The 57671-nt window shown below is 50.4% G+C and carries 55 protein-coding genes (2 of these 55 cut by a window edge); 31 read left to right on the top strand and 24 right to left on the bottom strand.

The window, feature by feature from the left end:
* The 3 genes in view from ACMHXI_RS02400 to ACMHXI_RS02390 are tightly spaced (at most 3 nt apart) and all read right to left on the bottom strand, a layout consistent with a single transcriptional unit that may run on beyond the window.
* On the bottom strand, positions 1-1045 hold the 5' portion of the coding sequence (locus tag ACMHXI_RS02400) for a DUF3570 domain-containing protein (RefSeq protein ID WP_101058739.1). It extends 305 nt beyond the left edge of the window; only the first 1045 of its 1350 coding nucleotides appear in the window; its start codon is at positions 1043-1045; its stop codon lies beyond the left edge, outside the window.
* Positions 1036-1260 carry a DUF4266 domain-containing protein gene (locus ACMHXI_RS02395; RefSeq protein ID WP_037436894.1) on the bottom strand — a complete coding sequence of 75 codons (225 nt, stop codon included), beginning with the start codon at positions 1258-1260 and terminating at the stop codon, positions 1036-1038. The genes ACMHXI_RS02400 and ACMHXI_RS02395 overlap by 10 nt, the downstream gene beginning before the upstream one ends.
* Before the next feature lie 3 nt (positions 1261-1263).
* A complete protein-coding gene (locus ACMHXI_RS02390; protein WP_232785994.1) occupies positions 1264-1761 on the bottom strand; it encodes a TlpA disulfide reductase family protein in 498 nt (165 codons plus the stop codon).
* Between the two features lie 319 nt (positions 1762-2080).
* Here ACMHXI_RS02390 and hyaA point away from each other — a divergent pair, with 319 nt between their 5' ends.
* From hyaA to ACMHXI_RS02310, 16 genes are all read left to right on the top strand, one after another.
* Positions 2081-3217 (top strand): nickel-dependent hydrogenase small subunit, encoded by a 1137-nt coding sequence (gene hyaA, locus ACMHXI_RS02385; protein ID WP_062793451.1) that lies wholly within the window; start codon positions 2081-2083, stop codon positions 3215-3217.
* 3 nt (positions 3218-3220) lie between these two features.
* Positions 3221-4924, top strand: a complete 1704-nt coding sequence (gene hyaB / locus ACMHXI_RS02380) for a nickel-dependent hydrogenase large subunit (protein WP_044734538.1) — start codon at positions 3221-3223, stop codon at positions 4922-4924.
* A gap of 12 nt (positions 4925-4936) precedes the next feature.
* Positions 4937-5608: a Ni/Fe-hydrogenase, b-type cytochrome subunit gene (cybH, locus tag ACMHXI_RS02375; RefSeq protein ID WP_044734539.1), complete on the top strand. Its 672-nt coding sequence runs from the start codon at positions 4937-4939 to the stop codon at positions 5606-5608.
* Positions 5609-5615: 7 nt separating this feature from the next.
* On the top strand, positions 5616-6215 hold the full coding sequence (locus ACMHXI_RS02370; RefSeq protein WP_413733903.1) for a HyaD/HybD family hydrogenase maturation endopeptidase: 600 nt from the start codon (positions 5616-5618) through the stop codon (positions 6213-6215).
* Complete coding sequence (locus ACMHXI_RS02365; RefSeq protein ID WP_413733901.1) at positions 6202-8085, top strand: NiFe hydrogenase; 1884 nt, start codon at positions 6202-6204, stop codon at positions 8083-8085. Before ACMHXI_RS02370 ends, ACMHXI_RS02365 begins: the two co-directional genes overlap by 14 nt.
* Positions 8085-10553, top strand: coding sequence for a carbamoyltransferase HypF (gene hypF / locus ACMHXI_RS02360; protein ID WP_101058737.1), 2469 nt, complete (start codon positions 8085-8087; stop codon positions 10551-10553). Before ACMHXI_RS02365 ends, hypF begins: the two co-directional genes overlap by 1 nt.
* A 75-nt stretch (positions 10554-10628) precedes the next feature.
* Positions 10629-11486, top strand: a complete 858-nt coding sequence (gene hypB, locus ACMHXI_RS02355) for a hydrogenase nickel incorporation protein HypB (RefSeq protein ID WP_101058736.1) — start codon at positions 10629-10631, stop codon at positions 11484-11486.
* The gene (locus ACMHXI_RS02350) at positions 11486-11734 is read left to right on the top strand and encodes a HypC/HybG/HupF family hydrogenase formation chaperone (protein ID WP_025010286.1); all 249 of its coding nucleotides are present in this window, start codon (positions 11486-11488) and stop codon (positions 11732-11734) included. The genes hypB and ACMHXI_RS02350 overlap by 1 nt, the downstream gene beginning before the upstream one ends.
* The gene (gene hypD / locus ACMHXI_RS02345; protein WP_107111528.1) at positions 11721-12845 is read left to right on the top strand and encodes a hydrogenase formation protein HypD; all 1125 of its coding nucleotides are present in this window, start codon (positions 11721-11723) and stop codon (positions 12843-12845) included. The genes ACMHXI_RS02350 and hypD overlap by 14 nt, the downstream gene beginning before the upstream one ends.
* Entirely contained in the window at positions 12845-13849 is a 1005-nt protein-coding gene (hypE, locus tag ACMHXI_RS02340; RefSeq protein WP_096141919.1) for a hydrogenase expression/formation protein HypE, read from the top strand. Before hypD ends, hypE begins: the two co-directional genes overlap by 1 nt.
* Complete coding sequence (gene hypA / locus ACMHXI_RS02335; protein WP_039035916.1) at positions 13849-14196, top strand: hydrogenase maturation nickel metallochaperone HypA; 348 nt, start codon at positions 13849-13851, stop codon at positions 14194-14196. The genes hypE and hypA overlap by 1 nt, the downstream gene beginning before the upstream one ends.
* A 1451-nt stretch (positions 14197-15647) precedes the next feature.
* A complete protein-coding gene (locus ACMHXI_RS02330; protein ID WP_025010283.1) occupies positions 15648-16163 on the top strand; it encodes a hypothetical protein in 516 nt (171 codons plus the stop codon).
* 36 nt (positions 16164-16199) lie between these two features.
* Positions 16200-16643, top strand: coding sequence for a DUF2000 domain-containing protein (locus tag ACMHXI_RS02325; protein ID WP_044734545.1), 444 nt, complete (start codon positions 16200-16202; stop codon positions 16641-16643).
* Between the two features lie 384 nt (positions 16644-17027).
* Positions 17028-18041, top strand: a complete 1014-nt coding sequence (locus ACMHXI_RS02320) for a suppressor of fused domain protein (protein WP_062793447.1) — start codon at positions 17028-17030, stop codon at positions 18039-18041.
* Between the two features lie 372 nt (positions 18042-18413).
* The gene (locus tag ACMHXI_RS02315; protein WP_101096802.1) at positions 18414-18929 is read left to right on the top strand and encodes a hypothetical protein; all 516 of its coding nucleotides are present in this window, start codon (positions 18414-18416) and stop codon (positions 18927-18929) included.
* 482 nt (positions 18930-19411) lie between these two features.
* Complete coding sequence (locus tag ACMHXI_RS02310; RefSeq protein ID WP_208184784.1) at positions 19412-19744, top strand: hypothetical protein; 333 nt, start codon at positions 19412-19414, stop codon at positions 19742-19744.
* A gap of 120 nt (positions 19745-19864) precedes the next feature.
* Here ACMHXI_RS02310 and ACMHXI_RS02305 read toward each other — a convergent pair whose 3' ends face one another.
* The 7 genes from ACMHXI_RS02305 to ACMHXI_RS02275 all read right to left on the bottom strand — a co-directional run bounded on the left by ACMHXI_RS02305 (position 19865) and on the right by ACMHXI_RS02275 (position 27152).
* Positions 19865-20176 (bottom strand): hypothetical protein, encoded by a 312-nt coding sequence (locus ACMHXI_RS02305; protein WP_025887295.1) that lies wholly within the window; start codon positions 20174-20176, stop codon positions 19865-19867.
* 190 nt (positions 20177-20366) lie between these two features.
* Positions 20367-21440, bottom strand: a complete 1074-nt coding sequence (locus tag ACMHXI_RS02300; RefSeq protein WP_107111534.1) for a hypothetical protein — start codon at positions 21438-21440, stop codon at positions 20367-20369.
* A 192-nt stretch (positions 21441-21632) separates the two neighbouring features.
* Positions 21633-22457: a DUF4198 domain-containing protein gene (locus ACMHXI_RS02295; protein WP_243882086.1), complete on the bottom strand. Its 825-nt coding sequence runs from the start codon at positions 22455-22457 to the stop codon at positions 21633-21635.
* 3 nt (positions 22458-22460) lie between these two features.
* Positions 22461-22994, bottom strand: coding sequence for a DUF2271 domain-containing protein (locus ACMHXI_RS02290; protein WP_025010275.1), 534 nt, complete (start codon positions 22992-22994; stop codon positions 22461-22463).
* 70 nt (positions 22995-23064) lie between these two features.
* The gene (locus tag ACMHXI_RS02285) at positions 23065-23598 is read right to left on the bottom strand and encodes a PepSY-associated TM helix domain-containing protein (protein WP_371872579.1); all 534 of its coding nucleotides are present in this window, start codon (positions 23596-23598) and stop codon (positions 23065-23067) included.
* A 165-nt stretch (positions 23599-23763) separates the two neighbouring features.
* Positions 23764-25644 (bottom strand): VRR-NUC domain-containing protein, encoded by a 1881-nt coding sequence (locus tag ACMHXI_RS02280; protein ID WP_144437656.1) that lies wholly within the window; start codon positions 25642-25644, stop codon positions 23764-23766.
* Complete coding sequence (locus ACMHXI_RS02275; protein ID WP_186298646.1) at positions 25644-27152, bottom strand: EAL domain-containing protein; 1509 nt, start codon at positions 27150-27152, stop codon at positions 25644-25646. Before ACMHXI_RS02275 ends, ACMHXI_RS02280 begins: the two co-directional genes overlap by 1 nt.
* A 275-nt stretch (positions 27153-27427) precedes the next feature.
* Between ACMHXI_RS02275 and ACMHXI_RS02270 the strand changes: the two genes are divergently transcribed.
* Together ACMHXI_RS02270 and ACMHXI_RS02265 are read left to right on the top strand one after the other, a co-directional pair.
* Positions 27428-27901 (top strand): mechanosensitive ion channel family protein, encoded by a 474-nt coding sequence (locus ACMHXI_RS02270; RefSeq protein WP_025887287.1) that lies wholly within the window; start codon positions 27428-27430, stop codon positions 27899-27901.
* Between the two features lie 56 nt (positions 27902-27957).
* A complete protein-coding gene (locus ACMHXI_RS02265; RefSeq protein WP_186298647.1) occupies positions 27958-28500 on the top strand; it encodes a class I SAM-dependent methyltransferase in 543 nt (180 codons plus the stop codon).
* Here the strand turns inward: ACMHXI_RS02265 and ACMHXI_RS02260 are convergent.
* Positions 28488-28766: a peptidylprolyl isomerase gene (locus tag ACMHXI_RS02260; protein ID WP_025010268.1), complete on the bottom strand. Its 279-nt coding sequence runs from the start codon at positions 28764-28766 to the stop codon at positions 28488-28490. The genes ACMHXI_RS02265 and ACMHXI_RS02260 overlap by 13 nt on opposite strands.
* Before the next feature lie 363 nt (positions 28767-29129).
* Here ACMHXI_RS02260 and ACMHXI_RS02255 point away from each other — a divergent pair, with 363 nt between their 5' ends.
* The gene (locus ACMHXI_RS02255; RefSeq protein ID WP_115390321.1) at positions 29130-29402 is read left to right on the top strand and encodes a YjbQ family protein; all 273 of its coding nucleotides are present in this window, start codon (positions 29130-29132) and stop codon (positions 29400-29402) included.
* 43 nt (positions 29403-29445) lie between these two features.
* Here the strand turns inward: ACMHXI_RS02255 and ACMHXI_RS02250 are convergent, their stop codons facing one another.
* A complete protein-coding gene (locus ACMHXI_RS02250) occupies positions 29446-30570 on the bottom strand; it encodes a hypothetical protein (protein WP_413733893.1) in 1125 nt (374 codons plus the stop codon).
* An 85-nt stretch (positions 30571-30655) separates the two neighbouring features.
* On the opposite strand from ACMHXI_RS02250, the gene ACMHXI_RS02245 reads away from it, so the two are divergent.
* A complete protein-coding gene (locus ACMHXI_RS02245; RefSeq protein ID WP_115390320.1) occupies positions 30656-30892 on the top strand; it encodes a helix-turn-helix domain-containing protein in 237 nt (78 codons plus the stop codon).
* 212 nt (positions 30893-31104) lie between these two features.
* Here the strand turns inward: ACMHXI_RS02245 and ACMHXI_RS02240 are convergent, their stop codons facing one another.
* The 7 genes from ACMHXI_RS02240 to ACMHXI_RS02210 all read right to left on the bottom strand — a co-directional run bounded on the left by ACMHXI_RS02240 (position 31105) and on the right by ACMHXI_RS02210 (position 42588).
* Positions 31105-31854: a M48 family metallopeptidase gene (locus ACMHXI_RS02240; RefSeq protein WP_413733891.1), complete on the bottom strand. Its 750-nt coding sequence runs from the start codon at positions 31852-31854 to the stop codon at positions 31105-31107.
* Between the two features lie 14 nt (positions 31855-31868).
* Entirely contained in the window at positions 31869-35198 is a 3330-nt protein-coding gene (locus ACMHXI_RS02235; RefSeq protein ID WP_144437660.1) for a type I restriction endonuclease subunit R, read from the bottom strand.
* Positions 35198-36517, bottom strand: coding sequence for an McrC family protein (locus ACMHXI_RS02230; protein WP_144437661.1), 1320 nt, complete (start codon positions 36515-36517; stop codon positions 35198-35200). The genes ACMHXI_RS02235 and ACMHXI_RS02230 overlap by 1 nt, the downstream gene beginning before the upstream one ends.
* Positions 36517-39150, bottom strand: a complete 2634-nt coding sequence (locus tag ACMHXI_RS02225; RefSeq protein ID WP_144437662.1) for an AAA family ATPase — start codon at positions 39148-39150, stop codon at positions 36517-36519. The genes ACMHXI_RS02230 and ACMHXI_RS02225 overlap by 1 nt, the downstream gene beginning before the upstream one ends.
* On the bottom strand, positions 39143-40387 hold the full coding sequence (locus tag ACMHXI_RS02220) for a restriction endonuclease subunit S (RefSeq protein WP_144437663.1): 1245 nt from the start codon (positions 40385-40387) through the stop codon (positions 39143-39145). Before ACMHXI_RS02220 ends, ACMHXI_RS02225 begins: the two co-directional genes overlap by 8 nt.
* A complete protein-coding gene (locus tag ACMHXI_RS02215) occupies positions 40377-41915 on the bottom strand; it encodes a type I restriction-modification system subunit M (RefSeq protein WP_144437664.1) in 1539 nt (512 codons plus the stop codon). The genes ACMHXI_RS02220 and ACMHXI_RS02215 overlap by 11 nt, the downstream gene beginning before the upstream one ends.
* A gap of 73 nt (positions 41916-41988) precedes the next feature.
* Positions 41989-42588, bottom strand: a complete 600-nt coding sequence (locus ACMHXI_RS02210) for a restriction endonuclease subunit S (protein WP_071237510.1) — start codon at positions 42586-42588, stop codon at positions 41989-41991.
* Between the two features lie 112 nt (positions 42589-42700).
* Between ACMHXI_RS02210 and ACMHXI_RS02205 the strand changes: the two genes are divergently transcribed.
* Positions 42701-42937, top strand: coding sequence for a hypothetical protein (locus ACMHXI_RS02205; RefSeq protein ID WP_144437665.1), 237 nt, complete (start codon positions 42701-42703; stop codon positions 42935-42937).
* Between the two features lie 65 nt (positions 42938-43002).
* Here the strand turns inward: ACMHXI_RS02205 and ACMHXI_RS02200 are convergent, their stop codons facing one another.
* The 4 genes from ACMHXI_RS02200 to ACMHXI_RS02185 all read right to left on the bottom strand — a co-directional run bounded on the left by ACMHXI_RS02200 (position 43003) and on the right by ACMHXI_RS02185 (position 47783).
* Positions 43003-44217 carry an RsmB/NOP family class I SAM-dependent RNA methyltransferase gene (locus tag ACMHXI_RS02200; protein WP_144437666.1) on the bottom strand — a complete coding sequence of 405 codons (1215 nt, stop codon included), beginning with the start codon at positions 44215-44217 and terminating at the stop codon, positions 43003-43005.
* A 216-nt stretch (positions 44218-44433) separates the two neighbouring features.
* Positions 44434-45351, bottom strand: coding sequence for a pseudouridine-5'-phosphate glycosidase (locus tag ACMHXI_RS02195; protein WP_025010261.1), 918 nt, complete (start codon positions 45349-45351; stop codon positions 44434-44436).
* Entirely contained in the window at positions 45345-46436 is a 1092-nt protein-coding gene (locus ACMHXI_RS02190) for a PfkB family carbohydrate kinase (RefSeq protein ID WP_071237420.1), read from the bottom strand. The genes ACMHXI_RS02195 and ACMHXI_RS02190 overlap by 7 nt, the downstream gene beginning before the upstream one ends.
* A 648-nt stretch (positions 46437-47084) precedes the next feature.
* Positions 47085-47783, bottom strand: a complete 699-nt coding sequence (locus tag ACMHXI_RS02185) for a DUF3334 family protein (RefSeq protein ID WP_025010259.1) — start codon at positions 47781-47783, stop codon at positions 47085-47087.
* A gap of 316 nt (positions 47784-48099) precedes the next feature.
* Between ACMHXI_RS02185 and ACMHXI_RS02180 the strand changes: the two genes are divergently transcribed.
* The 7 genes from ACMHXI_RS02180 to ACMHXI_RS02150 all read left to right on the top strand — a co-directional run bounded on the left by ACMHXI_RS02180 (position 48100) and on the right by ACMHXI_RS02150 (position 55139).
* On the top strand, positions 48100-49734 hold the full coding sequence (locus ACMHXI_RS02180; protein ID WP_208147039.1) for a methyl-accepting chemotaxis protein: 1635 nt from the start codon (positions 48100-48102) through the stop codon (positions 49732-49734).
* Between the two features lie 406 nt (positions 49735-50140).
* Positions 50141-50530, top strand: coding sequence for an ACT domain-containing protein (locus tag ACMHXI_RS02175; protein WP_025010258.1), 390 nt, complete (start codon positions 50141-50143; stop codon positions 50528-50530).
* Positions 50531-50609: 79 nt separating this feature from the next.
* On the top strand, positions 50610-50867 hold the full coding sequence (locus ACMHXI_RS02170) for an HPr family phosphocarrier protein (protein WP_028779985.1): 258 nt from the start codon (positions 50610-50612) through the stop codon (positions 50865-50867).
* 11 nt (positions 50868-50878) lie between these two features.
* Positions 50879-52582 carry a phosphoenolpyruvate--protein phosphotransferase gene (gene ptsP, locus ACMHXI_RS02165; protein WP_345870647.1) on the top strand — a complete coding sequence of 568 codons (1704 nt, stop codon included), beginning with the start codon at positions 50879-50881 and terminating at the stop codon, positions 52580-52582.
* A 121-nt stretch (positions 52583-52703) separates the two neighbouring features.
* Positions 52704-53213 carry a PTS glucose transporter subunit IIA gene (gene crr / locus ACMHXI_RS02160; RefSeq protein WP_025010257.1) on the top strand — a complete coding sequence of 170 codons (510 nt, stop codon included), beginning with the start codon at positions 52704-52706 and terminating at the stop codon, positions 53211-53213.
* Positions 53214-53680: 467 nt separating this feature from the next.
* Positions 53681-54475, top strand: coding sequence for a DNA polymerase beta superfamily protein (locus ACMHXI_RS02155; protein ID WP_234504393.1), 795 nt, complete (start codon positions 53681-53683; stop codon positions 54473-54475).
* 133 nt (positions 54476-54608) lie between these two features.
* On the top strand, positions 54609-55139 hold the full coding sequence (locus tag ACMHXI_RS02150) for a hypothetical protein (RefSeq protein ID WP_413733884.1): 531 nt from the start codon (positions 54609-54611) through the stop codon (positions 55137-55139).
* 192 nt (positions 55140-55331) lie between these two features.
* On the opposite strand, the gene ACMHXI_RS02145 is transcribed toward ACMHXI_RS02150, so the two are convergent.
* Positions 55332-55457: a hypothetical protein gene (locus tag ACMHXI_RS02145; protein WP_263858522.1), complete on the bottom strand. Its 126-nt coding sequence runs from the start codon at positions 55455-55457 to the stop codon at positions 55332-55334.
* A gap of 67 nt (positions 55458-55524) precedes the next feature.
* Here ACMHXI_RS02145 and ACMHXI_RS02140 point away from each other — a divergent pair, with 67 nt between their 5' ends.
* The 3 genes in view from ACMHXI_RS02140 to ACMHXI_RS02130 are tightly spaced (at most 3 nt apart) and all read left to right on the top strand, a layout consistent with a single transcriptional unit that may run on beyond the window.
* A complete protein-coding gene (locus ACMHXI_RS02140; protein WP_025010255.1) occupies positions 55525-55875 on the top strand; it encodes an ArsC family reductase in 351 nt (116 codons plus the stop codon).
* The gene (gene dapE, locus ACMHXI_RS02135) at positions 55872-57005 is read left to right on the top strand and encodes a succinyl-diaminopimelate desuccinylase (RefSeq protein WP_144131105.1); all 1134 of its coding nucleotides are present in this window, start codon (positions 55872-55874) and stop codon (positions 57003-57005) included. Before ACMHXI_RS02140 ends, dapE begins: the two co-directional genes overlap by 4 nt.
* A gap of 3 nt (positions 57006-57008) precedes the next feature.
* Positions 57009-57671 carry the 5' portion of a M15 family metallopeptidase gene (locus ACMHXI_RS02130; protein ID WP_342188694.1) on the top strand. The gene runs 63 nt beyond the window's last position, so only the first 663 of its 726 coding nucleotides appear in the window; its start codon is at positions 57009-57011; its stop codon lies off the right edge, out of view.

Here is a 57671-nt window from a genome sequence, read left to right as displayed (position 1 = left end):
GATGCAATTGGCCATAGAAGCCATCAGAGAAATAGTGCCTGAAGTGACTTTCCAGCGTATGGGAATCCAGTTGCCAATCATCAAAAGTATAGCGCCAGGAAAGGTCCAGCACGCCCCCATTGAGCGCTCCCTTGAGCAGCAAAAACAGGCTCTGCTTTTGCCGTGAGTCCGGCCTGGATTCATAAAGGTAACTCTGGGTGACACCCAGATTGTCCACCAGGCTCAGCACCTTGTAGGGGTCAGTCTGGTACCCCTTCACCAGGGAAAAACCATAGTTGCCCTGCAGTAGCCAGCGACGGTTGAGCACCTGGGTAAAACCCAGCAGCAGATCCAGGGTTTGCTTATGATCCGAGCCGCCTTCTCTACTGGCCTCAAAGGCTTGCCTGAAGGCCGTTTCCGAGTCGTAGTCCACTCTTCTTGCCATGGTTGCAAGCGGCAAAGGTCGGCCGCCGACCGCATCTATGGTATCCAGGCCATAAGCCAACGCCAGGGATGCGGTACTGTTGTTCTTGTTGAAGCTATGCTCCAGCGCGCCATTGACGCCGAGCGAAGTGTAATCATATTCTCGCGAGCCATAAACGCCGCCGGCCAGCTGCCAGCTATTTTCGAAGAGCTTGTACCAATCGGCACTCAGTTGCAGTCGCTTATCATCAAAGCTGTCATCCAACACCTGCTCACCGGCGGCTATCTGATATTCGCCGTTGCCGGAAGGCCGGGTCAGAGTTTGGCTCTGTTGCTGCATTACGGCGCCCGTGGCTGATGCGCCGCTCAGGCTGTCGAACACCAATTTGATATCCAGGCCGCTGCTATCATCAAATTCGCCTTTGGCCAGCAGTACCCCTTCAAGAGTCGTCACCCTGTCCTGCTCGCCGTAAAACATCAACGCGGCTTCCAACTGCCAATCGGTAGCCTTGTCGGCACTGTTCTCCGGGAAGCTGAGGTTATTGCCTGCGGCATACGTCGCACCACTGGCTAGCAGTGAGCTGCTGGCCAGTGTCAGCGCTGCGGCAATATTGGTTTCGCCCTTTTGCCGCTTCAATTGCATCCACAGCCTCCTCCGGCGAATGCGCGGCCGCCACTGGCTCCCTCTTTACTGAAGTAGATATGATCGTCCAGCGCCAAGTCCAGCCTTTCGTGTGCCAGCGACATATCTTCCCTCGCCAACTGATCCCGCTCCCAAGGTTCAACCCCGAGTTGAGCACAAGCTGTCAACCCAAGAGTGGCAATAAGCGATAAGCCCAATAAACGCATCCTACGCATCTGCTACTCCTTTAACGCACGCTTGAGTTCAGCCTCATACTGGCTTTGTCGCTCGGTGAAAAAACCAACATGGCTACCGAGCAGTTTTCCATCCCGGTCAAATAGAAAACTTGAGGGCATCCCCTGTAAATCCAATCTGCGCGCCAGTCGCCCTTCAGGGTCATAAAGCACATCAAAGTCGGCATCCAGTTGCTGGAGAAACTCTCTACCTAATTGGGAGTCAGTGTCCAGGTTCACCGCGATTATGGCGAGGTCCGTCTCTCGGTATTTGTGATGCATCTGCTGCATCCATGGGAACGATTTGCGACATGGCGCACACCACGAGGCCCAGAAGTCCAAATAAATCACCTTACCCTTGTAGTCATTGAGGCTGACTTGAGTACCATCATCACGGCTTAACGCCAGCACCAATGGGGACTGCAGCGTTTCTGCCTGTCCCAAACCACAAATAAGCAACATGAGCATCACAAATGACAGTTGCAACAGTTTTTTGGCCTTCATCAGTTGGTTCCTCGACGTAAACTTGCAGTCTGTGGCTGTTACTTTAAAAAAACAGCCATAAAACGGATAGATAAGGATTTTAAGTTTGCTAATCAGTAAATCTTAAATGCTCAAAAAGAGATAGTTGGACAATTTGTCCACTATTAACAAAGCCATTTTGATCCCGATCATGTAATGAAAAAGTAAACATATCAAAAATCACACCCAGACAGAAATCTTGATGCATATCAACTTTAATGAGTCAGTTGCGACCTACACTCATAGGCGTGATTTGTGTGAGTTAAAAGCTATTACATTCTTATAAATAAAAGGTTCAACCATGGACACACATGCAGCCCTTTACGAGCAAGGACGGCAACGGCTGGAGAAATTGCGTCAGCTGCCCGCCCGCCAGGACAAATCTTTACAGGAACGTATGCTGGATCACGGCCTGACCCGCCGTGACTTTATGAAGTGGAGTGCATCGGTTACCGCTATGCTGGCGTTACCCTTGCCCTTCTCAAACCTGGTGGCCGAGGCTGCCGAACTGGCCGATCGGGTACCTCTGATTTGGTTGCATCTGGCCGAGTGCACAGGTTGCTCCGAATCTCTGGTACGTGCCGACACGCCGAATCTGGATTCGTTGATCTTCGATCATATCTCGCTGGAATACCACGAGACCCTGATGGCTGCTGCCGGCTGGCAAGCAGAAGAGAATCTGGAGCACGCCCTCGAAGCCTACAAAGGCAACTACCTGCTGGCGGTTGAAGGGGCTGTGCCAACGGCCAACAACGGCGCCTTCTTAACGGTCGGCTGTAAGGGCCACACCGGGCTTGAAATCATCAAGCACGCCGCCGAAGGTGCTGCCGCGATAATTTCTGTGGGTACCTGTGCCTCCTTCGGCGGGGTTCAGGCGGCAGCGCCCAACCCAACCGGTGCCAAGGGCGTCCATGAAGTGGTCAACAAGACGGTCATCAACCTGGGTGGCTGCCCACCGAGTGAAAAGAATATTGTCGGCACCCTGATGTACTTCATCATGTTTGGCAAGCTCCCTGCCCTGGACATGTTCAATCGGCCCAAGTGGGCCTATGGTGCCAGGGTGCACGACAATTGCGAGCGCCGTGGCCGTTTCGACGCCGGTGAATTTGTCGAGGAATTCGGCGATACCGGTGCCAAAGAGGGCTATTGCCTCTACAAGGTAGGCTGTAAGGGCCCTTACACCTACAACAACTGCCCGACCGAGCGCTTCAATCACCATACCAGTTGGCCTGTGCTGGCCGGTCATGGCTGCATGGGCTGCTCCGAGCCCAACTTCTGGGATGACATGGCTGACTTTGAAAAACCTCTTGGCAGACAACTGCTGCATGGCCTGGATGCCACCGCCGATACCATAGGCGCTGTCATTCTCGGTGCCACTGTGGTGGGTATCGGCGCCCATGCGGTTGCCAGTCTGTTTGCCGGTTCGAAGGAGGATTAATCAATGAACCAACGTGTAGTCATAGATCCCATTACCCGTATCGAAGGCCACCTGCGTGTTGAGGTGGAAGTCGATGAAAACAATGTGGTGCAAAAAGCCTGGTCCTCCTCCACCCTGTGGCGCGGTATTGAGGTGATCCTCAAGGGCCGTACGCCTATGGATGTGGGCCTTATCGTGCAGCGGATCTGCGGTGTGTGTACCTATTCCCACTATCGCTGCGGCACAGAAGCGGTGGAAAATGCCCTCGGGATGAAAATTCCGCTCAACGCCCGCTATCTGCGCTCCTTGATGCACACTTCACTGTTTATGCACGACCATATAGTGCATTTCTATCATCTGCATGGTCTGGACTGGGTGGATGTGGTTTCCGCTCTCAGTGCCGATCCCGCCAAGGCGGCTCAAGTAGCACTCAAGTACACAGACAAGCCGATTGCCGCCGGTGAAGGTGAACTCAGGGCCGTTCAGGAGAGAGTCAAAGGCTTTGTCGAAACCGGCAAGCTTGGGCCTTTCGCCAACGCCTATTGGGGTAACGGTACTTATAAATTCACCCCAGAGCAGAACCTGATTGCCCTGTCGCACTATCTCAAGGCACTGGAAGTACAGCGGGTTGCGGCAGAGATGATGGCGATTTTCGGCGGCAAGCAGCCTCACCCTCAGTCTCTGGTGGTCGGCGGTGTTACCTCGGTGCGTGACATGCTGAGCCCGGCAAGATTACAGGAGTGGAAACAAAAACATGCCATTGTGGCTGACTTTATCGAGCGTGGTTACAAGGCCGATATCGTGATGGCGGCCGAAGCCTTCGGCGGTGAAGCCTCGGTACTGGGCGGCGTTAACATCAAGAGCTTTATGGCCACCAATGACTTTGTCACAGCCGATGGTGAATATCTGTTTGAACAAGGGGTTATCCTCAAGGGCGATCTGGCCGGTGTCAGCGATATCAACCCGGATCTGATTGCCGAAGATGTCACCCACGCCTGGTACAAGGCCGACAAGCCGCAACACCCTTACGATGGCACCACAATTCCTGATTACACCGGCTTTGTAGAGCGCGACACGGTTTACGGCAAACTGCCGACCCTGGATGGTGACAACAAATACAGCTGGGTGAAATCCCCCCGTTACCAAGGTGAACCTGTGGAAGTGGGCCCACTCGCCTGCCTGCTGGTGAACTATGCCAGAGGCAATCAAGTGGTAGTCGATGCCGTCAATGGTTTGCTGCAACGTACAGGCTTGCCGATTGAAGCCCTGTTCACCACCCTTGGCCGCACCGCGGCGCGTATGTTGCAAACCTCGATTGTGGCCAAAGAGGGATTGCGCACCTTCGACGCCCTGCTGACCAATATCCAGAGTGACGACAGCACTTATATCAAGCCTGAGCTCGACAGCAACAAAGAGTATGTCGGCCACGCCATGATTGAAGCTCCCCGCGGTATGCTGAGTCACTGGATCCGCATCAAGGGGGGACTGGTGGAAAACTATCAGGCCGTGGTGCCCACCACCTGGAACGCAGGGCCAGTGGATGCCAAGGGACAGATGGGACCTTATGAGGCATCACTGATAGGCTTGAAACTTGAAGATCCCGCCAAGCCGCTGGAAGTGATCCGCATTATTCACTCTTTCGATCCCTGTATGGCCTGCGCCGTACACGTGATGGATTACAAGGGGCAATCCTTGGGCGAATTCCGTATCGATCCCAATGCCCGCTAAGGAGGAAGCGTCATGGCTACATCGAGTGTTTCCTATAAACAGGAGATAGTATTCAGCGCCGCGATCCGGATATTTCACTGGCTCAGAGCGTTGGCGATTTTGGTACTTGTGATGACAGGCTTTTATATCGCCTGGCCATTTCTGGTGGCGCCCGAGTCCAGTGATGTGTTGGTGCAAGGCTGGATCCGCTTTGCCCACCTGATCTTCGGCTTTATCCTCTGTGCCATTACTCTGGCCCGAGCTTATCTGTTCTTCTTCAGCAAGAGCGATATTGAGCGGCGCTCGTTTCGGGATGTGATGAGCTTGAAGAGTTGGATAGTTCAGCTCAAGTCCTATCTGTGGATGGGTAAGCTGAACAAGGCCGGTGTCTATGGCCCACTGCAGTTTATGACGTATCTGGCAGTGTCTGTAATGGCTGCGGTGATCTGTATTACCGGGCTGGTACTCTATGCCAACGTCTACCATCAAGGTATGGGCGGCTGGCTGTGGGATATCTCCGGCTGGATCACGGCGCAGATGGGTGGCCTGGCCATGGTCAGGATCTGGCACCATTATCTGACCTGGGCCTTTGTCATCTTCGTGGTTATCCACGTTTATATGGCAGTCTGGACAGGTATCCGCTTCAAACATAACTCAGTGGACTCTATTGTCTCAGGTTATGACTATCACCCGGACAAGCACTAGAGGTCAGATGAAGATATTGCTGCTGGGTATTGGCAATGTCCTGTACGCCGATGAAGGTATCGGCGTACATTTTGTCAATTACCTCAATGAAAACTATCAATTTACTCACCCAAGCTACCAGCTCGATCTCCTCGACGGCGGCACCTTGGCACAGGGGCTTACCCCCATCATTGCCAAGTACGACGCTTTGCTCTTGGTCGATACAGTCAATGCCGCAGGCGCCAAACCCGGCGAAGTCTATTTCTTCGACTTCGATAAGGCTCCGCCTGAAATCGATTGGCAAGGCAGCGCCCATGAAGTGGAAATGCTGCAAACCCTGATCATGATGGAGATGCTTGGCGACAGGCCCCACACCATGGTGCTTGGCATCACCCCAACCGTGATTGAACCCATGACGCTTGGGCTCACACCGCAAATTGCCGCCGCCGTGCCCTTGATGGAAACCACGCTTATCAACTATCTGCAGCACCTTGGCTGGCAATGCCAAAAAACCGGTAACACTGACATAGAAGCCCTTATTCCCCACTCCTATCGCCCAAAGCTATCTGTAGCAGCAAAGGTCGATGAAGAAGACAAACTGCCGGAAACATCCCATGAAACTCGTTAGATTCGAATTTGACTGCGCCTCGCAGCAGCCTTGGTATGGGCATTTATGTAACCAATATCTTAATTACGATAAGCTGAATATCACTGTCGCCCTGTTGCCGTTGAAATCCGCGGCCAAGCAAAGCACTGCTGCCGCCCTAGAGCACAATCATCAGGCGCCAAAGATCATCTGGCGATATATTCTCGAAGCCGAGGGGAGCCAGAGTGAGCTTGAGCAGCTCGCCGATGAGATTGCGGGTGATTTTCTCTTGAGCACCAGCTTGCTGGACTCACGTATTTTACTGGCAGAGGAAAGACTCGGCGCCGCCACGCCACTGGCTTTAGCCGACGTACTTCCCAATTCAACCACTCGGCCGAGCCTGGCGTTTTGTCAGTACTGCCAGCCTCGTTTGGGCGATAACCAACACCCTGATTTTGCCAATATCCGTTTGCCCTGCCCCCACTGCCTTGGCGAAGAGGCGGTATTGGCTGAGCCGGAACTCTGCGCCCTGCAACCAAGCGATATCCGCGCCATGGCCGAGCAACTGCTTGAGGGCAAATCGCTCACGCTCACCGACAGCGGCAATCGGCGCCTAAAACTGAGTCGCAAACAAGATGATATGCCTCAGGGCATACCCAGCGGCCAAACACTTATCTGCTGCAATCCCAATAGCCTCAACGCCCACTTCCTGCTGACCGATGCCGAAGTGCTGGCGCTTTCTTCGATGGAAAAACCTGCGCTGCAATTAAGACCCTGCTCGCAGCACCCCAGGCTCACACAACCCTTGTACTCAGTGGCGTTTGCCGATAGCAGACTGCTGCTGATCATCTGCGAGTATTTGCGTATCAAGGGCTGCGATTATCTGTTTGCGGTCGAGTTATCCCAGCCATCCCGTGTGGAGCTATGCTGGATAGCCGGTCACTATCTGCCGCTCTATACTCACCAGGCGCGGCTGAGTAAGGCAAGCTCAGGCCATGCCTTGCCGGAAACCCTGCACGATGAGGCAAGGTTCGGCAAATCAGTGGCGACCGTTCAAAGCCTAGGCACCCCAAAAGAGCCGCAAATTGTATTGAGAGCCGCCACGGAAAATGACGCGAATATCTGGCAAGTGACCACCGTTCACGGCGCCGAATGCGCCTTCAACGCGCTGCTGGCCGAATTCTCAGGTATAAAAAAAGCCGCACTGCTCTATTTCAGTGGCTCGAATCCATCTCAGATACGCTATCTGGATAAGGACGGCAAACAAGAGTGCTTCTTTGAGCTGACTCAACTGCCCGCCAGTGGCTATGAGATAGTGCATGCACTGGAGCAAAGCCCGCAGCGCACTGTGGTGCAAAAATTCAAAAGCCAATTCCCCGAGTGTTATAACCGCCTGCTGGATTTTGGCAGTCAGCAGCCATCCGCCTTCCCCGGGTTGGATGCGCTATGGGCCGTTATCGCCATCATCAGTGGGCTTGGTCAGCAGGGTCAGTCGGCCACTGAGCTTAAAGATGCCTTTATCGCCGCCGCCATGAGTTACAAGGGCGCCAACGCACCGCGAATCGATTACCCCTTGGCCAAGGGCGAAGCGGTGCGCGGCCTTAACTGGTGCAAAACGCTGGGCACTGTCATGAGTTTCCGCCTCGCCGGTGACACAGATGCCGCCAAGCTCTGCTTCGCCGCCCAGGACTCTCTGGCTGACTATCTGGCCAACTGGGTCGAGCATCTGGATCTCAGCGTTGGTATAGATTGTGTGTTTCTGGCCGGCAGCGCCATGGCCAACCCGGTTCTGAGCAAGAGAATCGCCATCCGCATCGGCAAAAACTTCCCGCTGGCGGCCAGTCAACTGCTCGATCTCGATGGCGCCCTGCTCGCCGCCGGCGCACTTTGGCTCAGGCAAAGGAGGCGCTGATGACAGCGCTTGTTGCCCAAAGCTTCAATATCAAAGGCATAGTCCAGGGGGTGGGTTTTCGCCCCTGGATTTTCCAGTTGGCAAAACGCTTTCAGCTCACGGGCCATGTGCTCAACGATGGCCAGGGCGTCAGCATATTGGTGCAAGGCCCGGAGATGGCGCTGGCAGGCTTTCGAGCCGCGCTCGATACCGAGCGCCCGCCGCTGTGCCGCATTGATGAGCTCACCGTCAGCCATGCCCAAGTGCAGGACTTACAAGATTTCACCATAGCGCACAGCAGTGCGGGGCAAACGGCGGCCATAGTCACTGTGGGCAGCGACAAGAGCAGCTGCGATGCCTGTCTGGCAGAGATCCGCGATCCCAACAATCGCCACTTCGGTTACCCCTTCACCAACTGCACCCACTGCGGCCCCAGATACACCATTATCCGCAACCTGCCCTACGACAGACACAATACCGCCATGGCGGGCTTTGCCCTTTGTGATGCCTGTCGCCAGGCCTATGAAGACCCTATGGACAGGCGCTATCACGCCCAGCCGGTCAGTTGCCCAAAATGCGGGCCCGAGCTGACACTGCGTGGCGCAGGCGGCGAAATCCTCGCCAAGAGAGAGCAAGCGCTGGCGCAAACCATTGCCCTTATCAAACAGGGCAAAATCCTCGCCATCAAGGGTCTAGGCGGCTTTCATCTGATCTGCGATGCCGGTAATCATGACGCAGTCACTGAACTTAGGCGCCGCAAGTGCCGCCCGGCCAAGCCGCTGGCACTGATGATGCCCTCAGTCGAGTTCGCCAAACAATATGCCGAAGGCTCGAGCGCCGAGTGGCAACTGCTCAGTAGTCAGGAGCGGCCGATTGTGCTTATGGCCAAGAAGCAACGCCAGGCTGACGCTCCGGCACTCAGCAGCGCCATAGCGCCGGATATCGATCGGCTGGGTTTGTTCCTGCCTTATACGCCGCTGCATACTCTGCTGCTCGATGGCCTGCAGCGGCCGCTGGTGGCCACCAGTGCCAACCGCTCCGGCGAGCCAATTATCACAGACGGCGACGAGGTGCTACGGCAACTCGGCAAACCACCTCTGGCTGTGGTCGATGCAATACTGGATCATAACCGCCCCATCATCAACGGCTGTGACGACTCTGTGGTGCAGATGCTGGATGATGAACTGCAAGTACTGCGTCTCGCCCGCGGTTATGCACCGCTGAGCCTTCCAAGCAAAAGCTTGGCTAGCATGAACACAGCAAGCAAGAGCTTGGCGAGTAAGGACTCTGGAGACAACAGCTCCAACAAGCTGCCGTCACTGCTGGCCGTGGGCCCACAACAGAAAAACACCCTGGCGCTCAATATCGGTAATCAGCTCTATCTCAGCCCCCATATAGGCGATCTTTTCAGTGTTGAGGCAGAAGGCTATTTCGAGCGCACTTTGCAGAATTTCCATCGCCTGTACCGCTTTGAGCCCGAGGCCATCATCCGCGATAAACACCCCGACTACGCGTCCAGCCGCTGGGCCGAGCGTCAAAGTACTCGGCAGCTTGAGGTGCAGCATCACTTCGCCCATCTGCTGGCGGTGATGGCAGCCAATGATTACAGCGGCAAGGTGCTGGGCTTCAGCTTTGATGGCACAGGGCTTGGAGATGACAACCAGCTCTGGGGCGGCGAACTGCTGCTGGCCGACTGTCAGGGATTTCAGCGTCTGGCAACCCTGAGCCCGATGACACTGCTCGGAGGCGAGCAGGCCATTCGCGAGCCTTGGCGCCTGCTCTATAGCCTGCTGTTGCAAAACCATGACATTGAAGAGTTGCAGCAATTGGCGGTCTTTGCTGCCGAGCCTGCTGCCAAGCTGGCCAACCTTGGCAAGCTCGCCAGCCGTGGCATAGGTCCCAAGAGCCACTCCATCGGCCGTTTATTCGATGCCGCCGCCGCGCTGCTGGCGAACTTGAGACTCAGCCAATATGAAGGCCAGGCCGGGATTATCCTGGAAACCCTTGCCCGCAGAGCCATTGCCGCCGGGAAACAGCAAAGCGCCGAGAAGCTTGGCTTAGAGCTGAAGCTTGAACATGAGCTCGAACATGAGCTCGAACCAACAAACTCTCGCACCGAGCTGGTGTTTGGGCAGTGGCAAAGCGCGCCGTTATTTTCGGCGCTGCTGCAAGCCTGGCGCACCGAGCCGGACAGTGAACTGCTGGCGCTGGCCTTTATTCAGGCCATAGGCAAAGGGATTTTCGCCGCGGCGCTCAAGGCCCGTAACTGGCTCAAGGCCGAAGGAATAGACGAGCTGCCGCTGGTACTGAGCGGCGGCGTGTTTCAAAGTAGGCTTCTCAGTGAATACTGCCACCGGGAACTCGCCCGGCTTGAATTTCACCGCTTGAAACCCGGCCTGGTGCCGGTCAATGATGGCGGTATCGCCCTCGGGCAGCTCTGGTATGGATTGCATCAACCCGGGCTCACACAGAGCCTGACCGAACGTTGAAATTACTGATTGATATCAAGGCATCTGCCGCCAAAGCGGCGCATGCTCAGATTAAGGAACCAAAGGGAGTTCATTATGTGTAAAGATTGCGGATGTTCACTGCCCAGGGGCAACGGCGGGCATCATTCTCACGAGCATGGTCATTCTCACAGTCACGATCACAAGCACGGTCACAGTCACTCTCATGGCCATTCCCATGAGCACTCTCACAGCCATTCTCACAGCCAAGGCACAGCACACACCAACCCACAGCTGAACGACAGCAAGACACTGTCGGTGATCCACAAGATCCTCGACAAAAACGACATCGAAGCTCAGCACAACCGTGAACACTTCGAATCCCACGGGGTGATGGCCTTCAATATCATGAGTAGCCCCGGCAGTGGCAAAACCAGCCTGCTGGAGCATCTTGGTGCCTATACAGACAAAAAATACTGCGTCATTGAGGGCGATCTGGAAACCTCGCGGGATGCCGACCGCCTCAAGGCCAAGGGCATAGAAGCGATTCAGATCCAAACCGGCAGCGCCTGCCACCTGGATGCCTTTATGGTGCACGGTGCCCTGCACCAGCAAGCGCTCGACAACATGGATATCTGCTTTGTCGAGAACGTCGGCAACCTGGTGTGCCCGGCCAGTTATGATGTCGGCACCCACAAAAATATTGTGCTGGTTTCCATCCCCGAGGGCGACGACAAGATTGAAAAATATCCTGTGATGTTCCACCGCGCCGATCTGGTGCTGCTGACCAAGTGCGATCTGCTGCCCTACTTTGACTTTGATGTCGCCGAGGCCCGCGCCCAGGTGAGTAAACTCAACCCCAAGGCCGAGGTATTGGAAGTCTCTACCAAAGATCCCGCCAGTTTGACCCGGGTCGCCCTGTGGCTGGATAAGCAGCTCGCCGCCTTTGCCGAGCGCACTTCGGAGGCTTGCTGATGTGTTTGTCTATCCCATCCCAGGTAGTGGAGCTGCACCCCGAAAGCCAGAGCGTTACCGTGGAAACCCTGGGGGTTAAACGCACTGTGAGCTGTCATCTGTTGGATGAACCGCTTGCCATTGGTGACTATGTGCTTATCCATATCGGCTTTGTGATGAACAAGATAGATGCCGAATCTGCCGCCGAGAGCCTGGCGCTGTACCGTGAGATAGCGGCCAAACTGGAGGCGGAAGATGGCAGAGCTTGAACTCAGGCAACTGTACGACGGCTTTCGCTGCCCGGCCACGATCCGTAATCTGGCCGAGGAAATCGCCGCGCTGGCTCCCAAGCTGGCTGAGCCGCTTAATATCATGGAGGTCTGCGGCGGCCACACCCACACCATAATGAAATATGGCCTGCTGCAGCTGCTGCCGGAAAATATCCATTTCATTCATGGCCCGGGTTGCCCGGTATGTGTCATGCCCAAGGAGAGGATAGATCAGGCCGCCGCCCTCGCCCGCCTCGATGATGTGATCCTGGTGACCCTGGGCGATATGATCCGGGTTCCCGGCTCCAAGGGTTCACTCGCCTCGGTGCGCGCCGAAGGCCATGATATCCGCGCCGTCTACGCTCCGCTCGATGCGCTGAAAATCGCCGCAGAAAACCCGGACAAGACCATAGTCTATTTTGCCATCGGCTTTGAAACCTCCACGCCGATGACGGCGGTACTACTGGAGCAAGCCGAAGCCAAGGGTCTTAGTAACCTCTTGTTTCATATCAACCATGTGCTGGTACCACCGGCAATAGATGCGGTAATGAGCCACCCCGAGGCCAAGGTCAACGCCTTTATCGGCCCGGCCCACGTCAGCGTTATCAGCGGCGCCCGCATCTATCGTCCGGCGGTGGAGCGTTATCACACCCCTGTGGTGGTCTCGGGCTTCGAGCCTGTGGATGTCATGCAATCCATTCTCGCGCTGGTCAAACAGAAAGTCAGCGGCCGCTGTGAACTGGAAAACCAGTATCAACGCGCCGTCAGCGAACAGGGCAATCTATTGGCGCAGCAAAAGGTAGCGCAATTTTTTAAGGTTCGCCCCAGTTTTCGTTGGCGCGGCCTTGGGCCCATTGCCGACTCGGCACTGATGCTGAAACCCGAATACAGTCACAGGGATGCCGAACAACGCTTTGCCGAGCGCTTGCCGGTGAAACAGATAGACGATCACAAGGCCTGCCAATGCGGCGATATTCTGCGCGGCATGGCCAATCCCAAGGATTGCAAAGTATTTGGCCGCGGCTGCACCCCACAAACACCGCTCGGCAGTTGCATGGTCAGCTCTGAAGGCGCCTGCAATGCCTATTACAGATATGCCGGAGTAAACTGATGTCCGATAAACGAGTACAACTGAGCCATGGCGGCGGTGGCCGGGAAATGGCCGAGCTTATCAACAAGCTGTTTTTCGATGCCTTCGACAACCCCATTCTCAGACGCGAAGAAGACGCCGCCTGTCTACCTCTTGGCGGCGATTGCGCCTTTACCACAGACTCATTTACCGTAGCGCCGCTGTTCTTCAAAGGCGGCGACATCGGCAAGCTGGCCATTGCCGGCACAGTCAACGACTTAGCTATGATGGGCGCCGAGCCGCAATATTTAAGCTGCGGTTTTATCATAGAAGAAGGCTTTGAAATCAGCCGTCTGAAACAGATAGTCGCCAGCATGGCCGATGCCCTGTCTCAATGCGGAGCCCGCATCGTCTGCGGCGATACCAAGGTAGTGCCCAAAGGCTGCGCCGACGGCATTTTCATCAATACCTCAGGGGTAGGCCGCATTCTCAAGCCGGGCATTTCGGCTCATGCGCTAAGAAACGGCGATGCCATCTTGCTTTCGCGGGACATAGGGCGTCACGGCGCCGCCATCCTGAGTGCCCGTGAAGGGCTGGAGCTGGAGTCTGAACTCAGCTCCGACTGCGCCGTGCTCTGGAATGTGGTGGAGCAACTGATCGCCGCCAATCTGGAGATCCACGCCATGCGTGACGCCACCCGCGGCGGCTTGTCGGCCGTGCTCAACGAGTGGGCCAAGGCCTCTAACAAGGGCATTACCCTCAGAGAAACCGCCATTCCCGTCTGTGATGAGGTACGCGGCGTCTGTGAACTCTACGGTTTTGAGCCCTGGGATCTCGCCAACGAAGGCAGCTTTGTCGTCGCCCTGCCCCGCGAACTCGCCGAAGGCGCGGTCGAAATCATGCGCCGCTTCGGTCATTGCGACCAGGCCTGCATCATAGGCGAAGTAGGCGAACAACATCCGGGTAAAGTGGTACTGGAATCGGCCTGGGGCAGTCGCCGCTATTTGGATCTGCCACAGGGCGAGCTGTTGCCGAGGATCTGTTGATGCACGAGTATTCTATCGTCAGCGCCCTGATGGAGCAGTGCCAGCAACTCGCCGCCGAGCACGGCGCCAAGGGCATTGCCCGGGTCGCCATCAAGATAGGCGCCATGAGCGGCGTCGAGCCTGAGTTGGTTCGCACCGCCTTCAACACCTTTCGTGAGCACAGCGTCTGCCACGATGCCGTGCTCGATATCGACATAGCGCCGCTGACGCTCTCCTGCAATCAGTGCCGGCAGCAAAGTACCCCTGAGGAACGCACCGTCATCTGCCCCCACTGCCACAGCCAGGATACCCGGGTCATAGACGGTGAAGATATGCTATTGATGCAACTCGAGTTAATCACAGATTAATCCAGCCCAGGCAAAGCGGCGCCGCTATCTGTGTTGAGCTACACGCTGTAAAACTTAGGGCCAAAGGCTATCGCGTTCGGTAATGCCTTTGGCCATATATCTTTGGCCTTTTCATCACTCCTTCCCCATTACTGTCTTACCGTCAGTAAAAGCCTTTAGAGTCTCATTTCTAAACCATGGCTGCACTTGCGGCTTGTTTCGCCAAGCCAACTTGGTTATTCTAATGATAATTCAATTAGTTATAAAAACAGCCAATACAGGGATGGCTGGCATCATTTCGCCTTCAGGCAAATTCAGGGACGAAGTCAGTTTCGTGCCCGTGCGGTAGCTATGGCGGAAACTTTATAGCAGATAGTTATTTAAGCGCAGACGCGACGCCCTTAATCTACGCGATTAAACTCATTCCTCGCCTGTGATTCTAGCGTGTGAACGGCTTCATGGCCGAGTACTACTTGTTTAAATATGGAGGAGACATGAAAATAAAAAAACTAGTTAATCTTAATCAGGTAAATTGTCCTGATTGTAGCACTCAGATGCCTTCGATAAGAATTCCTGATAACTTCCAACAACTTATATGGGGCGGTTGGGTATGCCCTAAATGTAAATGCGAAATGGATAAGCACGGAAATAAGTTACAAGATTCGAATAAATAGATTTTGCGCGTCATTTCTGTAGTATCAAATTAAAAGCTATAAAGGTAGATGTGTTAAATAATTAGTATATTTTAGGCCTAAAATCGTACATGTACGTTTAGTGTCAGGATTCTGGCCAAACTGTAACAATGCAAACTTACACTCCTCCGAGAATCGAATACGTATGTGTACAATATTATGAAGCTATTGGGATTAACGGTTGGTGAGATAATCGGCGCAATAATTGGGTGGGCGTTTCCTATCGGACTAGATAAGTTGTTCGGTATATCATAGTGCTACATAGTGGGTGAAATCGTATAGCAAAGCTCAAGCTGGATTCGCCAAGCATGCCATTTCTACTATGCGTTGATTTTAGTGATTAGGATGGAATGCGGCGGTATCGGTATTACGTTGCTTACTCCTTAACAGGGCGTTGATATGATTTAATTTACCGAAAGCTCGAGTGTTAGTGAGCAAAGTACCGTAGTAGTTGCACAACTTCGGTAGACTAGTCAAAACCCTAGTCACGTCATTGATTTACTTATGCACGTCCAACCCAATAATAAGCGTGTTAGCTTTAGACATGTCGGCCTCCTATAATTGTTCGCCTATTGGGTCAACAAATAGTATGGCTCTGACTCAATTCATCCGTAAGAAACACGGCAACTGACACTTGCTTGCATAGGGAATCATTATATTTATTGCTATTAAGGAATAGTTTTGAGTATATAGTCAACACCTTAAAACCGTTATTTACTGAATTAGCAAACAATATATTTAAAGCGCGTATACACCTTTCAACTGCCAAAAGTAGAAATTATGCAATGGTCAAAACTTAAAAAGCGAGTTGAAGAAAATTTTGCTGAATCCATCAAAGGCAGAATTGAAATATTTACAACTTCTTATCGACGACAAGGTGAAGTTGCTCGAAGTTGGGTTGTCATTGATGGCAAGCAAGGCATAAGTCTTACTGATTATGAGTCTTGGTCGGAACAAGGGGCATATTTTCATGAGTTAACCCCAACAGATTGCCTGAAACATAAATCAGTAGATGGCTTAGAAAGAACTGTGGGGAGTTTATATGAAGCAGGTGAATTCAGCAGTTATGACTTCAAAATTATATGTTTCGAGTCATTGAGCCTATCCGCTCATGATTGTATTAAATCTGAACATCCGCTATTGCGTGTCATAGGTGTTCTTCATCGTAAACTAGGTAAGGCTAAGGTCAATGAAATGCTAAAGGACCCTCATCCAATGGTTATTTACTTTGCAGATTTTCGTATAAAGGCAGAGGCAGCTGACCTTTCCCAAAAATTTAAAGCTATTTCCGGATAACAAGCTAGATACCTCCCTTAAAAACCAGGAAACTTCATGATTGATTTCACCTCTCTACCAGATGAAAACACAAAACGATTTGTCGCCGTACTAAATAAAAAAGTTGATATGGGGCGCCTGTACAATGCGCTGGGTCATATGACAGCCGGACTGGTCGCTGAAGTAAATGACTTAGACAGACTCTGTTTTCTGCAATATCGGGATAAGGAAGAAGGTATTCATCCATCAATATCCCATTATCCATTTATCGTTCTTAAGGCTGACAATTCGAACAAGATCAGAAAAGTCCGTGAAGAACTCCTGCAACGAAATATCCCATTCACTGACTTTACAAACACCATGATAGTAGGAACATCCGCCGAGCAGGTAAAAGCAACGGCTGAAACATCCGAGCAAGATCTGGAATACTTTGGTATTTGTATGTTCGGTGATACGACTGTGCTTAAAGAGTTTACCGGTAAGTTCAGTTTATTCAAATAGTAGGACCGCAGATATGGAGCGCTATACTACAATCTTCAGATTCCGAGGCAGATAAAATCAATGAATTAGCCGACAATGAGGGCAACTTTTATCGGGAATACTGTGTTTTGATTGCCCTATATGAGGCCGCAAGCGAGAGCATAGAAAACAATACAGCAATATATTTTTTCTAAGTTTAGTATTGCATCTAAGAGATAATCCCCCACAACCCTATTGAGCTATTTTTGATAGTGATCGATTGCAAATAGATGTTCAAATTAAGACGGCAGGTTAAATATAAACATCTATTTGAACATATAAAAGTAAAAGATAATAAGATACATTTTTTGGACTGATATTTTCGATAACAAATGAAGTCAAAATTTATTAAAAGGAGGTAATATAGTGACAGAAGTAAACCAAGAGATATTATGGGATAACGTATATGACGCTAGAACGGCTGTATTCGAAAAGAAATTCGGTCTGTTCCCAGATGAGATCCTTAAACTGGGTCATATGACAGGTGTATGGCCAGGTGGTGGCTTGTTTAAGTCTAAAGCCAGCGAATTGGGTGACGACCTATGGCTTTACACCACTTTTGGTTTAACCAACCCGGATATGCCAACCCAGTACTTGCCCCAAAACATTAATCAAACAGATGGTAACATTGAGCTGACTCTGACAAAAAAAGAAACAGTTCCTGTCTATCCTGAGCGGCCGGGTTATGGATACGAAATTATAGTAATTACCCAAGGCGAGGCAGATTGGCCACTAGGTTTGTTGCAATGGGCCGTCAATGCGGAAATGCTTAACGATGCAGACCTTTTGGGAAGAGTCAAAAAGTACAACGGCCTAACTATTGAAGATGTCATGGTGGGAGACGGCGATTACGTCAATGTACTTATTACCCAGGCACACAGTCCGCTGCCAGGTAGCTTCACATTACCTAATGGTGAAGGCCAACTACTGATAGCGACTGTGATTACTGACGATGAGATGGCCTGGTCAATGAAAAACGGTCGAGACAAGCTGTTAGCCAAACTCCTTGCATCGAACGATAAGCAAGTCAGTGTCATTAACAGACCTTCGGTGTTAAATCCCGCTTCCATTAACTACTCGGACATAGACAATCGAGAACAGGCAGAAGAGCTCGCAGCTCAAGGTATGTTACGAAAAACCTATCTCTTCCCATTGGAGTTTGGTGGTCAGGACGACCCAATGAATGTGGTCTATCTACCAAAGACGGCCTCACTGAGCAAAAAAGTGTTCGATCAACAGGTCATGGAGCTGGCCCAGCAAGGAAACATAAGTAACTACTCGGCCTCACCGAATTATCAAGCAGATAGTTTTATACCGGAAAGTATCGACATTGTAGCTGATGGCGAAGCCGGGATATCAACTAGAATTGAAGTGTGGTAATAGGTAGCTCTGGCTTTATTTGACTCTTGACACAAGTCGGTTAACAGCCCAGCTACCCGCACTGAAAGTAATTAAGGTGTTCTCATTGAGATACATTGAGGACACCTTATTAACAGCCTGTGCTTGTTGTCAGTGTACCTACTGCGAATGAAGCTTGAGCCTTGAGCCCCGAGGCGCTTGCAGAAGCACAGATGACTGTATCATTGAAATCCAAAGTTAGAATAATTTAGCATTGCCACCAATAGTTGCCAAGTTAAAGATGCTGCTATATTTCACTATCCATATATCATAAAGAAAAACCATGAATAACGAACAATTAATTAACGCTATCAGAAAGAAGCTGATAAATTAAAGTGCTATAGCTATGATGACATGTGGTACGATGTTATTTCCACGCAAGTACTAGCTGACTTTGAGTATTTACTAAACAACTACCCGTTTAAAAACAATGAAGAAAAGAAGGTTATCTTTCTTCAACTATTGATGAGTGATATAGAACATTATTTAAAGGAAGACTGCATTGGAGCATTCCTGAATAAATTCCACCCTGAACAGCTCAAAGTTGATTTCCCTGAAGGGATATTCACAATAATACAGTATGAGAACAGTTTTTATGTTTTCAAAAAACTCGTTGAGAATAAATTTCCGCTAGATCACAACTTGTTCCTACTTATGGGCTGCCGAAATAATCAGAAAGAGTATCTCGAATTTATCACTCAGCATTTTACTGTAACTGATGAGATCTTGGAGCAAGCGCTAGATCAGATCATAAACTCAGATTCTTTTGGTGAATCCAGCACAGATGCAACTCAAATTTACTTGATAAAGTACCTGCTAGAAATGTTGAATGTAAATTGCAAGCTACCAGGAACGTCCGACCATGATTAGTTATATCAAGAGTGCTTCGAAAATGTTCCTCCTGCAGCTAAATACTTCTACACTGATGATTTTGATATAGCAATTCTTTATGATCAAGAGTATTGGGAATATATCTCTGAAAACTACCTGGAAGATGAAGACTATGAAAGCCTCTACCTTGCAGCTCTTGATGATATAAAAAACAGTAACCTGGATATAGATTTTGAGCAGATGCAAGCTATATTCATCGATTTGAACATGCCGGCTGCGGCGCAAATATTTTCTCATTAGACAATTGTCAAAGAGGCGCGTTCATATCAGTAAGCAGAGAGCCATTGTTTATTTGGCTCAATTAGATCTATCTTGGAAACGAACTCAACATGAACAACAAGTATAGAGCTCCAGCGAGCAAGTGCAATGGCCTCCCTAAAGGTCTGAAGCTGCTAGTTCCTTTTATGCTCCTTATATCGACTCCCTGTACCAAAGCACATGCCGCTGATTGGTATTGCTTCGTGTCTCAAGATGAACCCCATCCAATATACTTGGCTTTTTCCTTTAGCGATGAAGAGAGTAAAGAGTCCCTGGTTTGGTATAAAAATAGCTCAGATGTCATCAAGCTTGAGCAAACGAGTCTTGAAGGCATAGAAATCACCGAAGGGAGACCCTATGAATATACCTATAAATACCTGGAAAAGATCGATGGAATAACATCTGGAAACTATACCATTGTTGTTCAAGGGGCAAATTTTTACCGTTTTGAATATAAACCGAAAAATAAAAATAAGGTTTATGAATTCAACATGGACCCTGAATCCCAGTTGGACGATACTTGCGTCTGGCAATAACCCTTCATTCAGGGTTTCTTTGGCCGTAACAGTAAGTTAATAAAGATAAATCAAGTCAAAGGCTGTACTTACTAGCTATCCTATCAAGCCAACCTATTGCTGCTGAGATTCTAACCTCTTCTAATGCAACACCAGGAACAACAATAATATCGCTCCGGCACTAAATAGATTGGTTTTCCAGAACGAATCTTTGGCAAGAGTGTGCCTAATCAGTACACCACTCCCCCTCAGCCAACCTGCCCAGCAACCGGCTATCAGTGCTTGTAGCATTAAAATAGTCCCCACCACCATATAGGTCAGATCCAACCAACCCTTGGATGGAAACATAGAAGGCAACAGGAGTAATCCAACAATGCCCGCCAAGGCAGCCCAACTGCAACCCACCAGCAATGCCAACAGAGAAGATAATAAAAATCCCTTTAATCCTTGCATCACACTCTCCTTGTTTTCGATGAAATGGCTTCCCTACCCGTAAACCTTTACTATTTTTTATCTATCCCTATGGTGAGAGTCAAGGTGAGTGACGACGTTAAACCTCAGCACAGTTTACCCGCCTATGGAAAAGCTGATCTGAACAATACCTGAAAAAAACATAAGAGAAATTATGCGTTGACTCACGCAGTTACTTCAATCCCAGTTGCTGGCGACCAGTTTGATTGAGATAAGGCGCCACGTCACTCAAAGGTAAAAAGAATTCATTTTCGCAGCCATTACCGCGAGGATATTCCCAGAATCTGAGCCCATCCAGCCCATCCTGGGTTTCCAGAGTTAAGTGGTAATAGCCCTTTGCACCATATTCTGTACTACCACAATCGAACTCGGGATCTTCCTCTTGTGCACCAGTTGGGAACCATTTGGCCTGCAGCCCAGATGGCAACTGATGTGTCTGCTTATCGGGGTCAGTATCGTAAAACCATTGCCAAGGGTGAAAACGCTCACCTGTATTAAGATCAAAATTGGTAAAGTTAATCGATATTCCGCTGGCGCCATGCCCTGCGGCCCAACGGTAGAATCTGACACTGAGCCAGGTGTCGTTAGCAAAACTCAGCTCTACAGCGGTTTCGTCGCTGAAAGCTGTGCCCATGCGCCCGAGAAAGTCTCTGCGAGTTTCGTAATAGAGTTCAAGCAACTCAACGCTGGTAAGGCGTTGTTTAAGCCAATGATTGATTTTATTCAGCCCGGCTTGCGCGCCCCGAAGTTCAAGCCCCATCTCACCACCGTAGGTAAGCTCACGAAATTCCAAGGCGTTGTTGAAACTTTGCCAGGCACCGCGCTTTATTTGGGGCCGGGTTTCCAAGGCCTGATTATAGGCTTCGCTGCTGCAGTCTGTTGCGCCATCGGCGGCAGTGACTCGGCTGAGGCTGATAGGTAAGGTTTTATCCCTTTGCGCCAGATACCAAGTGCCCTGTAACTGATCATCTTGAAGAGAGAGTCGCCAACGACCGCTGTCATCTTGCTCCTGGAAATGGTTGTCTTTGAATTCCAGGCTGATAGGCGTCAAGTATTTCAAATAATAATAGCTACCTGAATCGCCATATTCGTTAATGCAGGCGCGGATCTGCGTCTTTCCCAAAGTGCCCTGCCATACACCGGCCATAAGCCTGCTCTCTTGCTTGGTCATGCCATCTTGACTGGCATAGGCGCAGGTGCTGGCCATTAACAACGCAGAAGCATAAACAAAGGTTTTGACTGCCATCCCTGTTTCCTTATCCTGATGATCGAAAGCTGGCAGCCTAGGGGATGATTCGATGAAAAGCAATGGCCTGCACCTGGCATTCAAGCAAAATGCGAACCCGAGCAAGCGGCGCACGCTTGCGCTTAACTCCCCGTGCTGACAGGCACTCACAAGGTGATAGGACTTGAAAGTGCCTGCTTCGAACTATTTAGGTTATTGCAGACCGGCCTCGAAAGTGAGGAAAATTTCACTGACTGTCTTATCCGCAAGACGAGTGTCGGCGTTAGGTTGCTCGAATGATGCATGCAACATATAGCGGCCGGCGCTGGGCAGTTCAAAACTCACCTTGCCTTCTTTGTCTGAGGTCAGCGTCAATTCCTGTTTCTGGTTACGGTAAAGCGTGCCTTCCTTCACAATCGCAACTTCCACACCGGCAATCACTTTACCCTGGAAATAGAATTGCAGCTCAGTGGGTTCCTGCTCGACTATGTCAGCCGGATGGGTCAAGGGTTTGAGTTCCAGGTATTCCCCTTTCACTTCAAAAGCCTTGTCACTTGGCTTGTTGAGGGTGACATAGGACTCGACCCGTGAGAAATACAGCGCCCCTTCGAGATCGTACGCCCCTTTGGGCATCATCGCCTTGGTGGTTTGCTTGTCAGTACGGCTACGGACGCTGTCTTGCTGGCCCTTGAGCTTATAGCGCGACATATATCTTGGCTGGGTCTCTTTCTCGAATCTGTAGGTGCCGTCTTCGGTCAGGCGATAGTCAAACACAGACTTACGGCTGCCGCGATAGCTCGAGGATGGTCGCTCCTTGGTGCCGGACGGAGTAACGATTTGCACATCTTCAGAGCCAAAAGGTTTGTCAAACAGGAAGACTTCGTTACTGGCGCTGACATCTGAAGTGATCCACACACCTTTGCCGGGATCGGCAGAGACATTAAACTGGCTGGGCAGTATAAATCTGTCATGGGCCTGCGCCGTTTGTGCCAACAGACAGGCCCCCAGGGCCAACAAGAGTTTGCTTGTTTTCATCATCTTTTACTCCACTAGGTATTGAAGGCTAATCGTGCCGGTTTCTATGGTGGGCGCTATTTCAGCTTTGAAAGGCTTGCCGTCGAGCTGAAATTTGTGTCGTACCAAATCCCGGCCACCGTGCTCTCGTACCACTTCCACCAGCAAGGTATATTTGCCGTTGGCAACCTGGCCCCCTTGGTCATCTTTGAGGTCCCAGCTGATGGGATACTTGCCCGCAGGCCGTGTTGCCGACGCAATGGCATCGACAAAGTTCATGTCATCCCGCCCGGCCTTGCGCCACCAGCGACGAATGTCTTTCAGCCACTTGTACCCCTCGCCTTCCTGCATAACCCAAAGGCTCAAAGTTCGCACGCTCTGCCCTTTGGCATCTTCCACCCACACGGCTGTGTAAGGCCTGTGGTATTGGCCCGTGGTGATTTCCGGCAGTGTCAGATTAATCTCCAGCGAATCGGCTTGGGCCTGCCCCAGGGTTAAGCTGCTACTCAGTAATACCGCCAAGGACAGAGACAATCTGGTTTTCAAAGGTTTGCCACTCATACATTCTCCATTCACAACACACCAAAGGTAGGGGGTACTAATTCATGCTTTGCCGTCTGTCACTTTGAACTCAGGGAACAAACAGCAGATAGATAAGGGCACAGGCACTGCTGACACCGACCATGGCCAGTAAGGATTTTTTCAATCTACGGCTCTGAGGCAACAGCAGGAAAGCACCGGTCAGGGAAAACAGGATGATGAGAATTGAACAAAGATCCAGCAGCCAGACCCACAGGGTGCCGCTGTTACGCCCCTTATGCAGATCATTGAGTACTGCGATAAGACCATAATCTATCTGCTCGACATAGGCTTTCCCGTCCAGCAGATCCAGGGTAATGCTCTGATAGCGCCCCGGCCCCTTGTGCACCAGCGCCACTTCATCTTCACTGAACTCGGCACTGTGACCATCCACTCCCCAGTGGCTACTGAGCCAATGCGCAGTGGCTTCGCGCCAATCCGGGTCTTCACTATTCACCGGCAACAAAAATCCCGGCAGGGCTTCTTCCGATGCCAGGCTTTCTCCGCCCTGGCGGATAAACCAATCCGGATGATTGAGAGTGATACCGGTAAAGGCAAAGAACAGCATCAACAGCAGCAGTGCCATGGAAACATAGATATGAACGACGCGGGCGAAATGGAGCGATGACTTGCTGACTCTGAACTTCAATTAAGGTTTCCACATAGCGCAGGCCGCCAGTGGGCTGCCTGTTAATTGACTGTTATTGGCCAATACTAAATAACAATCATTCTTGCCTTAATGCTATTTACCTTATTTACACTTGCCGGACGTTGCCCAGTCGACATAGCAAACCCGGGCCTCTCCCAAGTCACTGAGGAAGTTGAGCCAGTATATTTGGTGATCGGCCAACTTATCGCCCGGGCCTTTGACTTCAAGCCAACTGATGCGCCCTTCGGCGTCAAATAACACAAGATCCGGATGGCCACTGCGGTAATGCTTGAGATCGCCAAGCATACGTTCAAATACCTGAGCGAGCCTGGCGCCGGAAAGTGCCGCCAGCGTCAGTTCCAGCGCCTGTTGCGGCAGGTTTTCCCAGTAAACCCAATCATTTGCCAGTCCTTGCTTTTGCTCAAAATGGCGCCAAATAACAGCGCCAGGCTCCCGAGCGATTTCATCAAGACGCGCCGTGATGGCCTCTTGACGCCGACTGACAAACTCCTCGGTGAACATATCCCGTGGGCTGCGCTGAAATGGGTTATCGAATACCGCCTTAACAGGGGCAAAAATAATGTCCCAAAAGGCGAGCCCAAAGAGGCCACAAAGCAAGGCATTCTCGAGAAAAAACGCCCGGTAACCGAGCGCTTCAAAGTGCGCAGCGACACGCAATTCAACTCGCTCACCATTGGGTGTGAGTTGCAGAGCTATCGCTGGCGGCACACTCAGTCTACCCGGTACATTTTCATTCAGCTCTGGCAGTCTTAACATCAAAGAATCAAGCGCCAAGGAATCAGGCGCTTCACTATGGCCTGATGGTGAGGCAAACTTGCTGTCTTTGCCATTTGGCAATTTTTTAAGCAGGCGTTTGCCAATACGTTCTATGATTTGCCACTGACTCTCATTACCGGCAAGGTCGCAAAGGTGCAGCAGCGCATGAGTCAGAGCCCGCCACTGAGCCTGTTTTTCCAGGCAGCGGCACAGGCGTTCCCTTGCTAGCCAATGTTCGCACTGCGAATAGACACTGATGGCAAGAGTAGTTTGCCCTTGCCTTTCGGCTTCGCGGCCTATCAGAGTCAGTAGTTTTTGCCGGCGCCGCTCGAGTAAGGGGTTAGCCTCGGGCATCGCTGAAATGGCATTAAGCTGTTCAAGCAGCAATGGAATATCCAGCGGCTGTTTGGCTAGTATCGCCTCTTCTATCTGCTGACTCATATGGCCAAATGCCAACGCGGCGTTAAGCTGCTCTGAGCTGTCATAGGCGCGGTGGGCCTTGTCCAGCACAGTGACTTCAAAGCGCTGCAAGCCCAGATCGCTGAGCACAAACTGGCTCAGATCCTGATAACGGTTGCCAAAATAGAGCAGCAATAGGCCATCGAGAAGCCGCTGGCATTTAAGCTCAATCCATTCTATGCCCAGCTCAGAGTTCAGTTCGCCAATCAATAACTGTGAGTCTTGGGGCCCGAGCGCCAGCAAGGTACGTTTCAGCGTCTCCTTTGAGGCACCATTTATGCTTTTACCTAGATGCTGCGCAATATCGACCAGCCCCCCAAGACTATTCTCGCCCTCCGAGGCTCGACTCTGTTGCAGTTTGAGAAGCGCCCGGCGCAGCTCTGTGAGGGTAACCCCTTTGAGCCAGGTTTCAGTATTTGGCAATGATAAGCTGATAAGCTCCGCTTGCTCAAGCCCCTTTATCGCTGGCTCCAGGCCCCCTATTTCCGGGTAGTTAAGCTTATCGGTGCGAAACCACTCGCCCTTGCGGGACAAGAGACGCACCAGCAACATCCGCGAAGGCTTGGAACAGGCAAGGTACGCCGCGCGTAACCTGGCAAGCTCGCTTGGCAAAATATCCAGATAGCGGCGGCTACCCTCCAGCAAGAGTTCAAAATTGCTCAGGTAATAATCGCTTGCAAGTTCAAGAGTGGCCGGTTTCACTAAGGTTTTTGCCGCTAAGGTTTTTGCCGCTAAGGTTTCTGCCATTAGGGAGCTTCGCCTGATTTCACGGTTTTCAGTTGTTCAACCGGCATGGGGCGGGCGAAATAGTATCCCTGCAGCAGGAATATACCGCGCTTTTTGAGGTACTCCACCTGCTCTGCGGTCTCCACGCCTTCGACTATCATCTCAAGCTCTGACTCCATACCAAAGGCGATAATGGCATCCAGCACACCACGCTTGAGATCATTGGTGCCTATGGTATCGGTAAACATCTTATCTATCTTGATGCTGTCGATCCCCAAGGCTTGAATATACTTAAAGCCGCCATATCCGGTGCCGAAGTCATCAATTTTAAAGCTGTATCCCCTCTCTGTCAGCCTGGCGATTTCCTGCTTGGCGGCGTCAATGTCGGCAATGGGCAAGCGTTCGGTGATCTCAAATTTAAGTCTGTCCGGCTCCGGCCAATTATGCTGTTGCAGCACACGACTGACATGAGCCTGCTCCAGATGTTCTGCCACCAGGTTGATACTTACCCAAGTGCCGCTCTCAAGCTCCGGCAGTTGTTGCAGTACCTGCTGCAGCAAAGATTCGGTAATGGGAATGATCAGGCCACAGGCTTCGGCATGCTCTACAAAGGCGGCCGGGGGAATAAACTCCTTGCCCTTCTTCCAGCGCACCAGGACTTCATAACCGACAATTTTGCCCTGATTAATATCGACTATGGGTTGATAGAAAGGGATAAACTCCTGCCGGGCAATTCCCCTTTGGAGCATACTCTTGAGCGAACTGTGGTAACTCAGATAAAGCCAATAAGCCCCGGCCAGCAGCACTCCGAGCAAAATGCTCAAGGGTAAACCGTAAACAAAGATCTTTTCTCTGGCGTAATCATCGAGTTTCTTTCCAAACCAGAGTTTTTGCTCCACCTGATGCTGCGTGTCCATTACACTGAGAAAATGCACATGGGATTCTTTGGGTACCGAGGGATTGCCGCGCTCAAATACCAGCCCTTCGGAGCCTGGAGCATGATGCAGAAACTCTATGTAAAAACAATCGCGGCAGGGAAGATTGATAATTTCACGGATCCAACTGCTGTCCAAAATCCAGTAAGCGGTATTGCCATTACTTCTGAAATAAACCAAGAGTTCCTGCTCGGTGTCATGCATGGCACCTGTGGTGGTTAGGCCAAAGCCCTGCCCTATGGGGGTGTCATTGGGAAGATCCGGCAATAGTAAATCCGAGCCGAGCGAACTGCAGCCCATGCCGGTTTTGGTTTTTATCCCCATCACCCGAAAATAGCGATTGTAGTTTTCAGGTGCCCGCAATAATTTTGCGTCTTTCGGACCACAATCAAAATGAAACTCAGGTACTTGATGGAGAATAATGTCATTGATGGAACGCTGTCTCTGGCTAAGATACTCTTCCATGAGTTTGAACTGATTTTTGACTATCATTGAGGTCACTGGCCTTAGCAATAACTCCGATGACAACAGCAAGAGAACAATAGGTAACAGCAACAGCAGCAAAACCCGTTTGTTCTCGGATACAGCCTTCATGATTATCGTCCTTGTAGAATGTCACTTCCCTTATACCCAGCCAGAGCGCCAGATACAATGACGCAGGCAGCAAATACCCTACGCTGCGGCAAAACCCTTTGCAGCCTGAGCAGGGAAAAACGGCCTGGGCAATTTAGGTAAGCCACTGAAATTTATTGATTGACTCTTGTCTCTATCTCAACCTTTGGTTAATTTGGGCGCCTTTGAGTTTGGCATGCCTTTGTGCGCCAAGCCGAAAATTTCGGCGACTAAGACTTTATTATTCGGAGCAGAAAATGAATGAAAATGTCATTCAGGCAATCCTGGTGTTTGCCGCATTTGTGGTGGTCAGCCTGATTATCGACCGTTTCCTGAAACAAGTGGCCGCCCGATTTGACTCGGCGGCAAGCGAATCGTTTCGCTTGATCTCCAACTCCCAGCGCGTGGTACTGATATTTATTGGTGCCGTCTTGGCCTTGTCCAAGTTGGGCTTTGATGTTGGCGCCCTGGTTGCCGGACTCGGACTCACTGGTTTCGCGCTGGGTTTTGCCCTCAAAGACGCCATATCCAACCTGATTGCCGGCATTATGATAGTGCTCTATAAACCAATAAAGCTGGGCAATAAAATCGATATTACCGGCTCCAAGGGGACTGTGGTGGATCTCAACCTGCGTTATATCACGGTGAAGGATGAAGGCGTGACGCATCTGGTTCCCAACTCTTTGTTCCTCAACAATAAAGTTTCCATTATTGATGAGGATAAGCAATGACTGCGCAGCTTTGGAATAAGGTTGCCAACCAGGTCAATTTCAATCTGTAGATCGATGTGCAGCGCTTCTGCCACTTGGTGAAACCCGATGCCAGAATACTGGAGTTTGGATGCGGTTATGGCCGGATAGCCAAGCAGCTGAAACAGTTAGGCTATCCTGAGGTGCTGGGGGTTGATCCCTCAGCCGCCATGATAAAGCGCGGCCTCAGTCTGTACCCGGACATCAATTTAATTCAGCTGCCACAGCTGCCATTGCCTTTTGCCGATGAAACATTCGATGTGGTGCTGAGCTGCGCCGTTTTAACCTGCATGCCATCTGAAATGGCGCAAAAAGACGTCATATTGGAGCTTAAACGCGTGCTTAAGCCTGGAGGCTTGTTCCACCTGAGTGAGTTTTGCGCCCCCATGGAGAAACGTTTCACCTCAGGGCTGGGTACTCCTATGTGTTACCACACGCCCATGCAGTTGCAGGAGCTGCTGGAAGACTTTGTCGACCTGGAGGATGAAGTCACGGCCTGTAGAACTTTGGCCGGCGATCCGGCTCAGTGCTATCGAGCCTTTGCCAGAAAACCGCAGCAGGCTTTAGCTCAATTACGATAAATCGTCTGGATCAGATGAAAACCAAACTGGGTCTTGACCGGGCCATGCACTTCCAGCACTGGCTTTTTGAACACCACTTGATCGAACGCCTTAACCATCTGCCCTGGGCCAAACTCCCCGAGATCGCCGCCGCGTTTTTTGGAAGGACACTGAGAGTATTGTTTCGCCAGCTTGCCAAAATCTTCCCCTTTGGCGATACGGGCCTTGAGTTTTTCCGCCTCTTCACGGGTTTTAACCAAAATGTGTCTGGCGCAAGCTCTGGCCATGGGGTGTTTCTCCTGGGTCTAAAGGGTAAATTCGCGGCCGGTATTTTAGCAAACAATCTGTGTTTTATCTGCAATCACTATCTCTAATCCCCCTCTTTCATCACTCTCACTAATGAGATGGTCATGGCGCCGATGCAGGCTTTATCATCAAACTTGATAATTGAATCGCCCACTATCTCTTCAGCTAATGATGGGCTGTCCGCTGGCTAAATACCGCCTTGCATCTTGGGGAGCCCCCATAAAGACGATAGAATGTTTCGCCGGGTGCTCACCTAAAAATCAGAGGCCCGGCTTTTAAATTCGCAGTGATTTAATGGCAAGCTTTCAGATGGCGGCCAGTCTCACCCGCATTAAGAAATATCTATGTGGCATCAGCAACAACTGACCTTAAACGCCAAGCGGCGCGGTTTTCATTTAATAAGCGATGATATTGCCAGGGCTCTCGATGATATGCCTTACGTCAGTTGCGGCCTGTTGCACCTGCAACTACTGCACACCTCTGCCTCGCTGACGCTCAACGAAAACGCCGATCCCACAGTGCGGCAGGATTTTGAGGCCTGGTTTAATCGCGCCGTGGCCGAAGATACCCCTTACTTTCGCCACACCTATGAGGGCGCCGATGTACGGGTTATATAAACCATGTCACTCAGATATGTACATATCTAACACATATGGACACCTATCTATCCAATAGCTGATAAAGTGGATAATCAAAACCGCCATCATCAGTACCTAATATTGTGTTAAACAGAAGCCGACTAATTGACGACTGAGGCATCTTGTAATTTCTTCTAAAGGGAGAGATTTCCCAACCATTGGCTAATGCTCTTTCCATGTTCTTTGAGATATTGCCTACAACGGAATTGGCAGCTTGGTATTTTCCAATACTGCACCTCATGTAATAAGCCACGGAGTCTTTCACAGCCCGCCATATGAGATTGTAGATTTGAGAAACACTGAAGTACTTTAAGCATTCACGGATCACTAAATGTGTTTTTTTTCCTGGCGAGAAATTCAGTTGATGCTCTGTCAATGCATACTTAAGAAACGCCAAACATTCTTGTGTCTGAACTTCCAAACACAGTTCATAAAATGCAGGGCTTTGTTTGAATCGTAATAGGTGTTCTTCTGAACGGAAATTATTCATCAGTTTTACTATTTCTTCAGTGGGGAATGGTAGTTCAAATTTGCACTTACTAAGGTGCAACGTAAACTGATCATCCCCCTTTAAATCAATAGCTTTTAATGAGCTATTTGAACTAACCAATATTACTCGTTCATCAAAGAGATATTGAACAATTATTTGATCATAACGTTTGTCAGGGGAAAGAGTGTAAGTTGGGTACCCATCTAATGGCGAAAGTTGGTTTAAGTTTTCACTTCCAAAAGCTTGTATCACTGAGGTGAGGTAGATCTTGCTCTGTAAAGTGAGCCTACTAATCTCTGGCTGAGTCTTTTTGCCTTCTCGCCTTAATCTTTCGATTACATCGGCTTTTTTATCATTTAACGCCCGACGTTTAGCTTCCGAACAATTTGTACAGATGGTGTTAATGTATCGCAGACGGATCAGATACTGATTACGTGAAGTAAAGTGATATGGAGTAAGGCAACGCTCACAACAGACCCCATCGAACCACACGAAGGCATCTTTATTTACTAAGTTGCTAACTGAGTACACATTCATTCCGTATTTGTCGGCAATTTCCCTTACATGGAAAGCAAACACACCTTGGTCACTCAATTGCCAGTACTCTTTGCAAATATTAATGTAACGCTCTACATCAGTAAGAATTTCCAAATGCATCTAACCACCCAAAATGAGAACTATAGCCCGTGGAATTGTAGGCGGTATCTAGTGATAGTTCTACTCTTTGAGTGGAGCGGTTCTAATGCGAAACGAGAAGTTAGTGTTATTCGGTCAAAGAGTGCGGACATTGCGTAAAATAAAGGGGTTATCGCAGGAATCAATGGCTGCTTTAGCTGGGTTAGACAGAAGCTACATGGGCCATATTGAACGTGGCGAAAAAAATATTACCCTGCTCAAGATCTATCAGATTAGTGATGCTCTCGGTATTGAAGTCTCAGACCTTTTTCCTCGAGAAGAGGATGGCAGTGAGACTCAATAGCTCTCTCTGATGTGGTAAAAGAGTTGGCATAGATTTACTTATTTACTCTTTCCACACATCTGCATTGCGGCGTTTAATCTGAAGGTATTCTTTCATTTACCGACTTGCCTCACGCATCTCTTCACGAAGGTCTTTGATCTCTTGATCGCTAAGTCGACGACATTTGTCATCTGGAGTTGCTTTAGGAATTTGTTTCATTCATTGACCTCACACTATACAAGTATACGCGACACCATATTGTCTAGTTGCGCTTTTGTCTTTTCCCAATTAGGCATTACCTGGCTCATCAGGCGATAGAACCGCTCGCTGTGGTTATGCTCAGTAATGTGACAAAGCTCGTGGAGAATCACATAGTCGATGCACTCCCTAGGAGCTTTGACCAAGTGCGGATTCAGTGTGATTCGGCCATTAGGAGAACAACTACCCCACTGAGTTTGCATTGTGAGTATGCGTAACGGTGGCCTTTCATTGACCCATAGCGCCTGCTCCAGCATGGTATCAAGGCGCTTGGCGAAGGTTTCCTTTGCGCGTCCCTTGTACCACTCAGTCAACAGCTCTTTAACCTTTTCTTTACTCTTAGTTCGCACTGAGACTTCCAGTTTGCCACGTAGCAGTTTCACGCCTTGAACCTGCTCAGGCGCTTCAATCACTTTCAGCAGGTACTGTTTCCCCAGGTAGTAATGGCTCTCACCGCTGATGTACTGCCGAGGTGTGGTGAATTCAAGCTGTTTGCGGAAATCCCGAAGCTGCTCGTATATCCAGCGGCCACGCTTTTTAACGGCAGATAACACGGCTTCGCTTTCAGCCCCCTCAGGAGCCGATGCAATTACCCGACAATCGGGATGAACCTTGATTAATACCTTGTCTGTGGCTTGCGGGCGCTTAACCCGCTCAAAAAAGATCTGCTCGTCACCGTAGTGGAAGCTCATTCTCTGACTTTGAGGTTTAATAGGTACATTCATCTGGTTATACCCGTTCAAGCACCGTTTAATCCGACCCGAGTGATCTGAACAATCATCTCAACAATCTTCTTGGCCTGATCCATTCCGCCACCAATGGCTTTGCATTCCTGGAACATGCGGGGTAGTAGCTTTTTACGAATATCGGCTTCGATGTTCTGTGGGTTGATGGAGTTTTCCGCGACAGAGGTTTCTACCGCCTGGTCAATTTCAAAGGCGACTTTGACCCACTTATCCTGAACTTGCTGGTCGAGTACAGCCAAAGCTTCAGGCAACACTTTCTTGAACACACCAAAGTAAGCCTGAGCATGGCGATTCCCAGCAAAGGCATCGGGTATGTCGTTCAAGTGTCTGTCTTGAACTTGCTCTTCAAATTCACGGAACAGCATGTACTGTTTCAGTGGGTGGTCGAATAGCTTTTCGGCCTCTTCAATGGCTTGTCGCAGCAGTTTTGAGAACGCTTCCTGAGCGTAAGGGTCATCCCGTAGCTCTTGTTCAATCATGCGGGTTACGCGGGTTTTGATGATGTCGGTTTCGTTGCGGGTTTTATCTTCGCTCCAGTCTTCAGGCTGTTGCTTTTGCCCCATCTTACCCACTTCATACACGCCACCAGGCTCTTTAACCTCGACACCTACCACATGTTTATCCAGCAGCTTTTTCACTTGTTCAGCGTATTCGTCGTAGTCAATCCTCTCACCGGCATCTTGCTGCACCAGTTGGCGCAGGCTGGAGAACTGCTTCACCGTTTCTTTGTAGTGACGGCGATCATGGTCACTAAAACTCTTATCTTCAAAGAAGGTGGCTGATTGCAGCGCTACCTTCAGGCAGCTGGCGAAGGCCGTCAGGGCTTCGTAGAAGTCTTCACGCACCTTTAGATGCACGTCAACCAGCTCTCCAGCAATACCCGCTGATGGCTCTCCACCACGCTCTTCAATTTTTGGTACCAGTACCTGGCGCAACTGCTCAATGTCGTTTTTGTTTTTTACGCCATCGAATATTGCCCATAGTTGCTTATAGAGCTGTGGCAGGCGCTTATATTCGGTACTCATCTGGTTATAGAGGCCCGCAATATCATTAATGTCGTAACCGCCCTGGGTACGGGAAGCCAGATCCTGATATTTCTGGATGGTGGTATCCAGTTCAGCCAGAATGCCGCGATAGTCGATGAGCAGACCAAATTTCTTTTTCGGGTGCAGGCGGTTTACCCGTGCAATCGCCTGGATCAGGTTGTGCTCTTTTAGGGGTTTGTCGATATATAAGACAGCGTTTTTAGGTTCATCAAAGCCGGTAAGCAGCTTATCAACCACGATGAGTATCTTCAGTGAATCATCTTTGTCGAAGCGCTCAATCAGATGCTTGGTGTAAGCCTGTTCATCTTGGCTACCCACGTTGTCTTTCCACCACTGGGTCACTTCCGGTGTGGTGGCCTCATCGACAGCAGTGTTACCTTCACGGCTATCGGGCGGGCTCATCACCACGGCAGATTCAAACCTATTACCTTCTGGCCAGAGGGCTTGGGCTTCGTCCAGATACTTTTTGTACTTGATCGCAGAGGCCTTACTGTCGCAGGCTAACTGGCCTTTCAAACCTTCGTCTATGTTCTTTACGAAATGGTTGGCAATATCCAGGGCAATCAAACGAATGCGGTCATCCGCACCGTATACCTGGCCTTTCTTGGCGAACTTGCGCTTCAGGTCGGCCTTTTGCTCGTCTGAAAGCCCTTCTGTAATACGCGCAAACCAACTGTCGATAGCGCGCTCATTCACATCCAGGTCGGGAATGCGCTCTTCGTACAGCAACGGCGTAACGGTCTGATCTTCCACCGCCCGCTGCATGGTGTAAGCATGCACAATGGGGCCAAACTTATTGGTGGTTTTATCGTCTTTTAACAGCGGTGTTCCGGTAAAGGCCACAAAGGACGCATTGGGCAATGCCTGCTTCATGCGGATATGGTTTTCACCACCCTGGCTGCGATGGCCTTCGTCGATCAGAACAATAATATCAGCGCTGTGGTTCACGCATTCCGGCTGTTTGGTGGCGGAGTTAAACTTCTGAATGAGCGAAAAGATAATCCGCTCGGTACCTTTGCCAATCTGCTCAGCCAGACGTTTACCAGAGGTGGCCATCGCCGCCTCTTTGTCTTTTTTGCCGGCCAGTTCGCCGCCCGAGGCAAAGGTTTTGCTCAACTGGGTTTCCAGGTCTACCCGGTCGGTAACGACCACAATACGGCATTGCTTCAGGCTCTCGTGCAGGATCAGCGCCTTACTTAAAAACACCATAGTGAATGACTTACCCGAACCTGTGGTGTGCCAGATCACACCACCTTCACGGCCACCTGTGCTACTTCGGGTATTAATGCGTTCAATCAGTCGCTTGATGCCAAATACCTGCTGATATCGGGCGACAATTTTGCCAGCCTTTTTATCGAACAAGGTGAAATAACGGGTCATTTCCAGCAACCGGGCAGGGCTTAACAGGCTGATCAGTAATTGATCTTGCCCTGTCACAGCAAGCTCCCCCGCAGCGGTCAGACTCTGGTACCAATCCAGGTCTTTTGCCGGGCGGTGGCTGAATAAGCCTGCTAACTGTTCATCTTTGAGCCTTTTGTTTTTGATGCTGTACATCTCGGCATCGGAGATGTCTTCTTCACGCCAGGCGGCCCAGAACTTAGCGGGTGTGCCACAGGTACCATAGCGCCCTTCGTTGCCGTTTATGGATAACAACATTTGGCTATAGGCGAACAGTAACGGGATTTCATCATGACGCTGGTTACGCAGGCTTTGCGAAATGCCTTCGTCAATGGTGGGACCTTTTTTGGCATTGCCATCCGGGCGTTTCGCCTCAATGACAACCAGGGGAATACCGTTCACAAAGCAAACAATATCTGGTCTGCGGCTCTCTACACCGCCAGAGCGGGTAGCAGTAAACTCTTCGGTGAATACAAAGCTGTTGTTGGCGGGGTTCTGCCAATCAATCAGCGCAACCGTTGGGCTGGCTTTTTTGCCATCGACAAACTCTGTGACGGAGATGCCATACAGCAGGTGGTTATACAGGCGCTCATTGGCCGTTAACAAGCCTTCGTTAAGTGCCGGGCTACACACCTCGGCAATCAGGTTGTCGATAGCCTTTTCAGACAGCGGGTAACTCTTACCTGCAAAGGTAAAAGTACGCTTTTGAAGCTCACCACGCAGCACCTGGCGTAGAACCACTTCATCGGCCTTGCCACCACGGACGGCTAATGCGAGTTCAGGAGAGAGGAACGACCACCCGAGGTTGGTCAACAACGTCAGCGCCGGTAACTTGGCACTGTATTCTTCCTGAAACTTCGGAGCCTGAATTTTATCCATCAGCCTTTACTTCCCATCGCTCTGTTACGCGTATTGTTTCCATCGAAATACATTTCCCACTCCCCTCCAATCAGCGCACTCGTCTCCAGACAAAACGGCACCACCCATAGGGCCAGTGATTCCGAATACCAGAACACGGGCAATGGGTTGTTAAAGCGCTCATGGCGTGGATAGATCAGCATCATGTGGCCACTACCATTCTGATATTTATGGCCATAGGCAAACATCTGGTACAAATCGCTTTGTGCAATGTTGTATTTTTGCTCTGTATTCGCCGCACGTTCATCCAGCAGTTTCCATTTAGTATCCAGTACCTGACTCCCCTCTGCGCTATTGAGCATAAGGTCTGGCTTCAGCTGAAACATGCGGGTAGCAATATTCGCATCCTGCGCTCTGTGCATAAGAAGGTACTGCGAACACGCCTGAGCCTGTAAACGGGTGCCAGTTGGCAAGCTACGGCGCAGAGAAACCTCGACGTATTTTTCGAACAATTGCTCCATAGGGAACAACAGAGCTATGCCACGGTGACTGCCCTGTTGAAAATTTGGGTTCAGCTTTTCAAGCACCAGCTCACACCACGGGCGAATATCGTTGTACGCCTGCATAAGCTTGCCACTTTGCCACTGACCGATCAGTCGCAATGGCTCGCGCTCAGGAGAAATCTCTTCCAGCTGGTGTGCCAGCTCATTCGCCAGTCGCCAGTTCTCTGCGCTTTTACAACAGGCCAACACATAGCTGAGCGCCGTTTTAAGCAAGCGGTTTTCAAGCCGGTCAGGGCTGAAAATATCATGACTGATATGGAACAGATGCTGCCGCCCAGGCGGCTGCCGTTGCTGTTGATCCAGGCGCAGCTGGCCGCGTATAAAACGGCTCTCTTCATTCACCCGCTGATAATCGAAACGCAGCCCCCTGCTGACAAGGCGCTGAAGTTCCGCCAGAAACTGGCTGAAAATCCATTCATGTAGCGGTTCTGGCATACGCAATAAAGAAGCAGCGCCAGCAGTACGTGGTTTAACCCCAAGTGATGCCATTAACATGCGCTGCAGAATACGCCTGGCCGTAGCAGGATTGTCCTGTCCCAGGCCGGTTTTTGGCAGAATCTCGATGGATTCACCCGTCGGGCTCTGCAGAAAGCCCACATAACTGCCCAGCTTTAACGAGCGGTGTCCGTCAATCATTGCAATGGGGGAACCCTGCCCCCAGTTTCCGGCTAAATCCTGCAACCAATCAAAGGTCGCAGTGCTCACCACCGCACAATCCAGTGATGGCGTCAGAGCACTATCGGTAGTGATACGTCCGTATTCCCTTACCTGATGCATCAGGCTGACACTCCCGCCCCTGGCAGAATCCCACGATAGGCACCGGCCTCCATAAATGCCGGTTTATTAATACGATACCGACGATCCGTGATCTGATTGGCAATCGCTTCAGGGAAGAGCTTACCCAAGGATGTTCCTACGTCATCCAGCTCAATAAACCGCTCAGCGGCAGGCTTCTGAGAGTCATTTAGCACCCAGCCAATGCGCTCCCAATCCGCAAAGAAGTATTCCTGCAGTAGCGGAATAATGCGCTTGGCGAAAATATCAGCAAGAAGCTGCTGGCGCTCTTGTTCGGAATCGGCTGAACGCAACGGCCAGAAATAGGCATGACCAATGGTGTGATCACGATCCAGAAGCACTTCGATACGCTGATTCATGACTTTCAGAAGCTCGGAAACATCGACCCCATGCACCAGAATGCCATCCAGCAATGCCGGATCGGGCATCAGCTCAACAAATTCAAAGCGGCGACGAAGCGCGAGATCAAGCTGAGCCAGTGATTTATCGGCGGTGTTCATCGTGCCTAGCACATAGAGGTTATCAGGCACAGAGAATGGCTCTTTCGAATATGGCAGAGTAACCGAGCGCTCATCAGAGCCTCCTTTGCGCTTATCCGGCTCCAGCAAAGTGATTAACTCGCCAAAGATGCGGGAGATATTGCCACGGTTGATTTCATCAATGATCAGAACGTAGTTACGCTTATTGATGCCAACCTGTTCGACAGAAAACGGTAACGCAATATTCTGCCGATGAAGCTCATCAACCAGCGAATTCCAACTTATGCGTGACAGTGGATAAACGGTTTGCTGAACCATACGTTTATCATCATTCAGCGGTAGTATGTTCAGATCGATATCGGTCAGAAGCCAATTCACCTTTCGCACATGGCTATAATCCGTTTCAGCACCAGTCACACTTTCATCAAACACGTAGTCAGATGTAACAACACCGACCGCCTGAACCGTTTCAACATTCTTTAAACACAAAAGAACATCACCAACCTTAATATCGTTGGAAAATGCATTCAGTGCATCGTGATTCCGATAGGTCAGAGAATTCCAATAAGCTTGCTGCTCTTGCGTTCGCTCATCCAGCTCAAGCGACAGATTACCGGTTTGATTCCAACCGATTCTTGCTTCACCGGCCTGGATATATCGATCGCGCATTGCTTTTTCATGCGTTCGGCCAATAGAAATTTTCCACAATGTAGGCGAATCGGACAAGCCGAGCGACTGTCCGTTAACAACATCCTTGTTGGCACGCTCTGCCAGCGCTTTAAACACACCATCTTCAATGCTGTAACTAACCTGATCATCTTTGGTTTCCGCCCGAATGCCTTCAATAAAGTCTTCGTAAGAAAAACTCTGGTGAAAGGTCGTAAAAGCTATTCGTTTAGCAGCAATCAGCTCTTCGTAACGCTGCTTCACCGCCTTACGCTGTTCCTTAACACTCAGCTCTTGAGAGGCCAGCTCCGCCAACCATTGAGGATCGGCCAAAGCCACAGCTTTTTCCGTGGTTGCATAGGTTTTACCTGTACCCGGTGGGCCATAGAGAATCTGGTTTAAGGCGTCTGTTTTCGTGGCTTTTGGGGTGGCTGAATCCGTCATCTTAATTTCCTTAACACTATTCCCTTCGTACCAGTTGCAAAACTGTTCTAACTGTTGAAAGCCCGTCAAAGCAATCAACCACGCCGGATTACCTTGCGACAAAGCTGGTGCATGGGTTTTGAGGTGATGATTGCGGGTTTCCTCTGGCAAATATTCCTGAACATTCTGGAACATCCCTTCTGGTGGCGGAGAATCTACAAAGATTTTAACTACAGATTTCGATTCCGGGTTTTTACCAGGGTCAAACGCCAGCTGACGGCCATCAACCGTTTTGAAGGCCGTGAGATGAGAGGTGCCTGAACGGGTATTCGGATAGCGTTGATTCAGGTAGTCGTCTGCTGACTTCGCAGAAAAATCGGTACTGCTATTACCCGTTTTATTCTCTGACCAGGCTTGATAAGAGATTTCGTAGAAGGGTTGCTCACTGGACTTCTGAAGCCAGGCCAGCAAATCCTGGTACCCTTGCCAATTTTCTTTTGGTAACTCACGCCCACGTGCCGCCAGCCAGGGTTTTGTCTGCGCATCCACCGGGAAATGCTGATCCGGCGCAAGATAAAACATACATTCGGTAAGCTTTGCAAAGCCGGTATGAGGAATTTTCAGAATACGATTGAACAGGTCACCATCCACCTGGCCAGCACGAACCTGATGAAATAATGCCCAAAGGTCAGAAACCATAGTTTCTGATCGTTCTTTTGCATAAGGGAATAACCAGACCTTCAGTGGCTGCGCCGTTGGTACGCCATCAAAACCCGTCGGAGCAACAGCATCTAACCCGATCTTACTGAACAGAGTGGTAAACAGTTGCTGACGCTTGCCTACCCCATACTTCATAAAAGTAGCAAAGAAGGTAAATGGGTCGATGACTGTCAAGTCAACCCGGCTGCCGTCAGCCAACTCATCTTCAAGCCCCTTGTCGATACCGATATCCCGCAGAATCTGCACAAGCTCGGCTTGACGGTTTTCATAACCGGCCAGCCAGTCAGCCAGAGCCTTAAAGGCAGCTACCCAGCTGTAATCAGCCATTGGTAACGCCCCCGACCTTAACCCGACGCTTGCCCGTGAGCAGCTGCTGCATCAGGGCTTTTTTCTCTTGCTTTAATGCTTCCAGCTTTTGTTGCAGAAGGGCGATTTCCTGATCAGCGTTGGATAGCGCAGCCGCGATTTTTTGTTGTTCTTCCACATCGGGGTAACTAAGTTTGAAAGAGGATAAGTCCCCCTGATTTATAGAAGGAACCGCACCTTCTTGCACAAATCTAGCGAAATCTATGGCCATAAGAAGCTGATACAAAAACTCAGTATCTGCGACGTTAGATGGAATTGCTGCCATCATGTTGTTATCAATAATCGTAGGCCTTGAGAGAATCCTTCTTCTGTTGAGAAGCAGGGCAGCCCCAACTTTAGCAAAAACGATAGAACTTTCAGGGAAAGGTTTTGCTTTCATCAGCTTTGCGGTTTCAACGCTCACCCAGTTATTTGAGTATTCAATGCTTCTTTCATTGCCAGGCAAGTTCATGTCACTAACTTTGATGAATGGAAATTCACCCGCTGTTTGTCCTTGATACACTTCCTTGAAAGCAGATCCACCTTTGAATGTGCAAAGATCTCCAAGTCGACCGTGAATCCACTCCCCACTAAACCTAACCCCATTTTTATCCAACAGGCGTTTCTTTCCTGTAAGCAGTTGTTGCATCAGGGCTTTTTTCTGCTGCTGACTGTTGGTGAGCAGTTGTTCGGTAGAAGCGATGGCCTTATCCCAGGTAGAGAGGATTTGGGCGATTTTCTTTTGTTCTGGAAGTGGAGGGGTCAGCAAGCGGTAGCGCTTTAGCTCGCCGGAGTTCAAGTTTGGCTTGCCACCGCCTGCACATAAACGATTTACTTCAGAAATCCCACGATCTGAATTTATGTGCGTTGACAGGTAGAATGAATCCAGCAAATCAGGATTAGGTCTTGCTATGAGGGTTGTGAATGTTAAAGCGCCATCAAAATCTTTCGGTACTACACAGGCCTCACCAATGTTTGATCCAGTTCTTACTGCAACAACATCTCCATGTCTTACCTTCTTGGACTTGTTTGAATTGGCAAAAACTTCATCAATGTAGACAACGGAGTCACTATTGAAATAGTTGCGCTTGATGTTTTGATTTCTGATCAGTTTTACACCGCTAGTCCTCATAAAAGGCGTAACAGAAATTGCTAACCCAACTGCAATTTTATTGCATAAGAATTGAAGCTCTTTTACCTCCCATCCATTAGGCACCATATCCAAGCTCCTCCAGATACTTGGCCATCTCGGTTTCCAGCTCGGTCAGTTTTGCTTTGAGTTGTTCACGCTCAGCACGCACCGCCATCAGATCAATTTCTTCCTCCTCTTCGAAGGTATCGACATAGCGCGGGATATTGAGGTTGTAATCGTTCTCTTTGATCTCTTCGAGGCTGGCGACATAGGCGTATTTATCGACATCGTTGCCTGCACGATAGGTCTCAACTACTTTGGCGATATTGTCTTCAGTCAGCAGATTCTGGTTTTTACCCGCTTTAAATTCACGCGACGCATCAATAAACATTACCGAATCGTCCGACTTATCTTTGTTGAAAACCAGAATCGCCGCCGGAATACCGGTGCCGTAGAACAGTTTTTCTGGCAGGCCGATCACTGCATCGAGCAGGTTTTCATCAATCAGTTGCTGGCGAATTTTGCCTTCGCTGGAGCCACGGAACAGCACACCGTGCGGCACCACCACGCCCATTCGGCCCCCTGGTTTACCTTGAGAAGCGGGTTTCAGGGTTTCGATCATGTGCAGGATAAAGGCGTAGTCGCCTTTGGTTTTTGGCGGTACGCCACGACGGAAGCGGCTGAACTTGTCGTGTTCGGCTTCGTCGTGGCCCCATTTATCCAGGCTGAACGGTGGGTTGGCAGTCACGATATCAAACAGCATTAAGTCGCCGTTTTTATCCAGCAACTTGGGGTTACGAATGGTGTCGCCCCATTCGATTTTGTGGTTGTCCTCGCCGTGCAGGAACATGTTCATTTTGGCCAGCGACCAGGTGGAGCCAATGGCTTCTTGCCCATACAGGGCGTATTGCTTGCTGCCGTGGTTGGCCACAATTTTGCGGCCACACTTCATTAAAAGTGAGCCGGAACCACAGGCCGGGTCGCAGATGCTGTCACCCGGTTGCGGGTCGAGCAGTTCGGCAATTAAGTCGGATACTTCGGGCGGAGTGTAAAACTCACCGGCTTTCTGGCCACCGCTGGCGGCGAAGTTTTTGATCAGGTATTCGTAAGCATTACCGATCACATCCAGCGTGCCGACGCGGCTGGGTTTTAGGTTCAGCTCGGGTTTGGCAAAGTCTTCCAGCAGGTGACGTAGAATGGTGTTCTTTTGCTTTTCTTCACCCAGTTTGTCGGTGTTAAAGCTGATGTCCTGGAACACACTTTTACCGGCGTCTTTCAGTTTGGTGCCGTTGGCTTCTTCAATGGCGTGCAGCGCTTGATCGATGCGCTCACCGTTGCCGGGTTCGTGGCGGTGTTCGTACAGGGCATAGAAACTGGCTGCTTTGGGCAGTACAAACCGCTCGTTTTTCATCATCTCTTCGATGAGTTCCGGCTCGTTGCCGTACTCGGCCTTGTAGCCATCGTAGTGATCCTGCCATACATCGGAGATGTACTTGAGGAACAGCATGGTGAGGATGAAGTCTTTGTAAGTATCGGCGCTGATGGTGCCACGGAAGGTATCGCAGGCGTTCCACAGCGCTTTGTTGATGCTGTCTTGGTTAATCTTGTCGTTCATCCATTGCTTCCTTTTATGTGGGGCCAATCAATGGCTGGCCCGGTTCAAGTCTTAAATTCGTTGTGCAGGCTGTTTAGTGGCCATGCGCCTGGTATAAGTCGTTGGCGATTGCGCCCATCATGCGCTCACCGTTGTTTACTAGCCTCTGTATCAGCCTCTGCTCTTCACCCAAAGTGTTGGCCATCGCAATGATTGCTCGCTGCTTGGCAAGTGGCGGAACAACGACAGGTGCATCTTCCAGCACACTGCGGCGAATGCTTTTTGTTAGAGTCCCTTCAGCATTCTGCTCAAAGTGACGCTGAGCTGTTGACTGGTTCAGTAACCACACCATGAATTCCGGCAAAATGCCTTTTGTGAGGGCTTCTCTTTTTAAGCGAACTAGAAAAAAGTGCGGTGCGGCAACGGCTTTTTTCCCCGTGAAGGACAATGCCTGGTCCACTAGTACGGCGTAATTGTGGCTACCTCTGGAGGCCACTAAAATATCACCAGTTGTCAGGTAATCGGGAGCGCGCTTACCAGTTAGCTCTGTTTCAAGGCAATCGGTCCAACAAATACCCTCGGTTAACGAAACATCCTTCATCTGAACCACAACTGAAGCAGAACCAACCAGTTCGGGGATCTTACCCCGAAACGGATAACCTGCATTAACAGTTGCTATTGCGCTTAGTTTCACACTCAATTCCTGCTTCATTGGCTATGATGCAAAATAATGATTTGATATTGCTTATCTGTCAAGCTACATTTTGAATCATTGCTTGTGATGCAAAAAAAGAGATATGTCAGGGATGAAACGATTAAAAGCGCAAGTGCGCGTCGAAGTAATTCGCAAACTTGAGTGCTACCAACCCACCACGACCTATGATGATGGTGAAATCACTGTGATGAAGGCTCACGACGGTCCAGAATTTTGGGCGAAGAAATCATCTAGTCTATTCAATGATTTCAGCTATCACTATCCAGTGGTGTTGGACCCGGATGGTACTTGGCAAACCGGTAAGAGTGAGCGGCACTGTTTTTGTTGAGATGCTTTTTGAAGCGGGTGTGAAACCGCCTGTTTAAGCCAATATGACTCAAACAGGCCTGATGGTTACTCGGCTATCCGCTCAATTCTTGCCAGATAAAAGCCATCGAAACCGGTTTTGGCCGGGCTGATGGTTTCCTCATCGAGTAAGCGGAAATGGTTTTGCTGCTTCAGAAAACGCGCTACCTGCTGCTCGTTTTCCTGCGGCATAATCGAGCAAGTGGCGTAAACCAGGATCCCGCCCACCTTCACCATGCGGCTGTAACTGCCGAGAATATGCTCCTGTAGCTCCATCAGCACCGGCAAGCGCTCCGGAGTATCACGCCATTTGGTGTCCGGGTTGCGTTTCAGCACCCCAAGCCCTGAGCAAGGCACATCCAAAAGTACCCTGTCGGCGCTGAGTTTCAAACGTTTGATGGTCTTGCTGGATGCAATCAGCCGGGTTTCCACATTGTGGGCGCCGGCGCGGCGAGCCCGCTGTTTGAGGTTATCCAGCTTCCACTGCTCAACATCCATCGCCAGCAGTCGTCCCTTGCCCTGCATTTTGGCGGCCAGGTGCAGCGTCTTGCCGCCGGCACCGGCGCAAGCATCAATGACCCGCATCCCGGGTTCAACCCCAAGAGCTTCGGCGACATGTTGCGAGCCGGCATCCTGCTGCTCGAACCAGCCCGACTTGAAGCATTCGGTGCGAAACAGCGCTGAATCGGAAATCACTTCAAGAGCGCTGGCAACCTCGGGGACTTCACAAGTCTCAACCCCTTCCTTGGCAAGACGAGCCTTGAGTTCTTCCCGGCTGCACTTAAGCAAATTGGTGCGTAGATAACGTTTGGGGGCCTGGGTCAAAGCATGGCGCTCGGCCGGCCAGTTATCGCCCAGTTGTTCACTCCCTAGCGCTTCGAGCCACTGTGGGCAACCATCGAGCAGCGCAGGCATAGCCTGGGCCTCAGCCATCCGCTGCTCAAGCAGTTCACTGTCCATCTGCAGCGCGTAGCGCATTTTCGGCAGCTCAAGGCCATTGGCCATATGCCAGGCGTTGATGAGCCTGGTGCCTTCACGCTCAATTTGCTCCGCTGCAACATCGGCCAGAAAGCTGTAATAACTTAAACGGCGCAAAATATCACCGGTGACCAGAGCAATTCTGGCTTGCTCCCAAGGCTTGAGGCGCTCAGGTGCAAACTGCTTTGAGTAGGCGCGATCCAGCGGAGCACCTTGGGTCAGTACCTGATTGAGAATCGCAATGACCAGCTCACTGGCATGTTCGCTAAGCGGGGAGTTAAGCATATTTGGGCCTCGGGATGGAAAACCGCTGGATCATAGGAGTTCGCCCCCTGCTCTGCAAGGGGCTTGAGTGGCTTTGGCGGGATTAATCGGTTTTTAAGACACGATTTACCCTATTTGAGCTTGGACATGCTACGGCTCTGGGGCGATATGTCATCCAAAAAGAAACCCGACGAGGGCCGGGTTTCTTGAGATAGCTTAATGTTCAAAAACAGCTGATTAGCGGGCCACGTACTCGCGGGCAATCTCAGCCGCCAACTTGGCATTGTTGTAAACCAGCTCTATGTTGGCGGTCAGGCTGTGACCTTCGGTAATTTCGGCAACTTTGGCCAACAGGAACGGCGTTGAAGCCTTACCGCCTATGCCTTTCTCATCCATTTCAGCCACTGCGCGGGCGATGGCGCCATCGATCAGTGCTTTATCCAACGCATGTTCGTGAGGAATTGGGTTGGCAATCACCATACCGCCCTTGAGCCCCATGTCCCACTTGGCTTTCATGGCGGCAGCCACTTCTACCGGCTGCTCCAAGCGATAGTCGACACCGAAGTCACTCTCGCGGGTATAGAAAGCCGGCAGTTTATCAGTTTGGAAACCAACGACAGGCACGCCTTGCGTTTCCAGATATTCACGGGTCAGGCCCAGATCCAAAATAGACTTGGCACCGGCGCAAACCACGGCCACATCTGTGTTGGCCAGCTCCTGCAAATCAGCAGAGATATCGAAAGTTTGCTGAGCGCCGCGGTGTACACCGCCGATACCGCCGGTAGCAAACACCTTAATACCGGCCATTGCCGCCAGGATCATGGTAGAAGCAACTGTGGTGGCACCGTCTGCACCTTTGGCAACGATAAAGGGAATGTCACGGCGACTGGTTTTGATAACGGCTTCACCGGCCTTGCCCAGGTAATTGATCTCTTCCTGGCTCATACCCACTTTGAGGCGGCCCTTGAGAATGGCGATAGTTGCGGGTACAGCGCCATTATCACGGATGATCTGCTCCACCTTGAGCGCTGTCTCAACGTTCTGCGGATACGGCATACCATGGGAAATAATGGTCGATTCCAGCGCGACCACCGGCTTGCCTTGTTCCAGGGCTGCTTGAACTTCAGGATGAATATCCAGATACTGCTTCAGCATAACGACTCCTTGATAATACGGTTTACAGAGATTTCAGACATATTGGGGTTGATAGTTGCGATATGAGACAGCGCCAACCGGGCCGCGGCCATCGCAAATTCTGTGGTTTCCAGCAATGGCCACTGCTTGAGCCAACCGTGAGCCAATCCGGCCAGGAAGGCATCTCCGGCGCCATTGGCGTTGACCATTTCCACCTGCTTGGCGCTCACCATCTGTGACTCACCGCCATCGCTGACAAATACACCTTCACTGCCCATACTGAGGAAAATCCGCTTGACGCCCTGGTCATGGAACCAGTTAGCGATGGCGCTTAAGTCTTCTTTGCTGCGCATTTCGATGCCGGAGAGGTGCTCGGCTTCTTTGAGGTTGGGTTTGAGAGTGTGGATAGCGTTGAGGTAAGGCTTGATTTTCATCGCTTTGACACAGGAAACCGTGTCAATAAATACCGGAACTTGAGGGAAGTTGCTCAGCAGATAGGATAAGGCGGCTTCGGAAAGGTTGGTATCCAACACCAGCAGCTCGGCGCGGCGCAGCATATCTTCCAGCCCCTTGAGCACTTCGGGGCCCAATCTTTCCAAAATGGCCATGTCGTTGATGGCTACATGCATATCGGCGTCGCCATCCAGTACCGAAAGATAGGTGGAGGTCACCGCGTCTTCGAACTGCAAACTGTTGCCCATATCGACTCCGGCCTGACGACACTGGGCGGTGATCATTTCACCATAGGCGTCTTTACCTACCGCCGTCACCAGCCGGGTATCTGAACCCAGACGAGCCAGGTTTTCGGCAATGTTGCGCCCAACACCGCCGGGTGAGCAACTGACGCTGCCGGGATTGGAATCCCCTACCCTGAGCTTGGAAGCCGGCCGGCCAAGAATATCCATATTGGCGCCGCCTATCACGACCGCAAAGGGATTCTCCGCCAAGATATACCCCTTGCCACGGATCACGCCTTTGTGAGTCAAGTTCATGATATGACCTGCGACTGCAGAGCGGGTTATGCCCAGCTGATCAGCAAGTTTTTGCTGCGGTATCAAAGGGTCAGCTTTAATAAGGGCCAGAATTTCGAGTTCACGTTCTGTCATTGGCGCTTTCCTGTGCAAACATTTGTTCTCATGACAAACTTTTGTTTGCACAATAAACACTATGACTGAGGCTGGCAAGCGGAATTTAACTCCTAATTACAACTTCGTGATCTACACAGCAATTTTTAACAAGTCGAAGTTTCTATAAAAAATCTATCAATTCATATAGATAAACCGAACCAACCAAGACGCGTCCTGTCATAAAAACAATTAAAATGGTTGAAGTTAACTGCGGTAAGTTTGAGCGCAACATCTGTTGTATTGTCGTAAACAGCAGGGCTCAGTGTTGCAGAATAGCAGCCCTGCTTGTGGCCACGTCTGTGCTAGTGATTGCAACGTCACCCACAAAGACAGGCTACTCCGCTATCTGCCTGATGGCTTAAATGACAAGAAGTTAATAAGAAGTTCAAATGATAGGCCACTCAAATGAATAGGTAGCTCGAATGATAAGTAACCCAAAGGATTGAGTAGCTATAGAAACAGATTAATAGAGAAATACTGGCTGGAAAGCGAGAATGAAAGCGCCCTTGACCGAGCGCCTTATGAGGTGTGGAGAGCAGTCGTTATTGCACTGTCCAAAAGCAGAGCCGCGGACAAGCTAACGCTGTCCGCTGACAAAAGGACTGATAACATCACGCCTGCAAAATGTCAGATGCCCAGCTCTTTGAACAGATCGTCTGTGTCATCATCGGCATTGGCGGCCTTAACCCAAGGCGATTCCGGCGCTTTGCCCTGCGCCTGTTGATTGCCGTGGCGGGCCAGCAACAAATCCGGATCAAACTCTTCATCGGTTTCAAACTCGGCCAAGCGGATAAACTCTGTCTTGTCCATGGCAAACTCAAGATAGAAGATATGGTTGTTTTCTGTCTTGAACGACACCCGGCGGGCTATAGGATCATCCAGGTTGGCGTCGATAGAGATGGTCAGCTCCTTGTTGATGGTCAACATCTTTGGCTGGCTCTGACTGATGGACGTTTGCAGCTCCTTGGACACCTTACCGATAAAGTCCCCCAGCATCTGATTCATCAATTCGCCCATCACATTGCCCACCTCGTCTGAGGTATGAGAGAAAGCCAACTCCTCCTCCGGCATGCCCATATGCAGCATGTAGCGGCGATAGATTTCCAACGCGGCAGCCGCTGAAAAGTTGATCACCACCAGGCCTGAGAAGCCACCATCAAAAATAGAGAAACACCCAACGTCCGGCTTGAGTCGGGTACGGGTTATCTTTTGCACTATACCTGCATGGGACAGAGTGCTGGCGGTGGTAGCCGACAAGACATGGGTCACAGAGTGACAGAGTTTCAGCAAAATATCGTCTGAGCTAATGACTTGAGGTGTATTCATGAAGAGAGACCAATAATAGACATAAGGTTAATTCTGAGCCGATTTTGTTTAAAAATCAAAGTGAAAACAACAAATTAGCCCTTTACTTATGACATGTGTGATCCAACACATCTTAAGCTTTTGATATTAGAGCCGATATCCAGAATGCAGCCTCGAAGGCATGAGGGCTGTTTTCCCCTCTGTTGGCACGATTTAACGCGAACAATGAGCGCGATCAACAAAGCAATACACGCAAGGTAAAAAGGTTTCACTTGGTTTTTCCATCGCGTTATAGTCGCTGCCAACTACCTAATAAGAAATAACAAAGGAGTACAAAATGGCATTACTCAGGAAGCTCACCATTCTTCAGCGCCTTATCCTTATGTTGGTTCTGGCCGCGATAGGCACCCTGTGTTTCGCCAGTTTTTCCATCAAAGAACAGTATGACAATCTGATAACCCAGAAATGGTTGCAAAATGATGCCCAGTTGAACACGGCCCTGTCTGTAGTTGCCGCACATCGCACTCAGGCACAAGCGGGTAAACTCACTCTCGAAGAGGCTCAACAGGAGTCGGCCGCCTTGGTCGGTCAGATGCGTTATGGCCGTGAAGGCTACTTTATTCTGCTGTCGGATCAGGGCAAGATCATCGCCCACGGCGCCGAGCCTTCGCTGGTGGGTCAAGCCATTGCCGGTTATCGCATCAAAGACGGCAGCAATCCGCTGGCCCAGCTACAACAACAAGCCAAGGCCAATGGCACAGGCAAACTCAGCTATGAGATCCGCAACCCGGCCAGTGGCAATAGCGAAGAAAAGCTCACCGAATCCAGATATGACAAAGATTGGGGCTGGACCCTGCTCACCGGCACATATATCAGCGATGTCAACGCCACTATGAAGTCAGTATCAATCGATTATCTGATCATTATGATGTTGATTTCAGCGCCGATTTTCATCTTCTTCCTGGTGCTCAATCAATCCATTACCGCGCCGCTCAAGACCGCCATCGCCGCAATGGAGGATATTGCCCAAGGTGAAGGCGACCTCAGTAAAAGGCTCGAGGGTCAAGGCCGTGATGAAGTGGCTGCACTCGCCCGTGCCTTTAACAGTTTTGTAGAGAAGATAGGTAGAACCGTCAGCGAACTGCAGCCACTTGGTGCATCGCTGGGCGAGGACGCCGAGCACCTGACAGTCGCAGTCAAAGAGTCCAACCACAGCGCCGATAACATCCACAGAGAAACCGCCAGCGTGGCTACCGCCGTGAATCAGATGCTGGCAACCACACAGGAGATGGCCAACAATACCCAGCAGGCTGCCGATGCCGCTTCCAGCGTCAAACAACAAGCCCTCAGCGGTAAAGAGACCATGGATGCAACACTGGCAAACTGCCAGGAGCTGGTGCGCGAACTGCAGGCTGCAGAAAATCTTACCGAAACCCTGGGTCAGGCTTCAGGCAGAATTGGCGGCATTCTCGACGTTATCCGCACCATTGCCGAACAAACCAACCTTTTGGCACTCAACGCCGCCATCGAAGCCGCCCGCGCCGGTACTCACGGCCGCGGCTTTGCGGTAGTGGCCGATGAAGTGCGCGCCCTTGCCAACCGCACTCAGGACTCCACCAACGAAATACACAAGCTGATCAGTGAAATTCAATCCGGTGTCAGCGCCGTTATGGAGAGTAACAGCCAAACACAGAGCCAATCCTCCGAGCTGCAAAAACAGGCCGAAGCAGCAGGCTCTGCCATGGATCAAATCCTTTCCCTGGTAGCGCAGATAAGCGATATGAATACCCAACTCGCCAGCGCTACCGAAGAGCAATCTTTGGTGACCGAAGAGATCAATCGCAATGTCAGCACCATTTCTGAGCTGACTCAAGTTTCAGTGCAAGCCAATGCCAGCAACCAAAGCGCGGCGATGTCGCTTGAGCAGATCAGCCAGAACATGCGCCGCACTCTGGGGCAATTCAAGATCTAACATCTCGAGCGGCAGAACGTATTCTGCCCCTTTCTTATTGTGATAAGCTAAGGAAGGTGCAAATGAGTCCTCGTGGCACTCTCTTTTGTAGAGAGTGGTTTGCACAGCAATTGGCGTTCAAGACATCTGACTGAAGGCATGCCGGAGCCTGTCGAAGTCGGATAACGCAGAGAGCCGGTTGCTGTGAAAACCCCGAAGGGCGTGGCTTACAGGCCTGCCTGCGGTGTTGTGCTTCTTGCAAAGGACTAGGGCCATTTGCGGCGAACCACGCCTTGCATCCAGGCCTGTAAGCCGACGCAGAGCACACATGGGACTTGTTCGCACCTTCCCGGAGTTTGCCGTACCCGGCAGGTGATGCCGCAGCGGCGGCCATTAGGTCGCCCGGGCGAGAAAAGAGGTATTGGCTTTGCGCATGACATTGGCGGTCTATCCGCAGCTATTCACTATCCACAGTTTCAGCTCAGATACTCAGGTTCCGGCCGAGGTACTGAGCCAGCCGCTGTTTTTTATCGCCAAAACCCGCGAGGAACTCTCGGTTGTCGTCGATTGTAAACTGGAGCTCGATAGCCTGGAGCAGGAAGAAGACTGGCGTTGTCTTGAGCTTTTAGGGCCGCTCGGCTTTTCCATGACGGGTATCATGGCCAGAGTCTCGGCGACTCTCGCCGATGCCCATGTGAGTATTTTTACTGTTTCAACCTTCGATACCGACTATATACTGCTGAAGAAAGATAAGTTGGATACCGCCATTCGCGCCCTCAGAAAACAGCAATATCAGGTTATTGAATATGGCAATTGACGGCTTGTTCGCCGGAGTATTGCAAAACGTCAGCCGTTACCGGATATTATTCAGTTAATTACATGAGTCAAAGAAGTCTATGTACGAAAAAACCGTCACTATTACCGCCAAACACGGGATCCATACCCGCCCTGCCGCACTGCTGGTAAAAGAGGCGAAACAGTACGATTGTGATGTGATGGTTGAGTGCCAGGGCAAACAAGCCAGTGCCAAGAGTCTGTTCAAGTTGCAGACACTGGGGCTCTATCAAGGCGTGTCTGTCAGAGTATTTGCCGAAGGTGAACAAGCTCGCGAAGCCGTTGAACGGGTGTCGGAACTGTTGATCACCTTAAGTTGAGAGGAACACAGATGCGCCTCGCCGGAATTGCAGTCTCATCGGGTATCGCCTTCGGAGAAGCGGTAGTCTACAACCCCTTTGACAACAGCATGGATTACCGCCTGCTGCCACTTGCCAAAATCCCTCAAGAGCTGAATAAGCTCACCCAGGCACTGCAGCGCTTGTGCCAGCAGTTACAGACCAGCCTGGATAAACTGACCGAAGATTCAGACAACTTCCAATTGGTGGAAGCCGATCTGCTGCTACTGGAAGATGCCGAACTTATTCAACAAATTCGCGAGTCCATCAGTGGGCTGCAGTTTTCAGCCACAGCGGCGGTAGAGCGGGTCTTTGCCCACCAGGCCAGTGAACTTGAAGCGTTGGAAGACCCTTACCTTGCAAACCGGGCCCAGGACGTACGCTGCCTCGGCAGACGACTTATCAGCAGTATCAACGGCGCCGATGCCGATGGCCTGGATAAACTCAAACATGACTCCATCTTGTTGGCCCAGGATCTGACACCGGCGGAATTTGCCCTGCTGCCCCTTGAACATATCAAAGGCATCATACTGAAGACAGGTGGCCTCACCAGCCACACGGCTATCCTGGCCCGTGCCGCCGGCATCCCCGCCCTGCTTTCCTGCAACTATCAAACAGGCAATATCAATGCCGGCGATCCGCTCATTCTGGATGCCAACCAAGGTGCCTTATTTGTTCGCCCGGAGCAAACCGAAGTAACAGAGCTTAAGCAGAGATTTGAGCGCGAGCAGGCAAGACGCAGCGCACTGGAGCAATACCGGGACAGGCAGACCCAGACCCAGGACGGCAAACGTATCAGCCTAATGGCCAACGTGGGTAACCTCAATGAGATCTCCCGTCTGCCCCAGGTCGGCGCGGAAGGAATAGGCCTGTTTCGTACCGAATTCATGCTGATGGATGTCAGTTGCATTCCAGATGAAAAGGCTCAGTACAACCTTTATTGCGATGCCCTGCAGCTGCTCAACGGCCAGCCCTTCACCATACGCACTCTGGATATAGGTGCAGACAAGGAACTGCCTTGCCTGGATCAGGCAATAGAAGACAATCCTGCGCTTGGCATGCGCGGCGTGCGCTACACCCTTAAACATCCTGAAATTCTGCAGACACAACTACGGGCCGTATTGCGCGCCGCCAATCATGGTCCGGTTCGGTTGATGCTGCCCATGGTTAATCAGGTTGAAGAGTTGGACGCCGTACTGGATATGCTGGAGCACTGCAAACAGCAGCTCAGCGAGGCCGAGAAAGGCTATGGAGAAATCACCCTTGGCATAGTGGTGGAAACCCCTGCCGCGGTTATGAACCTGCCAACGCTGCTGCCAAAGCTGGACTTTATCAGCATAGGTACCAATGACTTGACGCAATATGCCATGGCGGCGGACAGGACCAACCCTGAATTAACCCGGGATTATCCCTCATTTTCACCGGCGATCCTCAGGCTGATTGCCATGACAATAGCAGACGCCAAAGCGGCCAACATCAGGGTGTCTTTGTGCGGAGAGCTGGCAGGTGATCCGCGCATTGCGCCAATACTGATGGGCATGGGGCTGGACGAGTTGTCGGTCAACCCCGGCTCTGTGCTGGAAGTCAAAGCGGCGCTGTGCGAGGGTAACTTCAGTCAATTTGCAGAGCAGGCCAAAAAAGCACTCGCCTGCACTCGATTGTCTGAATTGACATCCTTGATCTCCCTCTGTCATTAAGGCTGTTAATTCAGTATGCTAAGCAAAAATCCCCTTCCCCAACCTGAACGTTGTCGAGGGACTGTTTAACCGGAAACCAGAAGTCATCCGGAAACCAAAAACAAAAAGGACAAAACAACCCATGGGATTTTTAAGCCGGATCCGCCGCATGGTATCGGGGCAGCCCAACATAGAAGGCGGCATTAAAGTTTATGCCCCTATCAGTGGCGATATTGTTGCCATTGAAAAAGTGCCGGATGTGGTCTTCGCCGAAAAGATTGTTGGCGATGGCATCGCCATAGAGCCCAAAGGCCAATTTATGCTGGCACCGATTGACGGCACTATAGGCAAAATTTTTGAGACCAACCATGCCTTCAGCATAGAGTCGCCCCAAGGGTTGGAACTGTTTGTTCACTTTGGCGTTGGTACCATAGAACTTAGAGGAAAAGGCTTCAAACGCCTGGCCCAGGAAGGCCAGGACGTTAAAGCCGGCGAACCTATACTGGAGTTTGACCTCGATTTTCTCAAAGATCAGGTCAACAGCCTGCTCACCCCTGTGGTGCTGGCTAATATGGAAGACGTTAAGTACCTGGAAAAACGCCAGGGTAGCGTCAGCGCCGGCAAAGATGTGATATTTACGGTTCAGGTTTAGATGGCTGGCAAACGGACAACGCTCAAGTGCATTATTTGTCCGAGTGCATTTGAGCTTCTCCAAGACCACAAAAGCGCATCTGCCCCTTCCAGTACTGATAACCAAGTCTGCAGGCCATGGTAGAGCCACCATGAGACTTATTCAAACCAATCATGAAGGCTCAACATTGCATCATCTTTCCGCTTATCTCACCTTTTAGTGATTGATTAACCCGAAAATGCTATTTATTGTCTATAAAACTCAGTATGTTAGACATAACAAATTCAAAGGTGGACGCTTGAGCTGATGCTGTTTTGAATTGCTTAAGAAGTTTTGCATCCTAGCGGTAGCCATGTTGATACGTAGCCTTTCCTGTGACAAAACGTGTTTTCATACAAGGGGCTGGACGCGCTTTTTATACCTCTTCGTTGCCGATTTAGACATAGCACTTTTCTCCAGACTATATGAGCATTGACATAGAAAATACCATGATTGACAAAACTGTTAGAGAAGAAATCCTTTCCAGGATAAAAAGGGCTGAAAAAGAACACGGGGTTCGGGTACTTTACGCCATTGAATCTGGTAGTCGAGCTTGGGGATTCGAGTCCCCCAACAGTGATTATGATGTGCGTTTCATATACGTCCATCCTAAAGATTGGTACCTAGCTGTTGACTTGGAAGATAAGAGAGATGTTATTGAATATCCCATTGTCGATGAAATTGATATCAATGGCTGGGATCTAAGAAAGGCATTGAAACTTTTTTCTAAATCTAATCCAGCATTTGTGGAGTGGCTGCAATCCCCCATCGTATATATCGAACGAGGTGCATTTGCTCAAGAAGCTCGGGCACTGCTTTCAAAGGTCTACTCTATTGATAAGGGGATATACCATTACCGGAGCATGGCTAAGGCGAATTACCGAGGTTATCTCCGTGATGAAATGGTGCCAATTAAAAAGTACTTCTATGTATTGAGGCCATTGCTTTCGATTATGTGGCTGGAAAGGTACCAAAAGCCGGCACCTATTGAATTTGAAAAACTTCGACAAATAGTCAGTGACAGAACTGAGTTAAATAGCCAGATATCACACTTACTTGAAAGAAAGAAGAGAAGTTTAGAGAAGGAGTTCGCACCACCTATACCAGAGATAAATGAATTTATTGAATTTGAGCTGAAACGATTGGAGTCTTTCTCAAATAATACAGAAAAAGGTGAGCAGGCCATGGGTGAACTGAATGCATTATTCCATAAAGTACTGAGTCGACTTTTAGCTATCGAGTGAGTCGCAGCCTATCTCCCCCAGGTTAGAATCCCTTATACCGTAAATTTGCGGGCTCACCTGCAAATTCAGCACAATGCCCAGTACAAAACTTGACCACCAACTATCTGTAAAATTGGCAGTTTAGGACTTGAACATGACAGCAATCAGTGAAGAATACTATGTTTTATCAAATAACTATTTAAAGGTGAACTTCGTTGTCAATATGGAAGATGATCGAGAGTTTAGCTTGTTGATGGACAAGAAAATATCAACATCTACTCCAGTGAACTTTGAATGCATTAGTTTAAAGAGTTTTGAAAGCATTGCGGCTCCCTTTGATGTATCTGTCAATACAGAAATATTATTTGACTTGGACTTTCTTTCCACTCTATCTGAGTTGAAACTATATCAAACCTCTCTCATTCCCGCTAAAGTTATCAACAAAGACTATATATACCTTCACTGTTACAACATCATAAATATAGAAGAAGAATGTATAGGCTTCGATTTTAGCAAGTTATCCAATATACCGTTAGAGAAAAGGTTAGTCTTTAAACCTTCTTTGGACGCTATTGTTGTTTTCTTTCACAAATCAATAATGGATAAGCTTAATAGCGTTAAGGAAGTGCAATACGTTAAACATAAGAAAGCTTCCGATTGGTCTATAGAATGGGAAAGGTCGTGATTAGTAGCGAGTTTACAACTGGCGATATAACGCACCTGGTTTACCATTGACCAAAAACTGATTGAATTCAAAGCAAAATTTAGAAGAATAAGTTGTATAGATACGTTTTCCTTATCTGAAGGGTTCTCACTCTAAACTGCCCGCTTCCAGTGGTGCTTCCACGACAGCCTAATCAGCTCATTGGTGACAGACTCAGGTTTGGGATCTGAATTCGGGGGAAAGGTCAACCTCTTCCACTGCGCCCGGGGTCACTATGCCTTGGTTACACAAAGCGCCGGCGAGACGTATGAATTGCCCCATCAAGATAGCCCTTTTCATCGGTTTTGCCTTTGTTATACTCGCTGACAATCACGAACTATAAGCAATACAGAGAAACGGACTCGTCATGACAGATAGACTCTATGGGATTAAAAACTGCGACACGGTAAAAAAAGCACGAAAATGGTTGGAGGCCAAGGGCCAGCAAGTGACTTTTGTAGATTTTCGTGAGCAGGAACTTTCACAAGACACACTCAAGGCCTGGGTCGAGCGCATCGGCTGGGAGGCGGTGCTGAACAAACGCTCCACCAGTTTCCGTGCGCTGGATGACGCCGATAAGCAGGATATTGATAGTGCCAAGGCGATATCCCTGATGCTGGCCAATCCAACCCTTATCAAACGCCCTGTATTGACCCGAGGTCAAGATGTGATGACCGGTTTTAAAGAAGCCGACTACCAAGCGTGGTTCGGACTATGAGTCAGCAGGTGCTTGAACTTGCCAAGGAGTTGATCTCCAGGGCATCTGTTACCCCTCTGGATGAAGGCTGTCAGGCATTGATGGCCGAGCGACTCGCCAAACTGGGCTTTGCCAACGAGTCCATGGTATTTGAAGATACCACCAATCTCTGGTCTCGCCGCGGTACTGAAGGACCGGTATTTTGTTTTGCCGGCCATACAGATGTGGTACCGCCGGGGGACTTGGCCAATTGGCATACTCCGCCCTTCGAGCCAGTGGTTATCGACGACTATCTTCACGGCCGCGGCGCCGCAGATATGAAAGGCTCGCTGGCGGCCATGGTGGTGGCCACCGAGCGTTTTGTGACCGCCCATCCGCACCATCAAGGCTCTATCGCTTTTCTGATCACCAGCGATGAAGAAGGCCCCTTTATCAACGGCACCACCCGGGTGATAGACACCCTGGAAGCGCGCAATGAAAAGATCACCTGGGCCTTGGTCGGTGAGCCATCCAGTACTCTCAAACTGGGCGATGTGGTCAAAAATGGCCGCCGCGGCAGCCTCACCGGCAATCTCGTCGTCAAGGGTATTCAAGGACATGTGGCCTACCCTCACCTGGCGGATAACCCAGTGCACAAGGCTGCGCCGGCGTTGGCCGAACTTGCCGCCATGCAGTGGGACAAAGGCAATGAGTTTTTCCCGCCGACCAGTTTTCAGATAGCCAATATCAACGGCGGTACAGGGGCATCCAACGTGATCCCGGGTGAGCTCAAGGTGATGTTCAACTTCCGTTACTCTACCGAAGTCACCGCCGAAGAGCTGATTAAGCGGGTCGAGAATATCCTCGATGCCCATGGACTGAATTATGAGCTTGGCTGGATCTTCAACGGCCTGCCATTTTTGACCGGCGATGGCCCGTTGCTTGAAGCGACCCGCCAAGCGATTAAAGAGGTAACAGGCTCAGAGACCGACCCGCAAACCTCGGGCGGCACTTCAGATGGGCGCTTTATTGCCCCTACCGGTGCTCAGGTAATAGAGTTGGGGCCGGTAAATGCCACCATTCACAAGGTTAATGAGTGCGTTAAAGTCGCGGATCTCGAGCTGTTGGCCCAGTGTTATCAGCGTATCCTGGAAAAACTGTTGTTGGAGTAAGTGATGGCAAGGGGCGATTTTCTCTATGGCCTTGAGACTGAAGCAGAGCCGCAAAGGACACTGGTTAGTCTAAGTGGCAGTAAAAGCGGGTCAGGCGCTGAAGTTTGGCTGGAAGCCGAGACGGCCAAGGCCTTTCTTGAGATGCAAGCCGCCGCCGAGCAAGATGGCATCGCCCTGGCCATCTGCTCGGGTTATCGCAGCTTTGAGCGTCAACTCGCGATTTGGAATGCCAAAGCCTCAGGGAAGCGCACTCTACTGGATAAAGACTCACTCCCTGTGGGTGACATCGACGCGCTCAGTGATGATGAGTTAGTGGCGCTTATTTTGCTTTGGTCGGCACTGCCTGGCGCCTCTCGTCACCACTGGGGGACGGACGTGGATCTATTCGACAGCGCCCAAATCAGCAAGCATGAACTCAAGTTGGTTAACGCCGAGTATGAACCCCAGGGCCCTTGCTATAAATTGGATCTGTGGCTGGACGAGCGCGCCCCGGATTTTGGCTTCTACCGCCCTTTTCAGGCGGGACTCAGTGGCGTTAGCCCGGAGCGTTGGCATTTGAGTTTCCTGCCAAAGGCCAAAGGGTTTCTCGAGCGGTTTGATAGCGAGCGTCTGCGGCAAATACTCGACCACAGTGACGTCACACTCAAGCAAGGTTTGCTTCGGCGT

This window comes from Shewanella sp. BJSY2023SW005 (assembly GCF_047314585.1).
Classification (GTDB): Bacteria; Pseudomonadota; Gammaproteobacteria; order Enterobacterales; family Shewanellaceae; genus Shewanella; species Shewanella algae.
The sequence above is the reverse complement of the archived record's forward strand: the minus strand, read 5'-3'. Positions and strand labels throughout refer to the sequence as shown.

Excerpts from the sequence above, each read along its gene's own strand:
- ACMHXI_RS02395 (WP_037436894.1), bottom strand. The coding sequence starts at position 1,260 with ATGCGTAGGATGCGTTTATTGGGCTTATCGCTTATTGCCACTCTTGGG.
- ACMHXI_RS02390 (WP_232785994.1), bottom strand. The coding sequence starts at position 1,761 with ATGAAGGCCAAAAAACTGTTGCAACTGTCATTTGTGATGCTCATGTTG.
- hyaA (WP_062793451.1), top strand. The coding sequence starts at position 2,081 with ATGGACACACATGCAGCCCTTTACGAGCAAGGACGGCAACGGCTGGAG.
- hyaB (WP_044734538.1), top strand. The coding sequence starts at position 3,221 with ATGAACCAACGTGTAGTCATAGATCCCATTACCCGTATCGAAGGCCAC.
- cybH (WP_044734539.1), top strand. The coding sequence starts at position 4,937 with ATGGCTACATCGAGTGTTTCCTATAAACAGGAGATAGTATTCAGCGCC.
- ACMHXI_RS02370 (WP_413733903.1), top strand. The coding sequence starts at position 5,616 with ATGAAGATATTGCTGCTGGGTATTGGCAATGTCCTGTACGCCGATGAA.
- ACMHXI_RS02365 (WP_413733901.1), top strand. The coding sequence starts at position 6,202 with ATGAAACTCGTTAGATTCGAATTTGACTGCGCCTCGCAGCAGCCTTGG.
- hypF (WP_101058737.1), top strand. The coding sequence starts at position 8,085 with ATGACAGCGCTTGTTGCCCAAAGCTTCAATATCAAAGGCATAGTCCAG.
- hypB (WP_101058736.1), top strand. The coding sequence starts at position 10,629 with ATGTGTAAAGATTGCGGATGTTCACTGCCCAGGGGCAACGGCGGGCAT.
- ACMHXI_RS02350 (WP_025010286.1), top strand. The coding sequence starts at position 11,486 with ATGTGTTTGTCTATCCCATCCCAGGTAGTGGAGCTGCACCCCGAAAGC.
- hypD (WP_107111528.1), top strand. The coding sequence starts at position 11,721 with ATGGCAGAGCTTGAACTCAGGCAACTGTACGACGGCTTTCGCTGCCCG.
- hypE (WP_096141919.1), top strand. The coding sequence starts at position 12,845 with ATGTCCGATAAACGAGTACAACTGAGCCATGGCGGCGGTGGCCGGGAA.
- hypA (WP_039035916.1), top strand. The coding sequence starts at position 13,849 with ATGCACGAGTATTCTATCGTCAGCGCCCTGATGGAGCAGTGCCAGCAA.
- ACMHXI_RS02330 (WP_025010283.1), top strand. The coding sequence starts at position 15,648 with ATGCAATGGTCAAAACTTAAAAAGCGAGTTGAAGAAAATTTTGCTGAA.
- ACMHXI_RS02325 (WP_044734545.1), top strand. The coding sequence starts at position 16,200 with ATGATTGATTTCACCTCTCTACCAGATGAAAACACAAAACGATTTGTC.
- ACMHXI_RS02315 (WP_101096802.1), top strand. The coding sequence starts at position 18,414 with ATGTGGTACGATGTTATTTCCACGCAAGTACTAGCTGACTTTGAGTAT.
- ACMHXI_RS02305 (WP_025887295.1), bottom strand. The coding sequence starts at position 20,176 with ATGCAAGGATTAAAGGGATTTTTATTATCTTCTCTGTTGGCATTGCTG.
- ACMHXI_RS02300 (WP_107111534.1), bottom strand. The coding sequence starts at position 21,440 with ATGGCAGTCAAAACCTTTGTTTATGCTTCTGCGTTGTTAATGGCCAGC.
- ACMHXI_RS02295 (WP_243882086.1), bottom strand. The coding sequence starts at position 22,457 with ATGATGAAAACAAGCAAACTCTTGTTGGCCCTGGGGGCCTGTCTGTTG.
- ACMHXI_RS02290 (WP_025010275.1), bottom strand. The coding sequence starts at position 22,994 with ATGAGTGGCAAACCTTTGAAAACCAGATTGTCTCTGTCCTTGGCGGTA.
- ACMHXI_RS02285 (WP_371872579.1), bottom strand. The coding sequence starts at position 23,598 with ATGGCACTGCTGCTGTTGATGCTGTTCTTTGCCTTTACCGGTATCACT.
- ACMHXI_RS02280 (WP_144437656.1), bottom strand. The coding sequence starts at position 25,644 with ATGGCAGAAACCTTAGCGGCAAAAACCTTAGCGGCAAAAACCTTAGTG.
- ACMHXI_RS02275 (WP_186298646.1), bottom strand. The coding sequence starts at position 27,152 with ATGAAGGCTGTATCCGAGAACAAACGGGTTTTGCTGCTGTTGCTGTTA.
- ACMHXI_RS02270 (WP_025887287.1), top strand. The coding sequence starts at position 27,428 with ATGAATGAAAATGTCATTCAGGCAATCCTGGTGTTTGCCGCATTTGTG.
- ACMHXI_RS02260 (WP_025010268.1), bottom strand. The coding sequence starts at position 28,766 with ATGGCCAGAGCTTGCGCCAGACACATTTTGGTTAAAACCCGTGAAGAG.
- ACMHXI_RS02255 (WP_115390321.1), top strand. The coding sequence starts at position 29,130 with ATGTGGCATCAGCAACAACTGACCTTAAACGCCAAGCGGCGCGGTTTT.
- ACMHXI_RS02250 (WP_413733893.1), bottom strand. The coding sequence starts at position 30,570 with ATGCATTTGGAAATTCTTACTGATGTAGAGCGTTACATTAATATTTGC.
- ACMHXI_RS02245 (WP_115390320.1), top strand. The coding sequence starts at position 30,656 with ATGCGAAACGAGAAGTTAGTGTTATTCGGTCAAAGAGTGCGGACATTG.
- ACMHXI_RS02240 (WP_413733891.1), bottom strand. The coding sequence starts at position 31,854 with ATGAATGTACCTATTAAACCTCAAAGTCAGAGAATGAGCTTCCACTAC.
- ACMHXI_RS02235 (WP_144437660.1), bottom strand. The coding sequence starts at position 35,198 with ATGGATAAAATTCAGGCTCCGAAGTTTCAGGAAGAATACAGTGCCAAG.
- ACMHXI_RS02230 (WP_144437661.1), bottom strand. The coding sequence starts at position 36,517 with ATGCATCAGGTAAGGGAATACGGACGTATCACTACCGATAGTGCTCTG.
- ACMHXI_RS02225 (WP_144437662.1), bottom strand. The coding sequence starts at position 39,150 with ATGGCTGATTACAGCTGGGTAGCTGCCTTTAAGGCTCTGGCTGACTGG.
- ACMHXI_RS02220 (WP_144437663.1), bottom strand. The coding sequence starts at position 40,387 with ATGGTGCCTAATGGATGGGAGGTAAAAGAGCTTCAATTCTTATGCAAT.
- ACMHXI_RS02215 (WP_144437664.1), bottom strand. The coding sequence starts at position 41,915 with ATGAACGACAAGATTAACCAAGACAGCATCAACAAAGCGCTGTGGAAC.
- ACMHXI_RS02205 (WP_144437665.1), top strand. The coding sequence starts at position 42,701 with ATGAAACGATTAAAAGCGCAAGTGCGCGTCGAAGTAATTCGCAAACTT.
- ACMHXI_RS02200 (WP_144437666.1), bottom strand. The coding sequence starts at position 44,217 with ATGCTTAACTCCCCGCTTAGCGAACATGCCAGTGAGCTGGTCATTGCG.
- ACMHXI_RS02195 (WP_025010261.1), bottom strand. The coding sequence starts at position 45,351 with ATGCTGAAGCAGTATCTGGATATTCATCCTGAAGTTCAAGCAGCCCTG.
- ACMHXI_RS02190 (WP_071237420.1), bottom strand. The coding sequence starts at position 46,436 with ATGACAGAACGTGAACTCGAAATTCTGGCCCTTATTAAAGCTGACCCT.
- ACMHXI_RS02185 (WP_025010259.1), bottom strand. The coding sequence starts at position 47,783 with ATGAATACACCTCAAGTCATTAGCTCAGACGATATTTTGCTGAAACTC.
- ACMHXI_RS02180 (WP_208147039.1), top strand. The coding sequence starts at position 48,100 with ATGGCATTACTCAGGAAGCTCACCATTCTTCAGCGCCTTATCCTTATG.
- ACMHXI_RS02170 (WP_028779985.1), top strand. The coding sequence starts at position 50,610 with ATGTACGAAAAAACCGTCACTATTACCGCCAAACACGGGATCCATACC.
- ptsP (WP_345870647.1), top strand. The coding sequence starts at position 50,879 with ATGCGCCTCGCCGGAATTGCAGTCTCATCGGGTATCGCCTTCGGAGAA.
- crr (WP_025010257.1), top strand. The coding sequence starts at position 52,704 with ATGGGATTTTTAAGCCGGATCCGCCGCATGGTATCGGGGCAGCCCAAC.
- ACMHXI_RS02155 (WP_234504393.1), top strand. The coding sequence starts at position 53,681 with ATGATTGACAAAACTGTTAGAGAAGAAATCCTTTCCAGGATAAAAAGG.
- ACMHXI_RS02150 (WP_413733884.1), top strand. The coding sequence starts at position 54,609 with ATGACAGCAATCAGTGAAGAATACTATGTTTTATCAAATAACTATTTA.
- ACMHXI_RS02145 (WP_263858522.1), bottom strand. The coding sequence starts at position 55,457 with ATGAAAAGGGCTATCTTGATGGGGCAATTCATACGTCTCGCCGGCGCT.
- ACMHXI_RS02140 (WP_025010255.1), top strand. The coding sequence starts at position 55,525 with ATGACAGATAGACTCTATGGGATTAAAAACTGCGACACGGTAAAAAAA.
- dapE (WP_144131105.1), top strand. The coding sequence starts at position 55,872 with ATGAGTCAGCAGGTGCTTGAACTTGCCAAGGAGTTGATCTCCAGGGCA.